This window comes from Streptomyces sp. NPDC016677, from assembly GCF_055562815.1.
The window spans coordinates 56,960-114,630 of the sequence record NZ_JBVHEO010000006.1 but is presented as its reverse complement, the minus strand read 5'-3'; the positions used below and the strand labels follow the sequence as shown (position 1 = coordinate 114,630).

Sequence of the window (57,671 nt, the reverse complement as noted above, 5' to 3'; positions counted from 1 at the left end):
AGCGCAGGTCGCCGTCGCCGTCGACGAACCAGAGGTTGCCGCCCCGGTCCGCGCTGATCTTGTTGCGGTTGGCGTCCAGGCGGTAGCTGCCGTAGGAGTCGCTGATCTTGCGGTGGTGGACGTCCCAGGTGCCGGTCGACCCGTCCCGGTGGCTGAAGTACAGGCCGTCCGACTTGATGCCGTAGAAGGTCGCTCCGTTGGCGGTCAGTACGCGCGGGTACTGGTTCCAGCCGGAGTCGATGGTGCCGGCCTCGGGGAGCGAGCCCGTCGCGCCGGCCGGGTCGGCGACGTTGCGCCGCAGCAGGCTTCCCTCGGTGGTGACCGAGTAGAGGGCGCCGGTCGACGTGCAGGTGATCTCGTCCGCGGCCTGGGCGGTGCCCGAGGTGGTGGTCATGGCTATGGGAAGCGCGGCGGCCGCGGTGGTGATCGCGATGACCCGACGGCTGAGCAGTCGACGGGACAGGGGTGACAGGGGTCTCATCGGCATCCTTCCGGACTTCATGTGATCTGGTCGCCCCGGGGCACGGGACGGCTGGAGGAGGGGGCGGCGCGTCTGCGGTGACGGCTCCCCCCCGAAGGGGACATTCGTGGGCCTGGCGCTGGCGCTACCCGTGCGCCGGCGCGGGGAGGCCGTGCTCCGTACGGGTCGGGGCGGGCTGGGCGGCGCCGTCGCCGGTGGTGGAGCGGGAGGCGGGGGAGGCGAGGACGGCGGGGGAGGCGAGGACGGCTGGGGAGGCGGTGGGGTCGGTCGCCGCCGCGTCGGAGGTCTGCTGCTCCCGGACGGGCCGGACGTCCGAACCCCGGGACCGTGCACCGGCGTAAGGGCGTCGTGTCGACATGTGAACGACGGGAGGGGCGGCGGCTGTCGCCGCGGTCGACGTGACCACGCGACGGCCGAACCGTCTGCCCGATGCGGATCTCATGGACGTCCTTCCAGCTCAGTGCGGTGATTCCGAGCAGGGAAGCAGCGGTTCGACATGATTGCGCACCCCCTGGCAGGGGGACGGTAAGCAGCTTTGGGTTAACGGTGCAGTGGCGCGGAGATGAACAGCTGACGCGTGTACATGACAAACAGATGGACAGTTGGTGATCGTCTGGACAGAATCTTCATACAACTCTCAGGATCCATAAGTCGATTCATGACCCACATGTGGTGCTGAGGGGGAGCTGTGCCTGACTACCGGAGAGTCGTCCGAAGACTGCTGTCCCGTCGCCTGCGTCGCAGCCGCTGGGGCATGGCCCTCGGCATCCTCCTGGCGTCGGTGATCACGGCCAGTTCCCTGGCGCTGTCCGGCACCGGCATCCCGCTCTTCCCCGAGGACCCCCGGGGCCGCTCGGCCCCCGACCAGCGGTGGGCGTCCGCCGACGGCAAGGACCACCTGGTCGGCGAGCGGGACGCCAACACCAAGGCGCCGCGGACCCTGCGGTCGAAGTACCCGACGACGGTGAAGAAGGGCAGTGTCGCCGCCGCCGAGAAGAAGGCCCGCAACAAGGCCGAGGCCGTCGCCCCGCCGGCCGCCGAGGTCACCGGCTTCGACGCCGAGCACAGCGAGGAACTGCCCGCCGAGCGCGACGGGTTCAGCCGTACCTACGCCAACGAGGACGGCACCCGGACCACCGAGATGTCGCCGACGCCGGTCAACTACCGCGACGAGAACGGCGACTGGCGGCCCATCGACACGGAGCTGCGGGCGGACGGCGACGGCTGGCGCAACACCGCCGACGCGGTCGGCGTACGCATCGACGAGCGGGCCGACTCCGCGCGCCTGGCCACCGTCGAACTCCCCGGAGGCGGCGGCCTGTCGTACGGCCTGAGCGGCGCGGCCGGCGTCGAGGGCAGCGCCGAGGGCAGCGCCGTCACCTACGAGGGCGTCCTCGCGGACACCGACCTGACGCTGGAGTCCCAGGCCGGCGGCGTCAAGGAGACCCTGGTCCTGCACTCGGCCGACGCCCCGACGACCTTCGACTTCCCCCTCGCCCTGGACGGGCTGACGGCGCGGATCGCGGACGGCGCCGTAGAGCTGACCGACGCCCGGGGCCGCGTCGCCGGCGTCATCCCCGCCGGGTTCATGGAGGACTCGGGGCACGGCGGCGAGCAGGGCGCCCCCGCCCGCTCCGAGGATGTCACCTACGACCTCGTAGAGCGGGCCGGCGGCGGCCAGACCCTGCGCATCACCGTCGACGCCGACTGGCTGCGGGCCCCGGAGCGGGTCTTCCCGGTCGAGGTCGACCCCTCCGTGGACACCTCGTCCGCCGAGACCAGCGTCTACGTCAAGAGCGGCGGCTCCGTCGTCGGCACCAGCGAACTCCAGGTCGGCAAGGGCGCCGACGGCGCGACCGCCACCTACCTCGGCTTCCCGTCGCTGGACGAGGAGCTCCAGCACCACAAGATCTTCGGCGCCCAGCTCCAGCTCACCAACTACGACTCCGCCTCCTGCAAGGCCCGCCCGGTGTCGGTCCACCCGGTCACCGAGAACTGGTCCGCCGGCACCGGCCTCAGCTACCCCGGCCCCTCGGTCGGCGGCAGCCTCGCCTCGAAGTCCTTCGCCTACGGCTACATCGCGACCGGCAAGTCCAAGTCCGCCTGCCCCGCCGCCTCCGAACTGTTCGACCTCGGCAAGTCCGGCCGCGACCTGGTCCAGCGCTGGGTCGACGGTGACCAGGCCAACTACGGCCTGTCGGTGCGGGCCTCGGCCACCGACTCCCTCGGCTGGAAGAAGTTCGCCGGGCACGGCACGGCCAACCCGCCCAAGCTGTACGTCACCCACTCGCCGTACAACGCGAGCTACTCCTTCACCCAGCCGGTCCCCGACCCGCCGGTCCTGCAGAACCAGGCCGGGCAGGTCAAGGTCGCCGTCACCAACAAGGGCGCGCAGACCTGGACGCCCGGCGCCTACTACCTGGCCTACCGGGCGTACGACAAGGACGGCAAGCTGGTCACCCAGCAGCGCGCCGCCAACCTGACCACCAATGTCGCCCACGGCGCCAGGACCACCTTCACCGCGACCATCAAGGCGCTGCCGCCGGGCGCCTACCTGCTGGACTTCAGCATGGTCAGGTCCGGCGGCCCGGTCTTCACCGACGAGCAGGTCGCCCCCGGCCGGCTCTCCCTCCAGGTCTTCGACATCGCGCCCGTGGTGCAGGAGCAGTACCCGCCCAACGGCTACCAGGCGCAGACGCTCAGCCCGCAGTTGTGGGCCAGCGCCGTGGACATCGACGCGCCCGCCGGGCAGACGCTCCAGTACAAGTTCGAGGTCTGCGAGCAGGGCGAGGACGACAAGCCCGTCGACTGCGTCACCTCGGCCTACCAGTCGAGCCCCGCCTACAGCGTCCCGGCCGGCCGGCTGTCCTGGAACAAGACCTACCTGTGGCGCGGCTTCGCCAAGGACGCGAGCAACGAGGTGCCCACGGCGCAGATCGCCCTGCTCACCTCGGTCCCGCAGCCGGAGATCACCTCCCGGCTGAGCGAGGGACAGGAGCTGGAGTTCGACCCCCAGGTCGGCAACTACGCGACCTCGGCGATCGACGCCTCCCTGGCCGGCGTCGGCCCGGACATGACGCTGGTGCGGACCTACAACAGCCTCGACCCGCGCCGCGACCTGGCCTTCGGCACCGGCTGGACCACCCGCTACGACATCCGGCTCACCCCCGACAACGACGGCACCGGCAACGTCGTCATCCGCTACCCGGACGGCCGCGACGTCCGCTTCGGCAAGAACCCCGACGGCTCCTACGCGCCGCCGCCCGGCCGGTTCGCCAAGCTGACCCAGGACGCCACCGCCGGCACCTGGACCCTCCAGGACAAGTCGGGCACGACGTACGCCTTCAGCAACACCGGCCTGCTCGTCAAGATCACCGACGCCACCTCCAACGTCGTCAACTACACCTACTCGGGCGGCAAGCTCGTCAAGGCCGAGAACCCGCGCAGCAAGCGCTCCCTGACCTTCACCTGGACCGGCTCCCACGTCACCCGGGTCGCCACCAACGCGGTCGACGGGGCCGCGCTGGCCTGGACGTACACCTACACCGGTGACGTCCTGGACCAGGTCTGCGACCCCACGGGCGGCTGCACCGCCTACACCTACACCGCCGGCAGCCACTACGCGGCGGGGGTGCGCGACTCGCGCCCCGAGTCCTACTGGCGGCTCGGCGAGGAGGAGGGCACCTCCGCCGAGAGCGCCATCGAGGTGAACCTCGGCAAGGACCGCGGCACGTACGGCGACGTCACCCTCGGCGGCGCCGGCGCGGTCACCGGCGACCCCTCCACCGCCGCCGGCTTCAACGGCACCACCTCCCGGGTCACCCTGCCCGGCGGCACCCTGAAGGCGAGCCGGGACGCGGCCGTCGAGGTGTGGTTCAAGACCATCGCCACCGGCGTCGGCGGCCCGCTGATCGGCTACCAGGACAAGGCGTGGGGCACCGCCCCCGGCACCGGCGTACCCACCCTGTACGTCGGCACCGACGGCAAGCTGCGCGGCCAGTTCTGGGACGGCACCGCCCATCCCATGACCGCCACCACCACCAACGTCAACGACGGCAAGTGGCACCACGCCGTGCTCTCCGTCTCCGGCGCCACCCAGACCCTCTACCTGGACGGCAAGCAGGCCGCCACCCTGGCCGGCGGCCAGATCCAGGCGCAGAACCTCACCCACAACCAGATCGGCGCGGCCCGGCCCAGCTCCCCGGCGAGCTGGCCCGGCTGGGGCGGTGCCCAGGCCCGCTCCTTCGCGGGCTCGATCGACGAGGTCGCCGTCTACCACCACCCGCTGGGCTCCCAGGCCGTCTCCACCCACTACGCCCTGGGCACCAAGGCCGCCGACCTGCTGACGAAGACGACGCTGCCCAGCGGCCGCACCGCCTCCGAGGTGTCCTACGACACCGCCCGCGACCGGGTCGGCGAGTACACCGACGCCAACGGCGGCACCTGGGCGGTGGGCGCCCCCGCCGTCTTCGGCGACGAGGACGACCTGCGCCGCACCGTCGAGGTGCACGACCCGGTCGGCCAGCCGTACTTCTACGAGTACGACGGCCTGACCTCGCAGCTGCTGCGCTACGGCGAACCGCTGGGCCTGGGCACGCGCGAGTACGACGGAACCCCCGAGCCGTCCCCGTCCACCTCCCCGCCGACCGAGGTCTGCTCGGAGCCCGACCCCGGCGACCCGATGTTCTGCACCACCCCGCCGGGCAACGGCGACGGCAGCCCCGACTTCATCCGGCACCCCGTCGACGGCGTCGCGATCCGCAGCTACACCTACGACGACCGCGGCTACCAGACCGTCACCACCAGCGAGACCGGCGACACCGTCACCCTCGGCTACGACGACCGGGGCAACGTCAGCAGCCAGACCACCTGCCGGGCCAAGGGCGACTGCCACACCTCGTACACCACCTACCCGGCGGGCCTGGACGAGCTGGACCTGCGGATCGACCTGCCCATTGAGACCCGCGACGCCCGCTCCAGCAGCGCCACCGACAACCGCTACCTGACGACGTACAAGTACGACAACAACGGCAATCTGCTCTCCCAGAAGAACCCCGACAGCGGCTCGGTCCTCAACAGCTACACCACGGGTGTGGAACCGGCCCGCGACGGCGGCAACACCCCCACCGGCCTGCTGAAGACCAGCACCGACCCGCGCGGCGCCGTCACCCGCTACGCCTACTTCTACAGCGGTGACATCGCCGAGGTCGTCGAACCGTCCGGCCTGATCACCCGCTACACCTACGACGCCCTCGGCCGCCGTACCAGCGAGACCGAGATATCCGACAGCCAGCCGAACGGCGTCACCACCACCTATACGTACGACAAGCTGTCCCGTCTGGTGTCCTCCCTGGACCCGCAGGTCGGCGACGCCGTCACCGGCGCCCAGCACCAGCAGCGCACCACCACCACGTACGACCCCGACGGCGTGGTGACGGCCACGGAGATCGACGACGTCGTCGGCGCCGACCTGCCGCGCTCGATGACGTACGAACTCGACGACCACGGCCGCCCGGTGCGCGTCACCGACGCCGAGGGCAACGAGACCTCCTACGGCTACGACCCGTTCGGCAACCAGACCTTCATGGTCGACGGCAACGGCAACCGCTTCGAGTACGCCTACACCGCGCGCAACATGATCGCCGAGGTGCGCCTGACCGACTGGGACGGCGACCCCGACGGCGCCGACGGGTCCGGCGAGGACCTGGTCATGCAGTCCTACGCCTACGACATGGCCGGCCGCCTCGCCCAGCACACCGACGCCATGGGCCGCACCCTGGAGTACCAGTACTACGGCGACGACCTGGTCAAGTCGATCACCCTCAAGGGCTTCCACAACGCCGACGGCACCACCCGCGACATCGTCGTGGAGGCCAACGAGTACGACGGCGCGGGCAACCTCGTCAAGGAGACGACCGACAACGGCCGGACCGTCACCGAGACCGGCTACGACGCCGTCGGCCGCGTCGCCTCCACCGTCACCGACCGCGGCGGCCTGTCCCGCGGCACCACCTACACCTACGACCAGGCCGGCAACGTCACCACGACCAAGAACAGCGGCAACCCGTCCAACGTGCCGTGGCCGGTGAGCGCCACCCCCGAGCAGGTCGACTACGTCTACGACCTCGCGGGCAACGCCACCAAGGAGATCACCCACAACGGCACCGAGACGCTGACCACGCAGTACGCCTACGACCAGCGCGGCCTGACCAAGACCGTGACCGACCCCGCCGGGAACGTCACCGACTACGGCTACGACACGCTGGGCCGCCAGATCTCCACGCTGGCGCCCGCCGTCGACACCGAGCAGGCCGGCGCCGCCGCGCAGAGCACCCGCCCGCTGACCATCGTCGGCCTGGACACCTACGGCGCCGCCACCTCCGTCCAGGACCCCCTGGGCAACGTCACCCGCACCGCGTACGACCGGCTGGGCCGGCAGATCAGCACCACGGGCGCCGCGTACACCGCGCCCGGCACGGACACGCCGGTCACCCCGACCGCCCAGTACCGCTACGACGCGCTGGGCAACGTGGTCGAGGCGACCGACCCCCTCGACCAGGTCACCCGCTACAGCTACGACCGGCTGAACCGGGTCACCGTCCGCGACGAACCCACCGGCACCGGCGACGACCGCGCCCAGTGGAAGTACACCTACACCCGCACCGGCGAGGTCCTCTCCGTCACCGGCCCGACCGGCGCCCGCGCCGAGACGACCTACGACGACCTGGACCGCCCGGTCACCCAGACGCAGATCGACCGCGAGCCGTACGAGGACGCGTTCACCACCCGCTACACCTACGACGACGCGGGCAACGTCACCGAGCAGACCGACCCCAGCGGCGCGAAGACGTCGTTCACCTACGACAGCCTCGGCCAGGTCGTCCGGCTGACCGAACCCAGCGGCACGGTCACCGAGTTCGGCTACGACCTGGCCGGCCGCGAGGTCCGCCGCTCCGACGGCCTGGGCCGCACCTCCTCCCTCCTCTACGACCAGGCCGGCCGCCTCGTCTCCGAGTCCGACCTGGCCCCGAACAGCAACTCGCTGCGCACCATCGGCTACGACTACGACGACGCGGGCAACCTGGTGGCGTCGACCGACCCGCTCGGCCACACCACCCGCTACGCCTACGACGCGCTGGGCCGCCTGACCAAGCAGACCGAGCCGGTGACCGACACCGAGTCGATCACCACGTCCTTCGGCTACGACGCGGCCGGCCACCGTACCCGCTACACCGACGGCCGCGGCAACTCCACGTACTACACGTTCAACACCCTCGGACTCGCCGAGTCGGTGATCGAACCGGCCACCGAGGCCGACCCGGCCGCCGCCGACCGCACCTGGACCACGGCCTACGACGCGGTGGGCCAGGCGGTCCGGGCGACCGCCCCCGGCGGCGTCACCCAGACCCGCGTCTACGACAACACCGGCCGGCTGGTCAAGGAGAGCGGCACCGGCGCCGAGACCGCCACCGCCGACCGCAGCTACGGCTACGACGCGGCGGGCCGCCTGACCTCCGCCGCCACCCCCGACGGCGACAACACCTACACGTACAACGACCGCGGCCTGCTGCTGTCGGCCGAGGGCCCGTCCGGTGAGGCGAGCTACGCCTACGACGACGACGGGCTGCTGACCAGCCGCACCGACGCCACCGGCACGTCGCTGTTCACCTACACCAAGCAGCAGCTGTCCACCGCCAAGGACGCCCTGACCGGCACCAGCCAGAGCTACGCCTACGACACCTCCGGCATGCTCCGCCAGGTCTCCTACGGCGCCGGACAGAGCCGCGCCTACGGCTACGACGACCTGGGCCGCATCGACACCGACACCCTGACCAACAGCACCGGCCAGGCCGTCACCTCCATCGACTACGGCTACGACGACAACGACCACCTGACCTCGAAGAAGGTCACCGGCAGCAACGCGGCCGACAACACCTACGGCTACGACCAGGCCGGCCGCCTCACCTCCTGGACCGCCGACGGCGCGACCACCGAGTACGACTGGGACGACTCCGGCAACCGCGTCCGGGAGGGCGACAAGACCGCCGTCTACGACGAACGCAACCGCGTCCAGTCCGACGGCGACTACACCTACACGTACAGCCCGCGCGGCACCCTGGCCTCCCGCACCAGCTCCGGCCTGACCGAGGACTTCGCCTTCGACGCCTTCGACCGCCTCCTCCAGGCCGGCGACGTCTCCTACGACTACGACTCCCTGGACCGCGTCGACTCCCGCAACGGCACCGACTTCACCTACGCGGGCCTCAGCCCCGACCCGGTCAGCGACGGCGCCTCCTCCTACGGCCGCGGCCCGATGGACGAGCTGATGTCGGTCTCCGAGAACGGCACCGCGCAACTGGTCGTGACCGACTCCCACGGCGACGTGGTCGGCGACTTCGACGCGACCGACGCGGACCTGACGGAGCTGGCGGACTCGACGACGTACAGCCCGTTCGGCGAGGAGGTCGAGGACTCCGGTACCGGCGAGGTGGCGGGCGAACTCGGCTACCAGGGCGACTACACCGACCCCGACACCGACCAGGTGAACATGGGGGCCCGCTGGTACAGCCCCGACACCGGCACCTTCGACTCCCGCGACTCGGTGAACTACGCGGGCGGCGCCTCCATCCTCGCCAACCGCTACACCTACGGCGCCGGCGCACCGCTGGACTACGTCGACCCCGACGGCCACTGGCCGAGCTGCGGCTGGTGCAAGAAGGTCGCCTCCGGGGTGAAGAAGGTCGGCAGCGCGATCAAGAGCGGTGTCAAGAAGGCCGCGAGGGCGGTCAAGAAGGTCGTCAAGAAGGCGTGGCGGGCCGCGGTCTCCGCGGTGAAGGCGGTCGGCCGGGCGATCAGCAACGCGGCCAAGTGGGTCTACAACAAGGCCAAGTCGGCCGTCAGCTGGGTGGCACAGAAGGTGTCCTCGGCGGTCAGCTGGGTGGCGAGCAAGGCGACGTCGGCGGCGAAATCGGCGGCGGCGTGGGCCCGCGAGAAAGCGGCGGCGGCGAAACGGGCCGCGGTGGCCCGCGCCAAGGCCATCACCAAGAAGGCCAAGGCAGCCGTCTCCTACGCGATCCAGCACAGCCCGCTACCGGAGATAGCGGCGGCGGTGAAGCCGCTGATATCGGTGACGAAGGACATCGTCTCCGCGGCGGCGAACCTGCCCGCTGCGGTGGTGGACACCGCCCGCAACGTCATCGCGGACGCGGCGCAGGCCGCGACCGACCTGCGGGACGCGGTGGTCGCGGCGGCCGGTGAGGTCGTGGAGACGGTCTCCACCGCGGTCCAGGCCGCGACGGAGTTCGCCCGCGCGGCGGCCCCCTACATCAGGGACGGCCTGAAGGCGGGCCTGGAGTTCGCGGCCGAGGCCTCCGGCTTCAACGACTTCAAGAACTGCCTTACCAAGGGCGACATGGAGGCCTGCGCCTGGGCCGCGGCCACGGTGGCCGGAGCCCTGGCGGGCGGCGCGGGAGCCGGCGTGGTCCGCGCGGCCAAGGCGGGCCGCATGGCGACCAAGGCGGCCAAGTACGGCGACGACATCGCGGAGGCCGCGGACAAGCTGGACACGGCGGTGGAGTACACGTCCTGCGCCGCGGACCTCGCCGGGGTCGCGGCCTCGGCCAACAGCTTCACCGAGGGCACTCTCGTCCTCATGGCCGACGGCAGCCGCAAACCCATCGAGGACGTGGACGTCGGCGACGAGGTCAAGGCCACCGACCCGACGACGGACGAGTCCCCGTCGTCGGAGAAGGTCACCGACACGATCACCGGCAAGGGCGAGAAGCACCTGGTCGACCTGACGATCGACACGGACGGCACCGCCGGCGACGCGACCGCGGTCATCACGGCCACCGAGGGCCACCCCTTCTGGGTCCCCGACCTGAAGCAATGGCTGGACGCCGGCGACCTGAAGCCGGGCCAGTGGCTGAGCACGGGCTCGGGCACGAAGGTCGAGCTGACGGCGGTACGGGCGTGGACCCAGAGCACGACGGTCCACAACCTGACGGTGGACCGGGCGCACACGTTCTTCGTCGCGGCGAGCGGAACTTCGGTCCTCGTTCACAACTGCCCCGCAGGTGGTGATGACGCCGCTGAAGAGATGATTCGGATGCGGCACTACACGAACGCCAAGGGCAAGGCGGGAATCAAGCAGAGCGGCGTCATCAGGGCTAGTGACCAGAACAAGGTCTTCCTCGTCCCGGCCAAGGGAAAGCCGATGAGTCCCCGTGACGCCGAGGCCAAGCTGGGAATCGGGCGTGGCAGGGGTAACCATGTGCTTGAATTCGATGTCCCGGCCGGTCGAGTGCAGTCGCGATACAATGCGACGATGGGTATCACCGAATGGGTCGCAGACGGTGATCTTCCGGTCAAGAACATTCAAGTAAAAAGGTGACTGGCGTGGCTCGAACCATCTCGGTGGAACTCGCAGGATTCACTGGTCTGTTCCGAGATCTGGAGGAGTATGTAGTGTCTCTGGATCGGGTATTGTCACGCATCGGGGCAGGAGAAGACCCGCGCATACTCCTCGAATACGTAGTGGAATACGGCCTCCCTTCGCGGCTTGCTCAAGCCCGGGAATTCGTGGGGGACTCTCTCGAACGTGTTATCGGGGCGGAGGCGCTGGAGGAGATCGCGGAACAGGTCGAGGCGTACAGGGGCAAGAAATAAGGCCATGACCTCAGGAGGCCCATCAGCCGCAAAGCTGGTGGGCCTCTGTCCGGAGGATCGACGCAGGACCGGAATGTCGCGGTTGGTATCAGCGGATCCACACAGTGAAACACAAGCTGATCCCCCGTACGACACCGCCTTGTTCACCAAGTGTTGCTTAGCGTCCCGTGATCAAGAGCATCGGCTCCGTGGGGAAGGACATCGATGAGAGAGACGACGCGAGGACGTGCCGGCCGCCGGCTGGCCGTATTCGTGACCGCCGCCGCCGCGCTGCCCGTCGTGGCGCTCGCCCCGAGCACGGCTCAGGCCGCACAGGCCGCCGCCGCGGTCACCTGCGCCGGCACGGGCCCGACGTACGCCGTCGACACGGCCGGGAACCTGCTGCGTCAGGCCATGCCCACCCCGCTCACCGGCGGCACGATGCCGTCGCCCAGCACGATCGACACCGGCTGGTCCGGCTACGGGCAGGTCATGGCCGGCCCGGACCAGGAGCTGTACGGGGTCAAGTCCGACGGCCTCTATCTGAGCCGACGTACCGGCTCCGGCACCTGGGACATCCACCACAAGAAGATCAGCAACAACTTCGGGCAGTACCAGCAGGCCGCGAACCGCGACAAGATCACCGTCGACCGCGCCGGCCACATCTGGCGGCTCGACGAGAACGGCGCCCTGCGCTGGCACAAGTACTACGCGGACACCAGCTCCTGGTACCCCGGCGGCGACAAGATCGTGGACGCGGACTGGAGCCGCTACGACGCCATCGTCGCCGGTGACGAAGGGGTGATCTACGGCCGGGAGGCCGCGACCGGGTCCCTGTACCGCTCCCGCTACGACTTCACCAGCCAGCGCTGGACCGAGCGTCACATACGGGTGTCCTACTCCGGCTGGAACACCGAAGGCGATCTCGCGTCCCTGGGCGGCGACACCCTGTTGCGCGTGATGCCGGACGGCAACCTCCGCTACTACCGCTACGACGAGGACACCGACGCCTGGGCCGTCGCCGCCAAGGTCATCGGCTCCGACCGCTGGGCCGGCTACCGCAACGTGACCGCCGCCCCCGACGCCTGCTCCATCACCGCCGACCACACCCCGCCGGCCCCGCAGATCACGGTGGAGGCCCACGGCACCACCAGCGTCCTCCAGGCCTCCGCCGGCACCGTGGAGTACGCCTACACGGACGGCATCGGCCGGCTCGTGCACGGACGCCAGTTGGACCCCTCCGACTTCAACAGCGTCCAGTGGACCGTCGTCGACGACCAGGAGGGGTTCACCGGCCGGCCCTCGCTCGCCGAGCACGCCGACGGCCGCGTGGTGCTGACCGCCCACAACCTGAACAGCGACATCTGGACGCGCGACCAGGCCGCCCCGGCCGGCGCCGACTGGTCGAACTGGGTCGACCTGGCCGGTCGGATGGCCCAGCACGCCACCACCGCGAAGCTGCCCGACGGACGGCTGGTCCAGTTCTCCGTCGACGCGGACGGCAGGCCCTGGTACCGCGCCGAGCAGGAGGCCGACGGCTACTTCCTGAGCTGGCTGCCGCTGAGCGGCGGCAGCCACACCCAGCCGCTGACCGCCGTCACCGTCCGCGACGGCATCCAGCTGTTCGGCGTCAACGCCTCCGGCACCCTGACCACCGCCCACTTCAGCGACGGCACCCTCTCGGCCTGGACCAACCTCGCCGGTACGGGCTTCACCGGCACGCCGGCGGTCGTGGTCTACCCGGGCTACCGGCTCGCCGTCTTCGCCCGCGACGCCGACGGGCACATCGTCACCACGGCCCAGTCGTCCGAGGGCGCCGCCTTCCCCGGCACCTGGTCCCAGGTCGGGGACAAGACCTTCGCCGGTTCCCCGTCCGTCGTCATCAGCCCGCTCACCGGCATCACCGAGATCATGGCCCGCGCCGACGACGGCTTCATGTACAACACCGGCGAACAGGCCCAGGGCTCCGGCACCTGGCGTGCCTGGAACCAGGAGACCTTCGAGGCGGCGGCCACCGACCCCACCGCCTTCACCTACACCAACACCTCCGGCCCCACCTGGGCCTTCTCCTACCGCACGAGCAGCAACCAGACCCGCGTCTACGCGGCCTCCAGCGCCACCGCCTTCGCCGCCGCCCGCACCACCACCGCGGCCACGGCCCCGCCGGCGCCCGTCTTCACCGCCCACGAACTCCCGGCGCCGACGGACGAGCAGTCCCGCTAGTCCAGCACCCGCCAACACCGGCCGGTGCGGTGCGGCGGTGCCCGACGTCCTGATGAATCGTTGGTCGAATGGGTTGGCCGGAGCCCGGCCACTGCCTACCATCGATCACCGCAAGACTTTGTGCACCGTCGCACAATCTCCAACGGGAGGTTCCCTTGCACCGCCGCCGTCGCACCGCGCTCGTCCTCACCGCCGCGATCGCCGCGGCGGCACCGCTCCTCACCGCCTGTGGAAACGACGCGCACCCCGGCGCGGCGGCCGTCGTCGACGGCCGGCGGATCACCGTCGCGCAACTGGAGGACCGGGTCAGCGAGGTACGCGCGGCCCAGCGCGCGGCCGTGCCCGACGAGGCGCAGTACGCGCAGGCCATCTCCAGGACCGGCAGCCTCACCCGCGACACCCTCCAGAGCATGGTCCTCGACCAGGTACTGCACCGCGCCGCCCAGGACGCGGGCGTCACCGTCACCCGCAAGGAGGTCCAGCGGATGCGCACCGGGCTGGAGCAGCAGGCCGGAGGGGCCAAGGCCCTGGAGACGGTCTGGCTCCAGCAGTACGGCATCGCCCCGGGGCGCGTCGACGACAACCTCCGCCTCCAGCTGGAGGCCCAGAAGCTCGCCCAGCACCTCGGCACCGACACCGGCCAGCCCGCCTTCTGGAAGGCCCTGTCGCAGACGTCGAAGAAGCTCGACATCGACCTCAACCCGCGCTACGGCACCTGGGACGTCGAGAAGAGCAGCCGCGCCGAGGCGAAGACGCCCTGGGTACGGGAGGTCGCGCCGGCGGGAGTGCCCCAGGCGACGTGACGGGAGAGCCGTGAAGCCCGCCCCCTGTGGATAACTTCCGGGGCGTCCGGCGCCGTGCGTTACGTTCGGGGTGTGAACGCCACGAGTCCCGAAGCCGTCGCCGGCCAGGCCCCCGACCCCGGCCGCGTCGTCCTGCTCACCACCAGCCACCGCGTCGCCCCCGGCCTGCTGTCCTGGCCGGCCTGGCAGGCGCTGCGCACCGCCGACCGCGTGCTGTGCGCGGACGGCGCGCATCCGCAGCTGCCGTATCTGCGGGAGGCGGGGATACGGGTCGACGAGTCGGCCCCCACCGCCGGGGAGCTGGTCGACGCCTGCGCGGGCGGACACACCGTGGTGGTCGTGGCGACCGGCGAGGGGGAGCCGGCCCTGACGGACGGCCTGGCCCGGCTGGCCGGCTCCGGCCGCGTCCACATGCCCGAGCTGGAGCTGCTGCCCGCCTCCTACGACCTGCCCGGCGCCCGCCTGCTCGACCTCGTCCAGGTCATGGACCGCATCCGCGCCGAGTGCCCCTGGTCGTCCCGGCGGACCCACGAGGGGCTGGCGAAGTACGCCATCGAGGAGGCGTACGAACTCGTCGAGGCCATCGAGGACGGCGACCGCGACGACCTGCGCGAGGAACTGGGCGACGTCCTGCTCCAGGTCGTCTTCCACGCCCGGATCGCCGAGGAGGACCCGGAGGCTCCCTTCTCCATCGACGACGTGGCCGCGACCATCGTCACCAAGCTGATCCACCGCCACCCGCACGTCTTCGGTGACGAGACCGCCACCACCCCCGAGGAGGTCAGGGAGCACTGGCTGCGCACCAAGGCGGTGGAGAAGCAGCGCACCTCCGTCACGGAGGGCGTCCCGCTCGGCCAGCCCGGCCTGGCCCTCGCCGCCAAGCTGGCCTCCCGGGTGCGCACGGCCGGCCTGGACGTCCCGCTGCCCCGCGCCGAGGGCCCCGGCTACGAGCTGCTGGCGCTGGCGGTGCGCGCCGAGGCGGAGGGCGTGGACCCGGAGGCGGCCCTGCGCGCGGCGGCACGGGCCTACCGGGACGCGATCCGGGAGACGGAGGCGCGGACGCGGTCGTGAAAGGACGCGGAGGCGGTCATGAAAGAGGGACGGATACGGTCGGGGGGTGACCGAGCAAGCCGAGCCCCGCCGCACCACCCCCACCCCCGCCCCCGCCACCCCCGCACCTGCCACCCCGGCCCCTGTCGCCCCCGCCCCCGCATCCGCCACCCCCGCCCCCGACGCCCCCGAGCTGTTCACCTGGGAGTTCGCGAGCGACCCGTACCCGGCGTACGCCTGGCTGCGCGAGCACGCCCCCGTGCACCGCACCCGGCTGCCCAGCGGGGTGGAGGCATGGCTGGTCACCCGGTACGCCGACGCCAGGCAGGCGCTCGCCGACCCCCGGCTGTCCAAGAACCCGGCGCATCACGCCGAACCCGCGCACGCCAAGGGCAAGACCGGCATCCCGGGGGAGCGCAAGGCGGAGCTGATGACGCACCTGCTCAACATCGACCCGCCGGACCACACCCGGCTGCGCCGGCTCGTCAGCAAGGCGTTCACCCCGCGCCGTGTCGCCGAGTTCGCGCCCCGCGTGCAGGAACTCGCCGACCAGCTCATCGACCGGTTCGCGCGCGCCGGCAGCGCCGACCTCATCCACGACTACGCCTTCCCGCTCCCCATCTACGCCATCTGCGACCTGCTCGGCGTCCCCCGCGAGGACCAGGACGACTTCCGGGACTGGGCGGGCATGATGATCCGGCACGGGGGAGGCCCCCGGGGCGGGGTCGCGCGGTCGGTGAAGAAGATGCGCGGCTATCTCGCCGACCTCATCCACCGCAAACGCCAGGCGCTGCCGCCCGAGCCCGCGCCCGGCGAGGACCTCATCTCCGGACTGATCCGCGCCTCCGACGAGGGCGAGCACCTCACCGAGAACGAGGCCGCCGCGATGGCGTTCATCCTCCTCTTCGCCGGTTTCGAGACCACCGTCAACCTCATCGGCAACGGCACGTACGCCCTGCTCACCCACCCCGGCCAGCGCACCCGCCTCCAGGAGTCGCTCGCGGCCGGCGAGCGCGGCCTGCTGGAGACCGGCGTGGAGGAACTCCTGCGCTACGACGGTCCGGTGGAGCTGGCCACCTGGCGGTTCGCCACCCGGCCGCTCACCCTCGGCGGACAGGACATCGCCGTCGGCGACCCCGTCCTCGTCGTCCTCGCCGCCGCCGACCGCGACCCGGCGCGCTTCACGGACCCGGACACCCTGGACCTTTCCCGCCGCGACAGCCAGCACCTCGGTTACGGCCACGGCATCCACTACTGCCTCGGCGCCCCGTTGGCCCGCCTGGAGGGCCAGACCGCGCTCGCCACACTCCTGACCCGCCTGCCCGACCTGCGCCTCGCCGTCGATCCGGCCGAACTGCGCTGGCGCGGCGGCCTCATCATGAGGGGTCTGCGCACCCTGCCGGTGTCGTTCACCGCGGCTGAGTGAACGATCCGTCGCATCAGCAAAGGTGACGCGCCGTCACCACTGTGATCTCCATGTGATCTACACGGCATGAACTTGTGATGAGTGATCGTATGCCTATACGTTCACGGATCAGCGCGGCACCGAGCACCAACCGCCGTGCGGGCCCTGCTGTCTCGTGAAAGGTCTCCGCATGCTCTCCGGGAACGGCCGACACCGTCGCCCCCGCCAGGCCCCGGCCCTGGTCGTCGCTGCCGGAGTCACCGGCTCCGCCATCGCGATCCCGCTCCTCGGAGCCACCGGTGCCCACGCGGCCGACGGCGCGGCCTGGGACCGTGTCGCCGAGTGCGAGACCGGTGGCGCGTGGAGCCAGAACAACGGCAACGGTTATTACGGCGGCCTGCAGTTGTCCCAGGAGGACTGGGAGGCGTTCGGCGGCCTTGAGTACGCCACCACCGCCGACCGGGCCAGCCGCTCCCAGCAGATCCGTGTGGCCGAGAAGGTCCTGGCGGCCCAGGGCATCGCCGCCTGGCCGACCTGCGGACTGCTCGCCGGACTGGGCGGCGGCGCGTCGGATGACGACTCGTCGGACGATTCGTCCGGGTCGGCATCATCGGATGCGGAGTCGGATGGTTCATCCGGTTCGACCGATTCATCCGGCTCCTCGGGATCTGCCGACTCGTCCGGCGCGGCCGACACCACCGACCCGGCCGACACGGACGACGCTTCGGACGGCTCCGGCTCCGGCTCCGGCTCCGGCTCCGGCTCCTCGGCCTCCCCCTCGGACACCCCGTCCACCGACACTTCGGACGCCGGTGCTGGGGACACCGACACTTCAGACACCGGCGACGAATCGGCCGACTCCGACACATCACCCGAATCCGCCTCCCCTGTCGAGGAGCCGAGCGACGCGGCCACCACCAAGCGCGACACCGCGGACGCCTCCGGCGCCACCGGCAGCGCCGGCAACCTCGAACCGACCCCCGCCATTTCGAGCCTCACCAAGACCGGCGAGGACGACACGGCCGGCGGAACCGGCACCGGCAAGCACCGCGGCGGCAGCGCCGACGAGGAGACGGCGAAGGGCCGTTCGGAGTCGTCCTCGGGGCGGCACGCCTCGCGCGACGACAAGACGGCGCGCGAGACGGGCGACAGGACGGGCGACAAGACGGGCGACGAGGCGGGCGACGGGACGTACACCGTCCGCGCCGGCGACAGTCTGTGGGCCATCGCCGACTCCCTTGAGCTCGCCGGGGGATGGTCCTCCCTCTACGCCGCGAACAAGGACGCCGTCGGCACCGACCCCGACCACATCCTGCCCGGTCAGAAGCTTGCCGTTGGGGTCGAACCGGTCGAAAAGTGACGGCAGTTCGCGTCACGGTTAAGGGTGAATGTCCGTATTAAACGCCGTGAGAGATAGGTCTCAGAAGCCCTGATCGTCTTTGTAAATCCACCGGGAGCCTGTCTACGGTCATGACCGCTCGCCATCGCGGGCCCCGGCCGCCGCAACGCCGAATCCTGCCAGCGGCAGTCCGGGAACAGTCGTCGCGCAAGCGCCGAAGGCAGGAGCGGGGGACCCAAGGTAGGTCGCCGCACCGGGCAGTTGAGCCGGAGCGGCTAGGGGTGGAGCCGAGTCCCGTGAGGGACCCGGCCGGGCAACTCAACCGGCCCGAACCCGACAGCTCACCTCGCAGGCGTCGGTGAGGGGATCTTCCATGCTGTTCTCCAGCAAGGGCAAGCACCGTCGTCCGTCCAAGGCCACTCGCGCCATCGCCATCGCCGGCGTGACCGGTGCCGCCGTCGCCGCCCCGCTGATGGCGGCCGGCAACGCCTCCGCCGCCACCGAGTCGGAGTGGGACACCGTCGCCCAGTGCGAGTCCGGCGGCAACTGGTCCATCAACACCGGCAACGGCTACTACGGCGGCCTGCAGTTCTCCGCCTCCACGTGGGCGGCGTACGGCGGCACGCAGTACGCCTCCACCGCCGACCAGGCCAGCAAGGACCAGCAGATCCAGGTCGCCGAGAAGGTCCTCGCGGGCCAGGGCAAGGGTGCCTGGCCGAACTGCGGCACGGGCCTGTCGGGTGCCGGCGGCTACACCGGCTCCTCCGACAGCGGCCAGAGCAGCGGTTCCAGCAGCTCCAGCGGCTCCAGTGGCTCCACCGAGTCCCGTGAGACGCAGGAGCAGCCCGCCTCCCGCTCCCAGGAGCGCCCGGCCGCCGAGACCGGCACCACCCAGCAGGCCGAGAAGACCGTCACCACCCCGACCGGCAAGAAGGTCGAGAAGGGCGACGGCGAGTACAAGGTCGTCAAGGGCGACACCCTCAGCTCCATCGCCGAGGCGCACGACGTCGACGGCGGCTGGGCGAAGCTGTTCGAGCTGAACGACGACATCGTCGACGACGCCGACCTCATCTACCCGGGCCAGCAGCTGCACCTCAGCTGACGGCTCACAGGCCCCCGCCCCGGCGCGTGTTCCCCCGTACACGCCGGGGCGGGGCCATGTCCGGATCGCGGCAGTCTTTTGTTCCGTTCGGAAACAATTTACTCTCGGTTTGCCCAACGGGTGGGTGACCGGCTGGCCGATCGCCCCGGGCCGGTTAGGCTCGTCCCGCGGAGCCGCGCGTAAGCGCGCACCCGCGTCACACAGAAGCGTCACATTGAAGAAGGAGATGCTCGTGCCGTCCATCGACGTCGTCGTAGCCCGGGAAATCCTGGACTCCCGAGGCAACCCCACGGTCGAGGTCGAGGTCGGCCTCGACGACGGCAGCACGGGTCGTGCCGCCGTTCCGTCCGGTGCCTCCACCGGTGCCTTCGAGGCCATCGAGCTGCGTGACGGTGACTCGAACCGCTACCTGGGCAAGGGCGTGGAGAAGGCCGTCCTCGCCGTCATCGAGCAGATCGGCCCGGAGCTGGTCGGCTACGACGCCACCGAGCAGCGCCTGATCGACCAGGCCATGTTCGACCTGGACGCCACCGACAACAAGGGCTCGCTCGGCGCCAACGCCATCCTCGGCGTCTCCCTGGCCGTCGCGCACGCCGCCTCCGAGGCGTCCGACCTCCCGCTCTTCCGCTACCTGGGCGGCCCGAACGCGCACCTGCTGCCCGTTCCGATGATGAACATCCTGAACGGCGGCTCGCACGCCGACTCCAACGTGGACATCCAGGAGTTCATGATCGCCCCGATCGGCGCGGAGTCCTTCTCCGAGGCCCTGCGCTGGGGCGCCGAGGTCTACCACACGCTGAAGAAGGTCCTGAAGAACAAGGGCCTGTCCACCGGCCTCGGCGACGAGGGCGGCTTCGCCCCGAACCTGGACTCCAACCGCGCCGCGCTCGACCTCATCCTCGAAGCGATCAAGGAAGCCGGCTACACCCCCGGCGAGCAGATCGCCCTCGCCCTGGACGTCGCCGCCTCCGAGTTCTACAAGGACGGCGTCTACTCCTTCGAGGGCAAGGAGCGCACCGCCGCCGAGATGACGGAGTACTACGCGGAGCTGGTCGACGCCTACCCGCTGGTCTCCATCGAGGACCCGCTGTTCGAGGACGACTGGGAGGGCTGGAAGACCATCACCGACAAGCTCGGTGACAAGGTCCAGCTCGTCGGCGACGACCTGTTCGTCACCAACCCGGAGCGCCTGGCCCGCGGCATCGAGGAGGGCGCCGCCAACGCGCTGCTCGTCAAGGTCAACCAGATCGGCTCGCTGACCGAGACCCTGGACGCCGTCGAGCTGGCCCAGCGCAACGGCTTCAAGTGCATGATGTCCCACCGCTCCGGCGAGACCGAGGACGTCACCATCGCCGACCTCGCCGTCGCCACCAACTGCGGCCAGATCAAGACCGGCGCCCCGGCCCGCTCCGAGCGCGTCGCCAAGTACAACCAGCTGCTGCGCATCGAGGAGATCCTCGACGACGCCGCGGTCTACGCCGGCCGCAGCGCCTTCCCGCGCTTCAAGGGCTGAGCGAGCCCTTAAGAGCAGCGTCGTACGTACGTCCCCGTACCCGGTCCCGTACCGTGTGCGGGGACGTACGCGTGTGCACGGGAGGCGGGAAACGAGATGGCCGTGAGGGACCGGGACCGTTTCTCCACCACGACCAGGATCAGGGCGCTCGGCGAGCAGACCGCCGCCCGGGTCTACCGCTCGCAGACCAAGCGCCAGGCCCGCCGCTCCCGGCTGACCGGCCGGGCGGCCCTGCTGGTGATGGTGGTCTGCTCCCTGGTCGTGGTGCTCGCCTACCCGATACGGCAGTACGTCGCCCAGCGCGCCGAGATCGCCGAGCTCCAGCGGGAGAAGGAGCAGGCGCGGCAGCGGGTCGAGGACCTGCGCGACCTCAAGGCACGCTGGCAGGACGACGCCTACGCCGAGCAGCAGATCCGGCAGCGGCTGCACTACGTGATGCCGGGGGAGACGGGCTACATCGTCGTCGACCCGGGCGCCGCCGAGCAGTCGCGGGCCGGTCTCGGGGCCGCAGGGCGGCCCTGGTACCGCACGCTCTGGGACGGCGTCGACAAGGCCGACGCGGCCGATGCCGCCGCCGGCCGCTCGTAGGACCCCCGCAGCCCCCTCGTAGCACGTCACTCGCACCACCCACAGGAAGACCGACAGAAGCCAGTCATGGACACGCCCCCGCCGCCCACCCCGCGCACCGAGCCCACCGACGCGGACGTCGACGCGTTCCGCCAGCAACTGGGCCGTCCGCCGCGCGGACTGCGCGCGATCGCGCACCGGTGCCCCTGCGGGCAGCCGGACGTCGTGGAGACCGCCCCCCGGCTGCCGGACGGCACGCCGTTCCCGACGCTGTACTACCTGACGTGCCCCAGGGCGGCTTCCGCGATCGGCACCCTGGAGGCCGACGGGGTGATGAAGGAGATGACCGAGCGGCTCGCCACCGACCCGGAGCTGGCCGCCGCGTACCGGGCCGCGCACGAGGACTACATCCGGCGCCGTGACGAGATCGAGGAGCTGACCGGCTTCCCGAGCGCGGGCGGCATGCCCGACCGGGTCAAGTGCCTGCACGTGCTGGTGGCCCACTCGCTGGCCGCCGGTCCCGGCGTGAACCCGCTGGGCGACGAGGCGATCGGGATGCTGCCCGAGTGGTGGCGCAAGGGCCCGTGCGTGACCACCGCCTGTGGGGAGGACGAGAAGTGACCCGTGTCGCCGCCGTCGACTGCGGTACCAACTCCATCCGGCTGCTGGTCGCCGACGCGGACCCGGCCACGGGCGAGCTGGCCGAACTGGACCGCCGTATGACGATCGTGCGCCTCGGCCAGGGCGTCGACCGCACCGGACGGCTCGCGCCGGATGCCCTGGAGCGGACCTTCGCCGCCTGCCGCGAGTACGCGGAGGTCATCGAGCGGCACGGCGCCGAGCGGGTCCGCTTCGTGGCGACCTCCGCCTCCCGCGACGCCGAGAACCGCGACGACTTCGTGCGCGGGGTGCTGGACATCCTCGGCGTCGAACCCGAGGTGATCACCGGCGACCAGGAGGCCGAGTTCTCCTTCACCGGCGCCACCAAGGAGCTGACCGGCCGCGCCGACCTGCGCCGCCCCTTCCTGGTCGTGGACATCGGCGGCGGCTCGACGGAGTTCGTCGTCGGCGACGACCACGTCCGCGCCGCCCGCTCCGTCGACGTCGGCTGCGTCCGGATGACCGAACGGCACCTGGTGCGCGACGGCGCGGTGACCGATCCGCCTACCGGGGAGCAGATCGCGGCGATGCGGGCCGACATCGAGGCGGCCCTGGACCTGGCGGAGCAGACGGTTCCGCTGGGCGAGGCGCGCACGCTGGTCGGTCTGGCCGGCTCGGTGACGACGATCTCCGCGATCGCGCAGAACCTCCCGGAGTACGACTCCACGGCCATCCACCACTCCCGCGTCACCCGCGCCCAGGTGGACGAGATCACCGCCCGCCTCCTCCACTCCACCCACGCCGAACGCGCCACGATCCCCTCCATGCACCCGGGCCGCGTCGACGTGATCGGCGCGGGGGCCCTCGTCCTGCGGACGATCATGGAACGGACGGGCGCGGAGGAGGTCGTGGTGAGCGAGCACGACATCCTGGACGGCATCGCTCATTACGCGGCGAGCGAGGCACGTTGAGGGGCGGTGCCCGGCGATATGGGTGCCGGGCGGGGCGTCACACGTTGCGGTAGACGTCCCGCCGGTCGCCCACCTTGACGACCAGGACGACGAGTTCGCCGTCGTTGATCTGATAAGCGATCCGGTAGCTTCCGACCCGCAGCCGGTAGAGCCCGGACGGGCCGGTGAGCTTCTTGACGTCGGCGTCCTGGCGGTACGGGTCGTCACCGAGTGCGGTCAGCGCGGTCAGGATGCGCATGGCGTCGGGTCGGCTGATGGCCCGGAGCTGCCGCTGCGCCGCCGTGGTGAACCGGAAGGCGTACTTCACGCCGCCTCGCCGTCCTGCTCGGTGAACAGGTCCGCCAGCAGTTCCGCCATGGTCACGGTGGTGCCGCCCTCGGCCAGCACCGCTTCGGCCTCGCGCGCCAGCATCACGTCGGCCGCTTCCTCCAACGCCTCGAAGTCCGAGATCGGAACCACGGCCGCCACCGGGGCGCCATTGCGAGTGATGACGGTCGGGACGCCTTCCTCGGCCCGGTTGATGTGGTCGGCGAGGTGGGCTCGGGCTTCCCGCACGGTCACGGTGTTCTCAGTCATGAGCCCAGTGTACGCGTGTTCGTGTACACGCGGAGATCTGTCGGGAGTCGCGTTCATGAGCGATCCCCGACGGGATCGCGTGGTCCATCGCCTGACCGCCTACACGTTGCGGCAGACGTCCCGCCGGTCGCCACCGAGGGCCGTCACCCCTGCTCCCGCGGCCCCGCTCCCGTAACCGTCACCGCGATCAGCGCCAGGTCGTCCGTCAGGACCCCGCCCGCGTGCCGGCGGGCCAGGCGGGTCAGGTGGTCCACCACGGTCGGGGGGCCCTCGTGCCAGCTCTCCCGCAGGCCCTGCTGCGGGGAGTAGAAGACGCCGTGCGCGTCGCGGGCCTCCAGGAGGCCGTCCGTGCACAGCAGGAGCAGGTCGCCGGGGGCGAAGGGGCGGCTGTCGTGGGCCCACGGTCCGGGGTCCAGGTCGCCGAGGCCGAGGGGGAGACCCGGGTCGGCCGGTTCCCAGCGCTCCACCCCCGCCCGCGTGGCGAGGAAGGCGGGGCAGTGGCCCCGGCTCAGCAGCCGCACCTCACCCTCGCCCGGGGGCAGTTCGGCGACGGCGGCGGTGATGAACTGCTCACCGGGCGCGTCACCCCGTACGTCGGCCGCCTCGCGGATGTGCCGGGTCACCGCCTCGTCGAGGTGGTGGGCGAGCAGCGGCAGCGTCGACGTGTGGTGCGCGGCCTCCCTGAAGCAGCCCACCAGGGCCGCCACGGCGGGGATCGCGTCGGGTCCCTTGCCGCGTACGTCGCCGATGAGCAGCCGCACCCCGTACGGCGTGCGCTCGACCACGTAGAGGTCGCCGCCCACGGCCGCCGCGTGCGAGGCGGCCTCGTACCGTACGGCGATCCAGGTGCGGCCGAACCATGCGCGCACCGGTGGCAGCACGGCCCGCTGGGCGTACTCGGCGGCCTGCCGGGTGGCCCGCAGCCGCCGGTCCAGACGGAGCCGCAGCAGGCACAGGGGGACGGTCGCCCAGAGCAGGACGAGCAGGGCGAAGAAGTCGACCACGGCGTGGCTGCCGTCGGACTCCAGATGGCGGAAGAGGAGGAAGAGCAGGCCGACGGCCGTGTTGAGGAGCGCGAGCAGGACCGCCCAGCGCAGCGAGTGCACGCAGGCGGCCGTCATCGAGCTGAGGACCAGCAGCGCGTCGCCGCTCACCCCGCCCGGGGTGGGCAGGTCCACGGCGCAGGCCAGCGCGGTCAGCGCCACCGGCGTCCACCACACCCACCGCGGCACGGCGAGGGACCGCGGACCGACGGTGTGGGACAGCAGCCCGGTGGCACGGCGGTGGGGGCTCATGGGACCAACGTAGGCCGTCCGGACCCGCTCCGCCCCTCGTCGTATGAGCAGGTCGGAGAACGTCTGAGCGGGTCCGGAGGGCTTCCGGGGCGGTCCGCGCGAGGGCCCGGCGGGAAAGTTCGTGAAGTTCTTCACAAGAGATTGGGCCTCGAAGAGCGACAAACGGCCGCGCGTTGACCCTTCCGGGGGCCCAACTGCCCTTTGAACATGTTCAGAAGCGTGGTATGGGAGGGGGCCGGACGATCGCGCGGAACGGGTCCGGGGGCGGGTCCGGAGGGTCGGAGCGGCAGCTCACGCGGCATTGACAACGGAGCGCACCGCACGGCGGTTCCCGTTTCGCGCCATGACCTCCGTCACGCGAGCGGAGGAGTGTAACACGACCCTTACCGGAGCTTGTGAAGGGGCGCACGAAGCACCCCCCCGGGGCAGGTGGATACTCGATGCCATGAGCACCACGGAGCGTCCCAGGATCCTCGTAGTAGGCGGTGGGTACGTAGGCCTGTACGCGGCTCGGCGCATCCTCAAGAAGATGCGCTACGGCGAGGCGACCGTCACGGTCGTCGACCCCCGGTCGTACATGACCTACCAGCCCTTCCTCCCCGAAACCGCCGCCGGCAACATCTCCCCGCGCCACGTCGTCGTACCCCTGCGACGCGTGCTGCCGAAGGCGGAGGTCCTCACCGGCCGGGTCACCACCATCGACCAGGACCGCAAGGTCGCCACGATCGCCCCGCTGACGGGCGAGGCGTACGAGCTGCCGTTCGACTACCTGGTCATCGCCATGGGCGCGGTCTCCCGCACCTTCCCGATCCCCGGCCTCGCCGAGCAGGGCATCGGCATGAAGGGCGTGGAGGAGGCCATCGGCCTGCGCAACCACGTCCTGGAGCAGCTGGACAAGGCCGACTCCACCACCGACGAGGAGATCCGCCGCAGGGCGCTCACCTTCGTCTTCATCGGCGGCGGCTTCGCGGGCGCGGAGACCATCGGCGAGGTCGAGGACATGGCCCGGGACGCGGCCAAGGAGTACAACAACGTGTCCCGCGAGGACATGCGGTTCATCCTGGTCGACGCCGCCGACAAGATCCTCCCCGAGGTCGGCCCCAAGCTCGGCCAGTACGGCAAGGAGCACCTGGAGAGCCGCGGGGTCGAGATCTACCTCTCCACCTCCATGGACTCCTGCGTCGACGGCCACGTGGTGCTCAAGAACGGCCTGGAGGTCGACGCCAACACGATCGTGTGGACGGCGGGCGTCAAGCCCAACCCGGTGCTGTCCCGCTTCGGTCTCCCGCTCGGCCCGCGCGGCCACGTCGACACCGCCGCCACCCTCCAGGTGCAGGGCACCGACTACATCTGGGCCGCCGGCGACAACGCCCAGGTCCCCGACCTGGTCGGCCGCAAGAACGGCAACCCGAACGCCTGGTGCCCGCCCAACGCCCAGCACGCGCTGCGCCAGGCCAAGGTCCTCGGCGACAACGTCGTCTCCGGCATGCGGGGCTTCCCGCAGAAGGAGTACAGCCACGCCAACAAGGGCGCGGTCGCGGGCCTCGGCCTGCACAAGGGCGTCGCGATGATCGTCATGGGCAAGATGAAGATCAAGCTCAAGGGCCGTCTCGCCTGGTACATGCACCGCGCCTACCACGGCATGGCGATGCCGACGTTCAACCGCAAGATCCGCGTCTTCGCGGACTGGACGCTCGGGATGTTCCTCAAGCGCGAGGTCGTCTCGCTCGGCGCCGTCGAGACGCCGCGCGAGGAGTTCTACGAGGCCGCCAAGCCGGCCCCGGTCGCCGCCGCCAAGACCGAGGAGAAGGCCAAGGCCTCCTGACCTCGGGTCACCTCGTCCAGCGGTTCCCGAAGGGGCCGTCCGCCATCCGTGGTGCGGACGGCCCCTTCGGCGTCCCCGCCCCCGTAACTGAGTGTGACCTACAAGTATTTTGCGGAGTGATGACTCCAATGCGGGACTGCGCATCGCCCCGTCCGGTGTTTACGTGGTGACCAAACATCCGGTCTTACGGAGGTGTGCGCCATGGCAGACGCCGCGTTGCGGCTGAAGAGCCTCGTCGAACAGGTGCTGGGAATCCCGCTCCCGGTCCGCGTCCGGGCGTGGGACGGCTCCGAGGCCGGCCCGCCCGGAGCACCCGCGCTCGTCGTCCGCAACCGCCGCGCCCTGCGCCGACTGCTGTTCAAACCCGGCGAACTGGGCCTGGCCCGCGCCTGGGTGGCCGGTGACCTCGACATCGACGGCGACCTCTACACCGCCCTCGACCTGCTCGCCGAGCTGATCTGGGAGCGCGGCGAGGACGCCCGTACGCTCGGCCAGGCGCTGCGCGACCCCGAGGTGCGCGCCGCCGTCCGCGGCCTGGTCAAGCTGGCCGGTCCCCCGCTGCCGCCCGCCCCGCCCGCCGAGGAGATCCGCCGGCGCCGCGGCCACCTGCACACCCGCCGCACCGACAAGCGCGCCATCAGCCACCACTACGACGTCGGCAACGACTTCTACGAACTCGTCCTCGGCCCCTCCATGGTCTACTCCTGCGCCTACTGGCCGGCCCCCGAGGACGAGGGCGCCACCCTGGAGACCGCCCAGCGCGACAAGCTCGAACTCGTCTCCCGCAAGCTCGGCCTGAAGCCCGGCATGCGGCTGCTCGACGTCGGCTGCGGCTGGGGCTCCATGGCGATCCACGCCGCCCGCGAGCACGGCGTGAGCGTCGTCGGCGTCACCCTGTCGCAGGAACAGGCCGCCTACGCCCGCAAGCGCATCGCCGAGGAGGGCCTCACCGACCGGATCGAGATCCGCGTCCAGGACTACCGGGACGTCACCGACGGCCCCTACGACGCGATCTCCTCCATCGGCATGGCCGAGCACGTCGGCGCCGAGAAGTACCTGGAGTACGCCCGCGACCTGTACGCCCTGCTCAAGCCCGGGGGCCGGCTGCTGAACCACCAGATCGCGCGGCGCCCGCAGCGCGACGAGTCGGCGTACTCCGTGGACGAGTTCATCGACTCCTACGTCTTCCCCGACGGCGAGCTGGCCCCGGTCGGCACCACCGTCGGGCAGCTGGAGCGCGCCGGGTTCGAGGTGCGCGACGTGGAGGCGATCCGCGAGCACTACGCGCACACCCTGCGCCGCTGGGTCGCCAACCTGGAGGCCGACTGGGCCCGCGCCGTCCAGCTCACCTCCCCCGGCCGGGCCCGGGTCTGGCGCCTGTACATGGCGGCCTCCGCGCTCTCCTTCGAGCGCAACCGCATCGGCGTCAACCAGGTCCTCGCCGTGAAGACCCCCGAGTCCGGCGCCTCGGGCCTGCCGCTGCGCACCCGTACCTGGAACTGACCCCCGGTACGGCGAAGGGCCCCTTCCCCGGGGGGAGGGGCCCTTCGCGGTGCGTACGGCTACTCCGTCTTGATCGCCGTCAGCAGGTTCAGACGGGCCGCGCGCCGGGCCGGCCACAGGGCGGCCAGGACGCCGACCAGCGCGGCCAGCAGCAGGAAGATCCCGATCCGGCCCCACGGCAGCACCAGCTCGTACGTCGCCATCTCGATGCCCACCAGCTCACCGGCGGCCCAGCCGAAGAACACGCCCAGGCCGATGCCCAGGACCGCGCCGAACAGGGAGATGACCAGCGACTCCAGCCGGACCATCCGCTTGATCCCCTTGCGGTCCAGGCCGACCGCGCGGAGCATGCCGATCTCCTGGGAACGCTCGAACACCGACATGGCCAGGGTGTTGACGACACCGAGGACCGCCACGATCACCGCCATGGCCAGCAGGCCGTACAGGACGTTCAGCATCATGGTGGTCATCTGGGCGATCTCATCGGAGATGTCCTGCTTGTCCTGGATGACGATGGCCGGACTGTCGCCGAGGGCCCCGGCCAGCGCGTCCTCGGCCGCCTCGGACGTCCCGCCGGCCATCTTCACCATGACGTTCCAGTCGCCCGGCTCGTCCTGGTGCGGGGTGAGCGTCGCCACGTCGAGCATGATGCCGCGGAACATCTCGTTGGGCTCGTAGATCCCGGCGACCGTCAGCTTCTGCTTCGCCTCGTCCTCCACGACGGCGGTGAACGTGGACCCGCTCTTCCAGTCGTGCTCCTCCGCGGTCTCCTCGTCGACGACCACCCGGGTGCCGCCGATCTCGAAGGCGCCGTCCGTCACCGGCAGGTCGGTCAGCTCCCCGAACGTGGAGCCGGTGACGCCCGTCAGGGAGACTTCCAGGTCGTCGACGGTCCCGTAGGAGCCGCGCAGCGGGCTGACGGTGGTGACGCCGTCGACCGTGGCCAGGTCCTTCTCGACGTAGGGGTGGAGGGAGTCGCCGTTCGCCATCGACACGATGTAGTCGGCCCTGATCGAGTCCGAGGCCATCTTGTCGATCGCGTTCTGCATGCCGGTCACCGCCACCGTCATGCCGGTGATGAGGGTGAGCCCGATCATCAGCGCGGAGGCCGTGGCCGCCGTACGGCGCGGATTGCGCACCGCGTTCTGGCGGGCCAGCTTGCCCGAGACACCGAAGATCCGCAGCACCGGTGCCGAGGCGGCGATCAGCGGGCGGGACAGCAGCGGGGTGAGGACGAAGACGCCGATGACGACCAGCCCCGCGCCGAGCGCCATGGGGCCCTGGGCGCCCGTGGCGTCGCCCGCCGTGGTCGTGGCCAGGACGACGGCGACGCCCGCCGCGGTGATCAGGGAGCCGAGCGTGTTGCGCAGGACCAGCGACCGGGTGGTCGGCTTGGCGTGCAGGCTGTTCATCGCGGCCACCGGCGGGATCTTCGCGGCCCGGCGGCCGGGCAGCCAGGCGGCCAGCACGGTGATGAGGATGCCGACGGCGAGCGCCGCGACGACCGTGCTCCCGCCGATGACGAGCGGGCCGTCCGGGAAGTTCGCGCCGAGCGAGTCCATCAGGGCGCGCAGCCCGGCGCCGATGCCGATGCCCGCGAGGAGACCGGCGACCGCGGCGACCGTGCCGACGACCAGCGCCTCGAACAGCACGGACCGCGTGACCTGGCGGCGCGAGGCGCCGACGGCGCGCAGCAGCGCCAGTTCCTTGGTGCGCTGGGCGACCAGCATGGTGAAGGTGTTGGCGATGAGGAAGGTGCCGACGAACAGCGAGAGGCCGGCGGCGATCAGCAGGGTCTGCTTCAGGCTGTCCACCGAGGAGGCGGTCATCTCGGCCTGTGCGGCGGCCAGCTCCGTACCGGTCGTCATCTCGACGGTGTCCTTCGGCAGGGCCTTGCCGAGCGCGGCCATGAGCGCGCTCTCGCCGACGCCCGGATCCGCCTTCACGATGATCTCGCCGTAGGTGCCCTGCTGGTCGAAGAGCTTCTGCGCGGTGGCCGTGTCGAACAGGGCGAGGGTGCCGCCCGCCGCGACGTTGCCGTCGTCGGTGCTGAAGATGCCGCTGACGGTGGGGGTGAGGACCGGGCCGTCGACGGACATGCGGACCTTGTCCCCGACCCGGTAGCCGGTGCGGTCGGCGGTCCGCGCGTCGAGGGCGACCTCGCCGGCGCCCTTCGGCGCGTGGCCCGCGGTGATCGGGTAGCGGGGGTCGTCGGTGCCCCAGTAGTTGCTCCCCTGCACCTCCCAGCCGTTGCCGACCGGGTCGCCGTTCTTGTCGGCGAGGGCGACGGTGGCGGTGACGCTGCCGATGGCCGAGGCCACTCCGTCGGTCCGGGTCACCTGGGCGAGGAGGGCCGGGGTCAGCTCGACGTCCTCGTCGGCCTCCTCGCTCCAGGACACGGTGAGGGAGACGTCGACGTGGTCGAAGCCCTTGGCGGAGGACTTCTCGTACGCCGCGGAGACGGTGTTGGTGAAGACCAGGGTGCCCGACACGAAGGCCACGCCGAGCAGCACGGCGAGCACGGTCATCAGCAGCCTGGCCTTGTGCGCGAGCACGTTGCGCAAGGCGGTACGGAGCATGGGGGTTTTCTCAGTCCAGACGTGAGGTGGCGGGGGTCTTTTCCGGCGGAGGGTCAGACGGTCAGACGGGCAGGCGGCCGGGCAGACGGTCCGACGGTTTGAAGGTCTGACGGGCAGACGGTGGGCCGGGCGGGCGGACGGTCAGCTCGTGCGGCCCTTGGCGTCGAACTGCTTCATCCGGTCCAGGACCTTGTCGGCGGTCGGCCCGTACACCTCGTCGACGATCTGCCCGTCCGCCAGGAAGATCACCCGGTCCGCGTAGGCCGCGGCGACCGGGTCGTGGGTCACCATCACCACCGTCTGCCCCAGCTCTCGCACCGAGTTGCGCAGGAAGCCCAGCACCTCGGCGCCCGAGCGGGAGTCGAGGTTGCCGGTCGGCTCGTCACCGAAGATGATCTCCGGCCGGGAGGCCAGCGCCCGGGCCACGGCGACGCGCTGCTGCTGGCCGCCGGAGAGCTGGGTGGGCCGGTGTCCCAGCCGGTCGGCCAGCCCGACCATCCCGATCACGGTCTCCAGCCACTGCTTGTCCGGCTTGCGGCCCGCGATGTCCATGGGGAGCGTGATGTTCTCCAGGGCGGTCAGGGTCGGCAGCAGGTTGAACGCCTGGAAGATGAACCCGATCTTGTCCCGCCGCAACCTGGTGAGCTGCCGGTCCTTCAGGGAGCCCAGTTCGGTCTCCCCGATGCGGACCGAGCCCGAGGAGAAGGTGTCCAGCCCCGCGACACAGTGCATCAGCGTGGACTTGCCCGAGCCGGACGGCCCCATGATCGCGGTGAACTCGGCCTGCCGGAAGTCGACGGAGACCCGGTCCAGGGCGACCACCTGGGTCTCGCCCTGGCCGTAGATCTTGGACAGTTCCACCGCGCGGGCGGCGACGGCGGTCGACCGGTCGATGGGGGTTGCGGTGGTCACGGAGGCGCTCCTGTGAGGACGACGACGGGGGAGGAATCCTGTGTGGTGGATCGTGAACCATCGTTCCGGTCGCCGGACGCCGTGTAGTCAGCCGCTGTTCCCGTTCCGGGGGTCGACTTCGGATGGACGCCGGGGGCTCGCGTCATACCTGCGAATGACCCCGCGCCCTGACGGCCCGTCGTCCCGGGGCCCGGGGCCCAGAGGCGGCCGTGGTCGAGAACCGGTGGAGCGCCCTCGTTCGGACGGTGAAATTCCGTCATTCCGCATGCGCGGCGCACTGTCGCACGCAAGGCTATTGGCAAGTGCGGATGGTCTGTTCGGGTGGCTGATGACCCCTCAGGCATCAATAAAATAAGACAACATCAGTCCACCCTTCCGCTGTCCGGGGGATGCGCCCCGATAGGCTCGATCCTCGACGCGGAGCCCATGGCCTGCCCGGATGGTGGAATGCAGACACGGCGAGCTTAAACCTCGCTGCCCCTTCGCGGGCGTGCCGGTTCGAGTCCGGCTCCGGGCACTCACCGCTACACGGCCCTTGACCAGGTAGAACGCTCGTCAGGGGTCGCTTGTCTGTCCGCTTTTGGGTGCACCGTGAGCGCACGGTGCCGTACTCTCCCGCCATGGCGTGCGCGGCGAAGCGTGAGAACGCCGACGGGAGATCACGAGTGACCCGCTGAAATGGCGGCTCGGCGAATACCTTCGAGGGCGGGTGCCGGCTGTCGTCAGGCTCAACTTCGCCCGGATCACGTCGAGCCCGCCGAGCGCGAGGCCGACGCCTCTCGTCTTCGGCAGGTCCGCCGGGCCCCTCGTCGACGCGGCTGTCCGTTCAGGGCAGGGCAGCACGCGCTGCCCCGTGGCCGGGGAGGAAGGGCATACCGCAACGCCAGGGTGCGCCTCTGGCAATCCCCGACGCTGAGGGCTATGACAGGGGCCGGACCATGCAGTCGTACAGCGGAGCGTCTTCCCACGGGTGTGACGTCCCGACCCGGCTGTAACCCCATGCAAGGTAGGCCGAGCGCGCGGCTTCAGCTTCAGGCTCGGGCCGTACTGTCAGAGTGACGCGCTCGGCGTCCACGCCGTCGAGCAGCCGGGCATGCAGAGCGGCGGCGATTCCCCGGCGGCGCCACGTCTTGCGGACCGCGAGCTCGATGATCACGAAGGTGCGCCGGCCGTCCTCGCGGGTGAAGTCTGCCGGGGGCTTCACGTCCTGAAGGTTCGCCCACCAATGGGTCTCAGGGGCGAGGTAGTAGCCGTATGCGAAGCCGACCACCTCGTCCCCTGTGCGGGCGAGGACGAGGCGCATCCCGGGCCTGCGAGCCTGTACGGCGTAGTGCTCGATGAACCCGGCGACGTCCTTCGGGCCCTCACGGTATGGAGGCTCGGCGTAGATTTCCTCGTACGCCGCCACGAACGCGTCCAGCTGAGGCGCCGCGTCCTGCCCGTCGTACCTGGCGTACGTCACCTGGGACGTCATGCGGCTTTCCTCTCCTGAACATACTCGGTCAGCTCTGCGGCGGCCTGCCGTGCGCTGACGGCATCGGCCTCGCCGAGAAGGCTGATGACCTCGGTCAGGCGACGCAGTACCCGGCCGGACTCCACCTCGTCGAGGTGCCCCAGGCTTTCGACGGCCTGTGCTGCTCCCTCGTCGACCTCACCCGCGTTGATCAGGCTGCGGGACAGAGTCAGCCGGTACAGAGCCCGGTTGCGGCCGTAGGTGCGGTCCTGGTGGTCGAGCGCGGCGCTGAGGAATGCGACCGCGCGCCCGTGGTGGCCGGACTCGGTGTAGAGCAGCCCTTGGGCGTAATCGAGCTCGGCGTGTCCGTGGAACGCTGCCCATTCAGGTGAGGGACGTCCGCGCTCCGACCGATCGACCAGACGCATTGACTCGGCGAGGCGCCGGCGCGCCCCGGCGTCGTCTCGCATGAGGGAGAGGGCGCGGGCCTCGCGGGAGGCGATGAGCGACTCCAGGACCGGTGAGCCGTACCGGGCTGCGCGCTCCTGGGCGGCCCGAGCGAGGTCGAGGCCGTCGCGAGGGCGGCCCTCGTAGCTGGCCTGCATGCTGAGCGAGGCGAGGACCAGGATTTCGAGGGCGGATTCCCGCAGCATCGTCGCGGTGGTCAGGGCCTCGCCCCAGTAGGCGCTGGCCTGCTCCTGGTCGTCGGCGTCGTAGTACAGCCAGGCGCAGTGCTCGGCTGTCTCGCCGGCGAGAAGCCTGAGCTGCCGCCCGATCGTGTCCGGGTACTGCCGGGTGTTGATGATCCGCCGGACTCGCCGCAGGTGCTTCACCGCGAGCGAGCGGACATCTCCGCCGCCGTATGCGTCATCGAGGTGGTAGAGCGACCGAAGTCCTTCCCGCAGTTCCAGCAGGTGGGCGGTACCGACGGCCCCGTTGGAGTTCGGCGGCGTACTGAGGGGAGTGGTCGAGGGCAGGCCGATCGCCGCGGTGGCGCCGATGGAATCTGCGAGAAAAGCCCGTCGGTGCACGTTGGTGCCTTCCTGTTCGAGAAGCGCTGTGCTTCTCACGGTGGCACCGGGCGGCGGATTGAGGAAACCAAGTTCGATCGGGTCGACGCCGAACATCGCGTGGATGACTCGCCATGGCCGGGCGCGCGGGCTCGGGGGAGGCGTCTCCCGCATCCAGCGCCGGACGTGACGGGCGGTCACGGTGACCGGCTCGCCCAGGAAAGCCGCGGTCTTCTCGAAATCCCTGACGAACTTGGCTGGTTGGTCCCAGCCCTCAGCGATGCAGGCTTGCTCGAACACGGTCAGCTCGTCGGCCACGTCGTAACTCCGCTCGTCCGCTCGTCTACCGAACGTAGCGGCTGCCGGGACATCGGATGTCCGCATCCTCAGGAAAAGTCCGCCCTGATGTCCGCCCGGACGTCCGCACGCGCTGGTCGAAGAACTGTTGGCTGACAGTGCGGGCGCTGTCACGGCCCGCCACGAACGAACGCAGGACAGCCGGTTGGGGGCGTCAAGCATGACGAGCACTACAGAGACCCGTGACCGGGGCGGTCTGGACATCCGCCTCTCAGCGTCTTGGCAGCCGGTCGCGCACGCGACGGGCTACCCGACGTTCACCGCGATCATGCAGCGCGATGAGCTCGCCGGCGTCGACGCGCGCCGGATGCTGTCGGTGATCCTCGCGGGCTGGGGACTGATGGAGTTGAAGGACGAGATGGACCTGGTGGCGACCGAGCTCGTCGCGAATGCCGCGAAGCACGCCCGAGGTGACGTTATCCGTGTCAACGTCCAGCGCACCGCTCACCGGCGGGTGCGGGTGGCCGTGATCGACAAGAGCCGCGAGCAGCCGAAGCTGCGGCAGGTCGACGACCTCGCGGAGAGCGGCCGGGGCCTGCTCCTGGTCCAGGCTGTGGCGAGCGCGGTCGGTGTCGTCCCGCTGCCCTGGGGCAAAAGCGTCTGGGCGGAGGTGACCGCGAAGTGAGCACGGCCCTCGCGGTGACCCCGGCCTGCCTGCCCGAGGGGCAGCCCCTCGCCTGGGTGCGAGTCGACGGCACATGGAACGCCGTCACGGTGCCGGCGGAGTGGGAGCGGCAGGTCCTCGACATCCTCGGTATCCACTGCGGGCCGGTGAGGGAAGACCAGCCGGACGCCCGCCTGATGGGGGTGGTCGAGGCGGGCGGCGCCGACAACTGGCCCGACGCGACGGTCGCGGGGACCGGGGTTCACCGTGCCGGCGTCGAGATGCTGGTGTGCGCGATCGACGGCTACCGGGCCGGGATGCGCCGGCTGAGGGTGCCGACCCGGCAGCGCTGGACGACCGACCCCGACACGTTGCGCCTCGCGGTCGAATCCGTGGTCGGTCCGCTCACCGAGGCGCAGCCGATATCGCTGTGCCTCTGGTGCGGTACGCCGACGAGACACGGCCGCCGCCTCGGCCGGTACCAGTCCGACGCCGGCACGGGCGGGGGGCTGCACGCCTGTGAGCCCTGCTGGCGGTCGGCCGTCCAGGGCGGGACCGGCCGGCACCTGCGCGTCGTGCGGCAGGGCCCGCTGTGATCCCGGCCCGTATCGAGATCGTCGCCGCCGTGGTGACGGGCGCCTCGCTGGTGAGCGTGCTCGTCGTCGCGGTGGTCCGCTGACCCCTCGCCCCGGCCGGTCGCCCGAGACCGGAGGAACAGGCCCGGTGTGCTCCCGTAGCACCCGGCGGCCGGGGCGAGGCCGCGGTTCCCGGCCGTCACCTCCTGACGGCCGACACGGGGCTCCGGGCGAATCGCTCGGTGACGCCCGGGGCACCAACCCCCTTCGCCGCCTCGGCCGTGCTGCTCGACCCAGCACGGCCGGGGCGGTAACCAGACCTCTTCCGAGGAGGCGTTCGTGACCGTCGACGTCGATGCTGTCTCAGCTCGCCCGGAGATCACCCGGCCGCACCTGGCCGAGGTGTTCGGGCATGCCTGCGCTGCGATCCACCGGGCCGCCGCCGGGTTATGGCCCGGCGAGCCCGTGACCCTGGAGCGCCACGTCCCGAGCGTCACGGGCTACGTGCACCAGACCCGCGTCGGCGGCCGGGTCCTGTACGCGAAGACCTCGATCCTGGGCGTCTCCCTCGTCTCCCTGCTCCGGGGCGCCTGCGGTCCCTGGCCCGCTGTCCGCCGAGCTCAGCAGGCGTACGCGACGCAGCTCGACGGCCTGATGACGCGCGAGGCCGCGCAGCTCCAGGTCCTCGTCCAGATGGACCGGCCCCAGGTGTGCACCGTCGCCGGCATGAGCGAGGGCGTCATCTTCACCGAGCCGGTCACCGGCCCGTCCCTGGGGGAAGTGCTGCTCGCGCGACCGGCCGACACCTGCGCCCTGCTCGTCCGTACCTTCGACGAGCTGCACCCGCTGCACCGGCCGGGCGCTGCCCGCCGCCTCGCGCCCGGTGGCGCGATCGGCGAGCGGTCCATCGCCGGTACGTTCCTGCGGAAATTCCACGGGCTGTCGGGCGAGACCTATCTCGACATGCTCGGGGCGGAGCGGTGCGAGCCGGGGCCGCGGGCCGAGGTCGTCGAGCTCGCGCGGCGCAGCGTCGTACGGCTGCGGCAGCTGCGGATGATGCTGCCCGGCTCGGTCGGGACGTCCCTCGCCTATGGGGACCTGAAGCCCGAGCACGTGATCTTCACGGACGGGCACGACGAGCGGCCGGTGCTGCTCGACCCTGGCATCCTCCGCGCGAGCCCGATGGTCGACACCGCCAAGATGATCAGCCGTACCGTCCTCCTGCTCGCCGCCCGCCGCCCCGGCCCCGAGACGGCGCGTCAGGTCGTCGGCGGCATCGCCGCGTTCACCGATCAGCAGGCCGGACAACTGTCCGGCCGGGAGCGCCGGGCCTGGGAGCGGGGCCTGATGACGCTCTGGATGATGGACACGGTCAACATCCTCGCCACTTACCTGTCCGCGCCGGCGGCCCTGCCTGTGCCCGCCCTCGCGCTCGCCCTTGTGAACCGCGCCGGCCCGGTCTGTCGGCTCGTCGACGAGGTGAGCGCCGACCTCGCCGAACGGCCGGCCGGCCCGGGTTCGTGGGAGCGTGCGCTCGGCCACGTCTGGGCGGTCGCCGCATGACGCCCGGGTCGGGGGCCGTCGGCCTCATCGGGAGCGGCGCTGTCGGGCAGGCCGTCGGCGGTGCGCTCGTAACCGCCGGCGTCGGCTGTCGGCTGCTCGTCGCCTCGCGCACCGGCGAGCAGGCGGGCGCCCTGGCCGACGACCTCGCCGACATGCAGGCGGCGGTCGGTTCGCCCGTGCGGCCGACCGCTGCGGCAACCTGCGACCTGCGGGACTGCGACGCCGTCGTCATCGCCGTCCGGGCGAGCTTCGTCACCGCCCGCGGCAGCGACGTCCGCATGGGCGGGGCGCAGGCCAACGCGCCCCTGATCAGTGCGCTCGCCGCCGAGCTGCACGAGTACGCCGGCACGGTGCTGATGGTGACCAACCCGGTCGACCTGATGACCCGCCGGTTCGCCGAGGCCTCCGCCTGTCGGCGGGTCTTCGGTATCGGCTCGGGCCTGGACACCGCCCGCTACCGGCTCACCCTCGCGCGGCTGCTCGGAGTCCCCGTCGCCGCGGTGAACGGGCATGTGATCGGCGAGCACGGCGAGGCGGCCGTGGTGTGCGCCTCGTCGACCACCGTCAACGGCGAGCCCGTTCCTGTCCCCCTTCGGGCGATCCGGGCGATCAGGGACGAGCTCATCCAGCGGCCCGGCCGGATCAACGCCGGCATCGGCCGCACCCGATCCGGCCCGGCCGGGGCCGTCGTCACCGCCCTGCGCCTGGCGCTCGCTGTCGAGGACGGGGTGACCGAGCTGTCGACCGCGTACGGGGACGACTTCCTCGGAATCCCGTTGCGGTTCACCCGCGGCGAGCCCGTACCGTCCATCCCTCCACTCGACCTGGTCGAGGCCGGCGAGCTGGAGGCCGCCCGCAGCAAACTCCGCGCCGCCTACCAGTTGGTGAGCGGCGTCCCGCTTCCACCGCTTCCGTCAGAGAGGAACCCATCGTGACCACTCACGCCGTACGCCTGGAGGCCGCCGGCGCCTCCGTGACCGTCCTGTCTGCTGAGCGCGCCGTCACGGACTGGGCGGCCCGCTACTTCGGTCAGTGGTGGAAGGCCGCCCAGGTGGCCCCGGACAGCGTCTGTGCGGGGCCTGTCGTCGTCGCCGAGGTGAGCCCCGGCGCGTACGCCGACGCCGCCCTGGAGGTCACGCGGGCGCCCCACACGAGCGCCGTCTACGCGAAGGCTCAGATGCTCCTCGCCCGCGACGAGGCCGCCGGCGTGATCCGTGGCGTCTCCCCCGAGGAGGCGCTGGCCTACCGGTCCGAGCCCGCGGCCGGGAGCCTGACGGTCATCGGCTGCGACACCGAGCCGGTCGCCACGGCGACCGCCCGCCTGGCCCGTGAGGTGATGCGGGGGACACTGCTGCGGTCTGGCTGGACGGTACTGCACGCGTCGGCCGTCGTGCACGAGGGGCGCGTCATCCTGACCTTCGGGCAGAAGGGTGCGGGCAAGACGACGACCGCTCTCGCCCTCGCGGCTCGGAAGGGGCTCGCGCTGCTGGCCAATGACCGGGTCTTCGTCCGCCCGAACGACAGTGGTGGCGTCGCCGTCCTGCCCTGGCCGTCGGCCGCCGCGCTCGGCCTCGGTCTGCTCGACGGCCTCGGCTGGTTCGAGGTGGTGCAGGAGCGGCTGGAGGCCGGTGAGTCGCTGCACCCGACACAGGACGGTCAGGTCACCGAGGCGCTGCGCGCCGGCCGCCGCGAGCCGCTGTGGGAGGGCGGGAAGGAGCTGAAGACGCAGGTCTTCCCCGATCAGTTCCCGAACTGGTTCGGCGTACCGCTCGCCACGGGCGGGGTCGCCGGCGCGCTTGTGTTCCCGAGGATCGAGCGGGACGCCACCCCGGCCGTCGAGAACGGCGACGGGCGGGGGCTGACCGACAGCGACTTCATGTCGGGCAAGACCGAGGACCGGTACCCCGACGTCTTCGAGCTCGCCCGGGTCGACGACGGCGGCGGCGTGGCCGAGGCCCGGCACGGGGTGCTCGGCCTCCTGGCGAGGCTCCCGCATCACGCGGTCGTCCTCGGTCACGACATCGACGGCAATGCCGATTTCCTGGCGAAGGTGACCGGCTGGGCCTGACCCTCGGAGAGGTGTACACCTCTCCCTTCTCGTGCTGCTCCGGCCGTGCCTCGCGGCCGGGGCCGCGTGCTTGCCGCCTGTCCGACACCGCATCACCGCGAGGGCTTCCGTGACCGGCCTCCCCCCGCCTCGACTTCCTCGACCTCCTCGCCCCCGGTCGCCTCCGTCCTCGCCGCCGAACAGGACCGGGTGTTCCTGAAGGGGGTGCCGCTCAGGGATTCTCGAGTGGCGGGGCAGCGGCGTGAGGCCGCGATCAGCCCGTGCACCCCGACCTCCTGCCCCCGGCTGCTGTGGACCGTTGAGGCCGCAGGCGGGCGGCTGCTTCGTCGGCATGAGTTCGGAGCCCGCGACAAGGGACAGCGGCGACGCCGAGGCACGGTCGGCTCTCGCGCGGCGCCCGGCCGTCCTCCACTGCCCCGGACGACCGGATGGCTCGGTCAGCGCTGCGCTTCACCGAGGGCGGCTCGGAGCCGGTCGAGCGAGCCGGTCTCCAGGACAGCGTCCGCGAGGGCCCGGCCGCTGCTGCTGTCGATCCACCGTCCGGCACGCGCCTTCTCTTGACAGCGGGCGGACCCGGCCGGAAACTCACGGCAGTCATAAGTGAAGAAAACTTCACTGTGCGAACAAGACGGCAATGACGCCAACCGGAAGGAACGACCGATGCGCACCACCGTCGGCATCATCGGAGCCGGCCCCGCGGGACTCCTGCTCGCCCGGCTGCTCCACAACGCCGGGATCGACTCGGTCGTCCTGGAGAGCCGCGACCGGGAGTACGTCGAGCGGCGGCAGCGGGCCGGAATCCTGGAGCAGGGGACGGTGGACGTACTGCGCGCGGCCGGCGCCGGCGAGCGCATGGACCGGGAGGGGCTGCGGCACGACGGCATCGAGCTGCGGTTCGGCAGGAAGCGGCACCGCGTCGACTTCCCGGCGCTGACCGGCGGACGGTCCGTGACGGTCTACGCCCAGACCGAGGTGTGCAAGGACCTCATCGCCCTCCAGCTCCAGGACGGCGGCCCGCTGCTGTTCGAGACGGAGGCACTGGCCGTGGAGGGGGCGGAGAGCGAGAGTCCGCGCGTGCGGTTCCGGCGGGACGGTGCCGAGGACGTGCTGGAGTGTGAGTACGTCGTCGGGTGCGACGGGTTCTGGGGCGTCGCCCGCAAGGCGATACCCGCGGCGATAGCGCAGACGTTCGAGCGTACGTACCCGTTCGGCTGGCTCGGCATCCTCGCCGACGTCGCCCCCTCGCACGACGAGCTGGTCTACGCCCGCCACGACCGCGGCTTCGCCCTGCTGTCCATGCGCTCCCCGTCCGTCTCCCGCCTCTACCTCCAGGTGCCCGAGGGCACGGACGCCGAGGCGTGGGGCGACGAGGAGATCTGGGACGAGCTGGAGCGGCGGTTCGAGACCGACGACGACTGGACGCTCCGCCGGGGCCCCGTCACCCAGAAGTCCGTCACGCCGATGCGGTCGTACGTCCACGAGCCCATGCGGCACGGGCGGCTCTTCCTGGCCGGCGACGCCGCCCACATCGTGCCGCCGACCGGCGCCAAGGGGCTGAACCTCGCCGTCGGTGACGTCGTCACCTTCGCGCGGGCCCTGGTCCACCGGCGCGAGACCGGCTCCGGCGAACTGCTCGACGCCTACTCCGCCACCTGCCTGCGCCGCGTCTGGCAGGCCGAGCGGTTCTCCTACGACATGACGACGCTGCTGCACCCCGACCCCGGCGCCACCGGCTTCGACGGCCGCCTCCAGCTGGCCCGGCTGGAGCGCGTCACCGCCTCCCGCGCCGCCGAGACCGACCTCGCGGAGGCGTACACCGGCTTTCCCTTCGCGTAAGGGGCCGGCGAAGGGGAAGCCGGGACCGGTGAGGGGAATCACCCGGACGGACAGCGTGTTCTCTCGCAGGACGAGGGAAAGATCCTCCCCAAGCACTAGGGTCATTCCTTTGCCGTTCTATTACTCTTGAGCCAAGGCCACGCACGGTGGCCATGGAGGAGTGAAATGAGGAGCAGAAACCCGGTCTTCTCGCGACGGGGGTTCAGCCGCGACAACGGCTACGCGGGCTTCAACACCGCGCCGCAGGCCGGGGGACCCGCCGTCGCCACGCAGGCCAACCCGTACGCCCAGCCGACCGGCAACCCGTACGCGCAGAACCCGTATGCCCAGACGGACCTCGGCGCTCCGCCGCAGGCGCCGGCCGCCACCGGCCGGATGACCATCGACGACGTCGTCCTGCGGACCGGCAGCACGCTCGGCGTGCTCATCGTCACCGCCGCGCTCTCCTGGGCCCTCCTGCCGGTCGACGACGCCAACATCGGCCGGTCCTACGGCATCGCCATCGGCGCCGCCCTGATCGGCATGGTCCTGGCGCTCGTCCAGTCCTTCAAGCGGACGCCCACCCCGGCGCTGATCCTCGCCTACGCGGCGTTCGAGGGCGTCTTCCTCGGCGTCGTCTCCAGCGTCGTCGACAACCGCATCGCCGACGGCGCCGCCATGCAGGCCGTGATCGGCACGATGGCGACCTTCGCCGCCGTGCTGGTGGCCTACAAGGCCGGCTGGATCCGCGTCAACCGCCGCTTCGTCGGCTTCGTGATGGCGGCCTCGCTCGGCTTCGTACTGCTGATGATGGTCAACCTGCTGTTCGCGGTCTTCGGCGGCGGTGACGGCCTCGGCTTCCGCAGCGGCGGCCTCGGCATCCTCTTCGGTGTCATCGGCGTCATCCTCGGCGCCTGCTTCCTCGCCCTGGACTTCAAGCAGGTCGAGGACGGCATCGCCTACGGCGCTCCGCGCAACGAGGCCTGGTTCGCGGCCTTCGGCCTCACCCTGACGCTGGTGTGGCTGTACCTGGAGTTCCTGCGGCTCATCGCGATCCTCAACAGCAGCGACTGACGCACCGTGTGAGACGCGTGAGGAAGGGCCCCGGGCGGCACGCCGCCCGGGGCCCTTCGCGTGTCCGGTCGCGCTCAGCGCAGCCTGCGCGCGGCCCTTCTCAGGTCGTACTCGTGGACGATGGCCTTGGCGTGGCCGTAGGCGAGGTCGTACTCGTGCCTCAGCCAGCTGACCTTCTCCTCGAAGCGGAAGAGAGCCGGGCCTTCTTCGACGGTGCGCAACCAGTCGGAGACCTCACGACCGGTGCAGTGGGGGATGCGGGCGAGCAGATTGCGATGGGTCTCCTCGGAGAGGACATGGGACATCGGCGCCTCCGGACGACAGGGGATGTGAGCCGGTCCTTCAGCTCACCGTGCCTGAGCGTTCGCCCGTTGGCAACAGTCCCGGAGGGCCGCGTACGCTCACGCCGTGGTTGATACGACGCCTCTGACCGGTGCGCTGGAGCACTTCGCCGACCGTCTGCGGGCCGCCCCGCAGAGCAGACTGCAACGGGGGGCTGCCGCCGAGGCGCTGGAACTGGCCAGGGAGCTGTCCCGGCGGGCCCAGCTCGCCGAGGACCCCGCCGCCGAGCCCCGGGTGATGCCCGACGCCGGCATGTTCGCCGCCGCCGACCAGATCACCGTCGCCGGGCACGACCTGGCGCTCGTACTGAAGAGCGAGGAGGAGGTGGAGGAGGCGGTACGGCTCGTCGCGGAGGCGCAGAAACGCGCCGGGGTGTGAGGGCCGGACATGGGTGACGGCCGGGGACCCCGCGGCGCCTAGAGGGACGCGATGACGCGGTCCGCCAGTACGTACACGCTCTCCTCGCCGCAGGCGAAGGTCAGCGCGTAGGCGCCGGAGACACCGGAGCCGCCGAGCAGGACCGGGGTGTCGCCCGCGCGCAGCGCGGCGGCCAGGCGGTCCGCGGTCTCGCGGTGGCCCGGGGTCATGCACAGGGTGGTGCCGTCGGCGAAGACGTAGACGTCGAGGGTGCCCAGCGGGCCCGGGCGGACGTCCGCCAGCTCGACGCGGCCGGCGGCCAGCTCCTCCAGGGCGGTGACGGTGCGCTCGTGGTCGTTCACCGGGGAGGGGTTCGGTACGAAGTCCGGGTGCGAGGGGTGGCGGCGGCGGGCCGCGGCCAGCTCGGCGGAGTCGGGGGACGGCTCGTCGGCGTCCGCGCCCGGCTCCGTCACCGGCTCAAGACCCGCCAGGTCGGCCGGGTGGGGCAGGAACGGCTCGCTGTCGGCGAAGCCCAGCAGCAGCGGGGCGTCGGAGGCGTCGCGGCTTTCCTGCGCGGCCCAGAACGCGCGGGCCTCGGCCAGCTCCCGCTCGCGTTCCTCGGCCAGCGCCGCGGCGACGGCGGCGCGTATCTCGTCCGTGTCGGCCGCGGTGCGGGCGGCGGGCACCCGGCCGCGCAGGGCCGCGGCGTTGCTCTCGGCCAGTTCGGTGTGCAGGGCCGCGACCTGGCGGCGCAGCACCAGCACGCTGCGCAGGACCGCGACGCCCACGGCGCCGGTGGCTGCCGTGGTGAGCAGCAGGGCGATCGATGTGGCGCTCACTGACGTACTCCCGGTTCAAAGTCGACCCCCGACTTCCTACATCAGCTTGATGGGCGGACCGAGCCACTGTCAGTGCGTAACGTCACGAAACGGACATGACTTTGGGTCCCGGCGGGGCCGGTGAGGCCGGTGGGTCCGGCCTGACCTGCGTAAATCACCGGGGCGAGCGAGATAGGTCACATCCTGGGGGAGTTTGGGTCACGGAACGGCCCGGGGGCCTGGGGTTTCCAGGGCTCCGGGCCGGGGGTCACGGGGGGTCCCTCAGGGGCTACCGAACGTCAGCTGAGGCGCTCGATGACCATGGCCATGCCCTGGCCGCCGCCGACGCACATCGTCTCCAGGCCGAACTGCTTGTCGTGCCACTGAAGGGAGTTGATGAGTGTGCCGGTGATGCGGGCGCCGGTCATGCCGAAGGGGTGGCCGACGGCGATGGCGCCGCCGTTGACGTTCAGCTTCTCCAGCGGGATGCCGAGGTCCCGGTAGGAGGGGATGACCTGCGCGGCGAACGCCTCGTTGATCTCGACCAGGTCGATGTCACCGATGGTGAGACCGGCGCGGGCGAGGGCCTGCCGCGACGCCTCGACCGGGCCGAGGCCCATGATCTCCGGGGAGAGGCCGGAGACGCCCGTGGAGACGATCCGGGCCAGCGGGGTCAGGCCCAGCTCGCGGGCCTTGGTGTCGCTCATGATCACGAGGGCGGCGGCGCCGTCGTTGAGCGGGCAGCAGTTGCCGGCGGTGACCATGCCGTCGGGGCGGAAGACGGGCTTGAGGCCCGCGACGCCCTCCATCGTGACGCCGGCGCGGGGGCCGTCGTCCTTGCTGACGACCGTGCCGTCGGGCAGCGTGACGGGGGTGATCTCGCGCTCCCAGAAGCCGTTCTTGACGGCCTCCTCGGCGAGGTTCTGCGAGCGGACGCCGAACTCGTCCATGTCCTGCCGGGTGACGCCCTTGGCGCGGGCCAGGTTCTCGGCGGTCTGGCCCATCGCGATGTACGGGTCGGGCAGCAGGCCGTCCTCGCGCGGGTCGTGCCAGGTGGACCCCTCGGCGGCGGCGACCGCGGCGGTGCGGGCCTCGGCCTCGGCGAACAGCGGGTTGTGCGTGTCGGGCAGTCCGTCGGAGTTGCCCTTGCCGAAGCGGGAGACCATCTCGACGCCGGCCGAGATGAAGACGTCTCCCTCGCCGGCCTTGATGGCGTGCAGCGCCATGCGGCTGGTCTGGAGGGAGGAGGAGCAGTACCGGGTGACGGTGCAGCCCGGCAGGTGGTCCATCCCCATCTGTACGGCGACGATCCGGCCCAGGTTGTGGCCCTGCTCGCCGCCGGGCAGGCCGCAGCCGAGCATCAGGTCGTCGATGTCCTTCGGGTCCAGCTCCGGGACCTTGGCGAGGGCGGCCCGCACGATCGTGGCGGTCAGGTCGTCGGGGCGCAGCTCCTTGAGGGAGCCCTTGCCGGCGCGGCCGATGGGGGAGCGGGCGGCGGAAACGATCACGGCTTCGGGCATCACGGCTCCATTGGCGTTCGCGTACGGGCGGCTGGACTGCATGACTGCCTGGGAAGTTACCCGTACGTAGAGGTCAGGTCACGGGGGCGGGGGTGTGACCCTGGCCGCAATGTACTAAGCGCTTGCTTTTTACGGTAGAGGTGGGCGGCACTGGGGCAGGGGTCGAGTGGGGCAGGGGCGGGGCAGGGGCGGGGACAGGAGCAGAGGCAGGAGCAGGGGCAGAGGTGAGGCCGGGCCCGGGCCAGGGCCGTGGGCTGGACTGGGGACGCGTCAGGACGGCTGTGCCGTGTGCTCCGGCTCCGTCTCCGGCACCCTGCGCCGCCTCCGCCGCTTGAGCAGCGCCCAAGGCCCTCGCGGCCCCGTCGGCATCGCCGCCGCGACCTCCGTGCCCGCCTCGTCGACGGCCTCCGCCGCCGCCCGCGCCACCGGCAGGAAGCCCTCGCGGCGGGAGACGTCGGGACGCTCCTCCTCGGCCGGCCACAGGCCGAGCGCCGCGCACACCGTCGGCAGCACCGCCATCGCGGCGGTGGCGTACCCGTCCGCGGAAGGGTGGTAGTTGTCGGGGCCGAACATCTCCCGCGGGTTGCGCGCGAACTCCGGGCCCAGCAGGTCGCCCAGCGACACCGTGCGCCCGCCCTGCTCCACCACGCCGATGGTCTGCGCCGCCGCGAGCTGCCGTGAGGCCCGCCGGGCCAGCCAGCGCAGCGGCTGCCGCACCGGTTCGATCGTGCCCAGGTCGGGACAGGTGCCCACGACCACCTCCGCGCCGGCCGTGCGCAGCCGCCGTACCGCCCCCGCCAGATGGCGTACCGAGCGGGTGGCCGGCATCCGGTGGGTCACGTCGTTGGCGCCCACCATGATCACGCAGACGTCCGGCAGCCGTACCGGGTCCGCCAGCACCAGCGCCACCTGCCGGCCCAGGTCGTCCGACCGGGCCCCCGGCGACGCGACCGACCGCAGCTCCACCGGCCGCTCGGCCACCGCCGCCAGCCCGGACGCCAGCAGCGCCCCCGGCGTCTGCCCGGCCCGGTGCACGCCCTGCCCGGCCGCCGTGGAGTCGCCCAGCATCACCAGCCGCAGGGGCGGCTCACCGGCCGTGGGGAACGCCCCGCCGTACAGTCCCTCCGCGTTCGGCACCCGGGTGGGCGTGCCGATGCCCACCCGCCGCCTGGCCAGCTGCACCTCCGCCAGCAGCAGGCCGACCGTCGCCGCGCCGGCCAGGCCGATGCCGCCGCCGCCGTATGCCGCGCCGGCCGCGATCCGCCGGGCCACCCTCGCCCTCGACATGCTCGTCATGCGTCGCCGCCACCTCCTCACGAGCCGTACATCCCCTACTTGCCCTGTACGGACCGTCGCCCAATCTCAACGAGGAGTGAACGACCGTCCCGGGGCCGCCCGGCGTCGGCAGGCCATAGGCTGGCCGGCGGAACCATCATCACCAGACATTTGCGGCATCCGGAGACAACGGTGCAATTTCACGACTCGATGATCAGCCTCGTCGGCAACACCCCGCTGGTGCGGCTCAACAGCGTGACCAAGGGCATCAGGGCCACCGTCCTGGCCAAGGTGGAGTACTTCAACCCGGGCGGCTCGGTGAAGGACCGCATCGCCCTGCGCATGATCGAGGCCGCCGAACAGAGCGGCGAACTGAAGCCGGGCGGCACGATCGTCGAGCCGACCAGCGGCAACACGGGCGTGGGCCTGGCCATCGTGGCCCAGCAGAAGGGCTACAAGTGCGTCTTCGTCTGCCCGGACAAGGTGTCGACGGACAAGATCAACGTCCTGCGCGCGTACGGCGCCGAGGTCGTCGTCTGCCCCACCGCCGTGGACCCGGAGCACCCGGACTCCTACTACAACGTCTCCGACCGGCTGGTCCGTGAGACGCCCGGAGCCTGGAAGCCGGACCAGTACTCCAACCCGCACAACCCGCTCTCCCACTACCACTCGACCGGTCCCGAGCTGTGGAAGCAGACCGAGGGCCGGATCACCCACTTCGTGACCGGCGTCGGCACCGGCGGCACCATCTCCGGCACCGGCCGCTACCTCAAGGACGCCAGCGACGGCCGGGTGAAGGTGATCGGCGCCGACCCCGAGGGCTCGGTCTACTCCGGCGGCTCGGGACGCCCGTACCTCGTCGAGGGCGTCGGCGAGGACTTCTGGCCGACCGCCTACGACCGCGAGGTCGCCGACGAGATCGTCGCCGTCTCCGACAAGGACTCCTTCCAGATGACCCGGCGCCTGGCCAAGGAGGAGGGCCTGCTGGTGGGCGGCTCCTGCGGCATGGCGGTGGTCGCCGCGCTGCGGGTCGCCGAGCGGCTGACCGAGGACGACGTGGTCGTCGTACTCCTCCCGGACAGCGGACGCGGGTACCTGTCGAAGATCTTCAACGACGAGTGGATGGCCGACTACGGCTTCCTGGACGACTCCGGGCCCAGCGCCCGCGTCGGTGACGTCCTCAACCACAAGGAGGGCGACGCCATCCCCTCCCTCGTCCACATGCACCCGGACGAGACGGTCGGTCAGGCCATCGAGGTGCTGCGCGAGTACGGCGTCTCCCAGATGCCGATCGTCAAGCCCGGCGCGGGACATCCGGACGTGATGGCCGCCGAGGTCGTCGGCTCGGTGGTGGAACGCGAACTGCTCGACGCCCTGTTCACCCGGCGGGCCTCGCTCCAGGACCCGCTGGAGCGGCACATGTCGCCGCCGCTGCCGCAGGTCGGCTCCGGCGAGCCGGTCGAGGACCTGATGAGCGTGCTCGGCACGGCCGACGCCGCGATCGTCCTGGTCGAGGGCAAGCCGACCGGGGTGGTGAGCCGTCAGGACCTGCTGTCCTTCCTGGCCGGTTCGGGGAAGTAACGGAAAATCACCGGTGAACGGCGGGTGACGGCGGCGAACTCGCGGTGGATGCCGGGTTGTCAGGTCTTCCCGAACTGGTACGCGGGCGTCACGTTCGCGCAGCACACGCTTAACACAGGTCAGGCACATTGGTGGATGTCGGCGGGAACGGGAGCGGCTCCCCGTCCCGGCCGGCACCGAACGGCGCCAAGGACCTCCGGAGCGGCTCCCGGACCTCCATGGACGCCAGGACGCGGGCGCCCGGGCCTGACCCGGCACCGTGTCCCTCGCGGGGACCGCCGTCGTCCCGCCCCCCGGCAACGGGGGTGCGGCGGTCCCCGCGCATGACTTTCCCCGCGCCCGCCGCCCGCCCGCTTCCCGCCTGGTCGGCCGACCGGCCGTCAGTCGGTCCCGCGGGGGCCGCGCCCGCGGAACAGTCCCGGGTTGGTCCGGGCGGCCTGCACGACGTTCACCCCGACGATGCCGGCCCAGGCGGCCAGCAGCCCCGGCAGGTCCGCGACGCCCCCGCCGATCGCGGACAGCGGGACCGCCAGCACCAGCGAGACGATGCCGAAGCCGAACCGCTCCCCGAAGGTGTCGGTGGCCCTGGGGCCCCGCGAGTCCCGGGCCGACACCATCTGCTGCTCGGCGAACTGCCGGCGCACCCGCCGCTCGACCGCGCCGTCGATCCGCTGGTCGACCTTCTCCAGGAACGACTCCACCAGCGCGGAGTCGTAGTCCTCCCCCAACTCCCTGCGCGCCCGCAGGGTCGCGTCGAGTTCCCTCTTCAGCTCGGCGTCGCGCGCGTCCATTCCCGTCATGCCGTCCACGCTACGGAGCGGGGGTGCCCGTCGCACTGGGGTTAGCCCCCGGGTTCGCGGCTGACTGCATGGGCGTATGCAGAGAGGGGGGATACTGAATAAGGTGGCTGGACCGGGGCGACGGGATCGGAGGGGGAGCGCGTCATGGGTACGACCGGCAGTCCGGCCGCGCGGCTGCAGGCGCTGTTCGAGGGGCACCGGCTGACGCCGACCCAGCGGCGCATCGCGCACAGCATGGTGCGGCGTGCCGCCGACGTGCCGTTCCTGTCCAGCGTGGAACTGGCCGAACTGGCCGGGGTCAGCCAGCCGTCCGTGACCCGCTTCGCCGTCGCCCTGGGCTTCGACGGCTACCCGGACCTGCGCCGGCACCTGCGCGAGGTCGCCCCCGCGGAGCCGGTGCCGGAGACCGGGGCCGGCAGCAACGAGTACCAGCAGGCCGTCGAGGCCGAGATCGAGAACCTGCGGCACCTCGCCGAGGCACTGGCCGATCCCCGCCCCGTGCGGCAGGCCGGGCGTCTCCTCGCGGCGAGCCGTCCCCTCCTCGTCCTCGGTCTGCGGGCCGCCGCCGCCCAGGCGCAGGGGTTCGCCTACTTCGCCGCCAAGGTCCACCCCGACGTCCGGCTGCTCGGCGAGGGCGGCTCGATGGTCCAGGACCGGATCGACGGCGCCGTACGGGCCGGGGCGAGCGCGCTGCTCTGCTTCGCGCTGCCGCGCCACCCCCGGGAGGTCGTCGACGCCCTGGCCCACGCCAAGGAGGCCGGGCTGACCGTCGTCACCGTCGCCGACTCCGCCTTCGCGCCCGTCGCCAAGGTCTCCGACCTGCTGCTGCCCGCCGCCGTCGGCACCGGGCTCGCCTTCGACACCGCCTGCGCGCCGATGCTGCTGGGCCGGGTGCTGCTGGAGGCCATGTGCGACGACCTGCCGGACGCCCAGGCGCGCCTGGAGGAGTTCGACGCCCACGCGGCGGCGCGGGGGCTGTTCGTGGACTGACGGGGCCCCGGCGCGGCGCCGCGCGCTCTCAGACTCGTCTCACCTTGCGCCGTTAATCTGCCGTCCTCGCACACCCCTCGGACGCTTGGCAGATGTGACGGGAGGCAGACGTGGCGCGCGGAGGACAGGGGCTGGCCCGGGTGGCCGTCGTCGTACGGGCGGGCGCGGCACCCATGTGGTGGCTCGGCGTGATGGCGGCGGGCATCGGCGTACTGGTGCCGGGACCGACGGGGCGCCGGATCGGTGTCCTGTCCGGAGCGGCGCTCTTCATCATCGCCGCCCTCGTGGTGGCGTACGTCCGCCGCAAGCGGTACACCCGGCTGGCCGGTGCGGCGGCCCGCGCCGGGAAGCACGACGTCCTCCAGGACCGGGCGGTGACCTCGCGCAACTGGCGCCGGGGGCATCGCTGGTGGCTGCTGCTCGCCTTCCTCGCGGCACTGGGCAGCGCGTTCGCCGTCCCGGCGGCCGGTGGGATGCTGCTGGCCGGCTGCGGGGTGGGCCTGTGGCTGAAGGCGGCGTGGCTCGGCCGCCGGGAGCGTGCCGGGGACGCGCTGCTGTGGGTGCGGGTCGACTGGCTCGACCGGAGGGCGGGCCGCCCCGCGGGCAAGGCGGTCAAGGCGTACCGGGGGACCGGGATCGCGGCGGGGGACGCCGCTCCGGGCGGGGCGCGGCGGAAGACGGCGGCGCTGGTGTGACGCCGGGGCGGTCGGAAGCGGTCGAGGGTGGTCGGGGGAGGCTGAGGGTGGTCGGGGGTGGTCGGGGGAGGCTGAGGGTGGTCGGGGGTGGTCGGGGGAGGCCGAGGGCGGTCGGGGGTGGCCGGGGCGTGCGGTGAGAGGGCCGGTGCGGGTGCGTCGTGGCCGGGCGCGCAGTTCCCCGCGCCCCTGAGGGCGTCACCTGGGCGGTGGTGGGGACGTCAAGGCGTCCACGTGTGCTCCGCCTGCCTCGGTCACGATCTCCTCCAGCGACTGGGGCTGCCGTACCACTGCGAAGCGCACGTCCCCGGCGCCGTCCGTGGCGAACCCGAACACCCCCGGCCGCGCCAGCGAGTTGTACGCGTAGTGATGCGCGAAGTAGTACGCCCCCGTGTCCAGCGCCGCCGCGTGGTCCCCCTGCTCCAGCCGCGGCAGCGCCCGCCCCGTCGCCAGCAGGTCCCCCGCGAAACAGGCGGGGCCCGCCACGTCCTGCACGACCGGTGGCCCTTCCTTGGGGCGGCCCGCCCCGTCGTACGCGGCGATCCGCAGCGGCCAGGCGTCCGGCGCGTACACCGTGCGCGTCGCCACCTGCACCCCGGCGTGCGTCACGGCGACCGGCCGGCCCCCGGCGCTCTTGGTGTACTCGACCCGCGCCACCACCGTGCCGTGCTTGGCCAGCAGTGACCGCCCGAACTCCGTCACCAGCCCGTACCGCCCGTCGAACAGCCCCGGCACCGCCTCCCGCAGCGCCCGCGCGTACTGTCCGTAGGTCGGCGTCGTCGCCTCCGAGGCGAAGTTCACCGGCAGTCCGCCGCCGATGTCGACGGTGTCGACCTGCCGCCGTCCGCACCGCTGGTTGATCTCCTCGGCCAGCGCATGCACGGCCGCCACCCCCTCGGCCATCCGGGCCGGTGCGATGCCCTGGGAGCCGGTGTGCACGTGCAGCCGGGTCAGCCAGGGCCGGTCCCGGTACGCCCGCACCACCCACTCCCGCGCCCCCTCGTCCCGCAGCGCCACCCCGAACTTCGAGGTCGCCGTCGCGGTGGCGAGCGCCTCGATGGAGCCGCCGCCGACCTGCGGGTTCACCCGGAGGCCGAGGGGCGAGGCGGTCGGGGCCGACCGCAGCAGGCCGTCGAGCCGGTCCAGCTCCTGAGGGTTGTCCGCGTTGACGGCGATCCCCAGCGCCAGCGCCTCGCGCAGCTCCTGAGGCGTCTTGGCCGGCGAGTCCAGCACCGTACGCTCCGCCGGCACCCCCGCCGCCCGCGCCAGCGCCAGCTCGCCGGGGCTCGCCACCTCCGCGCCGATGCCCTCGTCCCGCAGCAGCCGCACCACCGGCACCAGCGGCGCCGCCTTCACCGCGAAGGCGTGCAGCACGGGCGTACCGGGCGCGGTCACCGCCGTGAACGCCGCCCGCAGCGCCGCCGCCGACTCCCGGATGCCGGTGACGTCCAGCAGCGCCAGCACGGGTGTGCCGGGCCCGAGCAGCCCCTGCTCCACGGCCGCCCGGACCGCCCGGTCCCGCCGCGCCGCCCGCCGCTCACCGTTGCCGTCGTCATCACTCATGCGGCCCAGCCAAACACCCATGGGCCGCGGACGCGGGCCCCACGACGTATTGACTAGCTATATTCAGGAAGTGAGGATGTGAATAGAAGTAGAAGCGGAAGCAGAACGCAGAAGCAGCGACATCCGCGGAGAGCCCGCCTCAGGAGGCAGCCATGTCAGGACCCCGTCCCGTCCGTGCGCCGCGCGGCACACAGCCGAGCGCCCCGGGATGGCAGCAGGAGGCCGCCCTGCGGATGCTGCAGAACAACCTCGACCCGGAGGTCGCCGAGCACCCCGACCGGCTCGTCGTCTACGGCGGCACCGGCAAGGCCGCCCGCGACTGGCGGTCCTTCGACGCGATGGTGCGGACGCTGCGGACCCTCAAGCAGGACGAGACGATGCTGGTCCAGTCCGGCCGCCCGGTCGGCGTCATGCAGACCCACGAGTGGGCCCCGCGCGTCCTCATCGCCAACTCCAACCTCGTCGGCGACTGGGCCAACTGGGAGGAGTTCCGCCGCCTGGAGGCCCTCGGCCTGACCATGTACGGGCAGATGACGGCCGGCTCCTGGATCTACATCGGCACCCAGGGCATCCTCCAGGGCACCTACGAGACCTTCGCCGCCGTCGCGGCCAAGAAGTTCGGCGGCACCCTCGCCGGGACCATCACCCTCACCGCCGGACTCGGCGGCATGGGCGGTGCCCAGCCCCTCGCGGTCACCATGAACGACGGCGTCGCGATCTGCGTCGACTGCGACCCGCGCGCCATCGACCGCCGTATCGACCACCGCTACCTGGACGTCCGCGCCGACTCCCTCGACCACGCCCTCCAACTGGCCGTCGAGGCCCGGGACGCCCGCCGCCCGCTCTCCGTCGGCCTGCTCGGCAACGCCGCCGAGGTCGTGCCGCGGCTCCTCGCCATGAGCGCGCCGATCGACATCGTCACCGACCAGACCTCCGCCCACGACCCGTTGGCCTACCTGCCCACCGGAGTCGCCTTCGAGGAGATGGCGGACGCCGCCGCCAAGGACCCGGCGGGTTTCACCGCCCGCGCCCGCGCGTCCATGGCCCGGCACGTGGAGGCGATGGTCGGCTTCCAGGACGCCGGCGCCGAGGTGTTCGACTACGGCAACTCCATCCGCGGCGAGGCCCGGCTCGCCGGCTACGACCGGGCCTTCGCCTTCCCCGGCTTCGTCCCCGCCTACATCCGCCCCCTCTTCTGCGAGGGCAAGGGCCCCTTCCGCTGGGCCGCCCTCTCCGGCGACCCGGCCGACATCGCCCGGACGGACCGGGCGGTCCTCGACCTCTTCCCCGAGAACGAGTCGCTGGCCCGCTGGATCAGGATGGCCGGGGAGCGGGTCCACTTCCAGGGACTGCCCGCGCGCATCTGCTGGCTCGGCTACGGCGAGCGCGACAAGGCCGGTGAGCGGTTCAACGACATGGTCGCGAGCGGCGAGCTGGCCGCGCCCGTCGTCATCGGCCGCGACCACCTGGACTGCGGTTCCGTCGCCTCCCCGTACCGGGAGACCGAGGCGATGCGCGACGGCTCCGACGCGATCGCCGACTGGCCGCTGCTCAACGCCATGGTCAACGTCGCCTCCGGGGCCTCCTGGGTGTCGGTCCACCACGGCGGCGGCGTCGGCATGGGGCGTTCGATCCACGCCGGGCAGGTGACGGTCGCCGACGGCACGCCGCTCGCCGGGGAGAAGATCCGCCGCGTGCTCACCAACGATCCCGGCATGGGCGTCATCCGGCACGTGGACGCCGGGTACGACATCGCGGAGTCGGTCGCCGAGGAGCGCGGCGTCCGCGTCCCCATGCGCGAGGGCGGCGACACGCGCGAGGGCGGCGACACGCGCGAGGGCGGCGACGTGCGCGAGGGCGGCGACGCGTGAGCTTCCACCGCATGTGGGCCGAGCTGCTGCCGGTCGGCCGCGGCTCCGTCTCCGGCGGCTACCGGCGGTTCGCCTGGAGCGGCGCCGACGGCGACTGCCGGGCCTGGTTCCGGGACCAGGCCGAGACGCGCGGCCTGGCCTACGAGACCGACCGCAACGGCAACCAGTGGGCCTGGCTCGGTGACCCGGCCGCCGGGGACGCCGTCGTCACCGGCTCCCACCTGGACTCCGTACCCGACGGCGGCGCCTTCGACGGTCCCCTGGGCGTGGTCTCCGCCTTCGCCGCGCTGGACGAACTGCGCCACCGGGGAGCGCGGTTCGCCAAGCCGCTCGGCATCGTCAACTTCGGCGACGAGGAGGGCGCCCGCTTCGGCCTGGCCTGCGTCGGCTCCCGCCTCACCACCGGAGCGCTCACCGCGGCCGAGGCCCACCGCCTCACCGACGCCGACGGCATCACCCTCCCGCACGCCATGGAGGCCGCCGGCTACGACCCGGACGCCATCGGCCCGGACCCGGAGCGGCTCGCCCGCATCGGTGCCTTCGTCGAGCTCCACGTCGAACAGGGCCGCGCCCTGGACCTGTCCGGCGACCCGGTCGGCATCGCCTCCGCCATCTGGCCGCACGGACGCTGGCGGTTCGACTTCCGCGGCGAGGCCAACCACGCCGGCACCACCCGCCTCACCGACCGGCACGACCCGATGCTGCCGTACGCCGAGACCGTGCTCGCCGCCCGCCGGGAGGCCGCACTCGCCGGTGCCGTCGCCACCTTCGGCAAGGTCGCCGTGGAGCCGAACGGCGTCAACGCCGTGCCGTCCCTGGTGCGCGGCTGGCTGGACTCCCGGGCGGAGGGACAGGAGACCCTGGACGCCGTGGTCGGCTCCATCGAGCGGGCCGCCCGCGCCCACGCCGAGGCCCACGGCGTCGGCCTCACCGTCGCCCGGGAGTCCTTCACCCCGGTCGTCCGGTTCGACCACGCCCTGCGCGACGAACTCGCCCGCATCCTCGGCACCGAAGGCGCCGGCACGGACCTGAAGGTGCCCGTCCTCGGCACGGGCGCCGGACACGACGCCGGAATCCTCTCCGCACGCGTCCCGACCGCCATGCTGTTCGTGCGCAACCCCACCGGCGTCTCGCACTCCCCGGCCGAGGCCGCCACCGAGGACGACTGCGCGGCCGGGGTACTCGCCCTCGCCGACGTACTGGAAGGACTCGCGTGCCCGTGACCGGCCCCCAGCGCACGTACTGGCTCGAACACGCCTGGCTCGGCGCTCACGTCGAACCGGGCGTCGCCGTCGACGTGGCCGACGGACGCGTCCGTGCCGTCCGCACCGGGACCGGCACCCCGCCGCCCGGCGCCGAGATCCTGCGCGGACTGACCCTGCCGGGGCTGGCCAACGCCCACAGCCACGCCTTCCACCGCGCCCTGCGCGGCACCGTCCAGGTGGGCTCCGGCACTTTCTGGACCTGGCGCGAGGTGATGTACTCCGTCGCCGACCGCCTCACCCCGGACACCTACCACGCCCTCGCCCGGGCCGTGTACGCCGAGATGGCCCTGGCCGGCATCACCACCGTCGGCGAGTTCCACTACGTGCACCACGCCCCCGGCGGCACGCCCTACGCCGACCCCAACGCCATGGGCGAGGCGCTGATCGAGGCCGCCGCCGACGCCGGCGTCCGCATCACCCTCCTCGACACCTGCTACCTCTCCGCCGGTTTCGGGCAGCCGCCCACCGCGCACCAGCTCCGCTTCTCCGACGGGAGCGCGGAGGACTGGGCAGCACGCTGTTCAGTTCTCAAGGAACACGATCACGCGCGGATCGGGGCCGCCGTGCACTCGGTGCGGGCCGTGCCCGCCGACCAGTTGGCGACCGTGGCCGAATGGGCCGAGCGGCGGCGGGCCCCGCTCCACGTCCACCTGTCCGAGCAGACCGCCGAGAACGACGCCTGCCGGGCCGCCCACGGCCGCACCCCCGCCCGGCTGCTCGCCGACCACGGCGTGCTCGGGCCGCGCACCACCGGCGTCCACAACACGCACCTCACCGACGCCGACATCGCGCTGATCGGCTCCACCGGCACCGGTACCTGTATGTGCCCGACCACCGAACGGGACCTCGCGGACGGCATCGGACCCGCCACCGCCCTCCAGCGAGCGGGCTCACCCCTCTCCCTCGGCTCCGACAGCCACGCCGTCATCGACCTGCTCGAAGAGGCGCGCGCGATGGAGCTGAACGAACGGCTGCGCACCCGTACCCGGGGCCACTGGACGGTCACCGCACTGCTGCGCGCCGCCACCGCCGACGGTCACGCGGCGCTCGGCTGGGACGACGCCGGCGCCATCGAGACCGGCGCCCGCGCGGACCTGACGACCGTCGCCCTGGACTCGGTCAGAACAGCGGGACCGCCGCCCAGGCTCGGCGCCGAGGCGGCCGTATTCGCGGCGACCGCGGCGGACGTACGGCACACGGTCGTCGGCGGACGGCACGTCGTGCGCGACGGGGCGCACACCCTCGTACCGGACGTGCCGCGAGCACTGGCGCGGGCCGTGGCGGCCCTGCGCGCCTGACGACGCCGACCGCGAAGGACACCATGAGCACCAGCAGCACCAGTACCAGCAGCACCGGCAGCACCGTCATCACCAACATCGCCACGCTGGTCACCAACGACCCCTCCCTCGACGACGGAACCCCCCTGGGCCTGATCCGGGACGCGGCCGTCGTCATCGACGGCGACCGTGTCGCGTGGACCGGTGAATCCAGCAAAGCACCCGCCACTGACAATCGGGTCGACGCCGGCGGCCGGGCCGTTCTGCCGGGCTTCGTGGACTCCCACTCCCACCTGCTCTTCGCGGGCGACCGCACCGAGGAGTTCAACGCCCGCATGTCCGGCCGCCCCTACAGCGCGGGCGGCATCCGCACCACCGTCGCCGCCACCCGCGCCGCGACCGACGCGGAACTGGAAGCCGGCCTCACCCGTCACCTCGCCGAGGCCCTCCGCCAGGGCACCACGACCTTCGAGACCAAGTCCGGGTACGGTCTGACCACCGCCGACGAGTCCCGTGCCCTGCGCATCGCCGCCCGCCACACCGACGAGGTCACCTTCCTCGGCGCCCACATCGTCGCCCCCGAACACGCCGACGACCCCGCCGCCTACGTCGCCCTCGTCACCGGTGAGATGCTCGACGCCTGCGCCCCGTACGCCCGTTGGATCGACGTCTTCTGCGAGCGGGGCGCCTTCGACGGGGACCAGGCCCGCGCGGTCCTCACCGCGGGCAAGGCCAAGGGCCTGCACCCCCGTATCCACGCCAACCAGCTCTCCCACGGCCCCGGCGTGCGGCTCGCCGTCGAACTCGACGCGGCCAGCGCCGACCACTGCACCCACCTCACCGACGCCGACGTGGACGCCCTCGCCAACAGCCGTACGGTCGCCACGCTGCTGCCCGGCGCCGAGTTCTCCACTCGCGCCGCCTGGCCGGACGCCCGGCGCCTGCTCGACGCGGGCGTCACGGTCGCCCTCTCCACGGACTGCAACCCCGGCTCGTCCTTCACGTCCTCGGTGCCGTTCTGCGTCGCCCTCGCCGTACGGGACATGGGGATGACCCCGGACGAGGCGGTGTGGTCGGCCACGGCGGGCGGCGCGGCGGCCCTGCGCCGGGACGACATCGGCCGTCTCACGCCGGGGGCGTACGCCGACCTGATCCTGCTGGACGCCCCGAGCCACGTGCACTTGGCGTACCGGCCCGGCGTACCGCTGGTCGTGGGGGTGTGGCGGCGGGGCGTGCGCGCGGTGTGACGGCGGCGCGAGGGGCGTGCGCGACAGCACGAAGGGGCGGTCCGCGCGGACCGCCCCTCTCGTGACAGCACGGCCGTCACCCGGCCGTGGCCACGGCCGAGGTCACTCCTCGACCGTCAGCCCCTTGCGCAGTTTCACCAGCGTCCGCGACAGCAGGCGGGAG

45 protein-coding genes, 1 tRNA gene and 1 riboswitch (2 of these 47 running past the window's edge) are annotated in these 57,671 nt (G+C 71.9%); of the genes, 30 read left to right on the top strand and 16 right to left on the bottom strand.

What is annotated here, in order from left to right; translation table 11 throughout:
* Nucleotides 1–481, bottom strand: the beginning of a protein-coding gene (locus tag ACZ3IG_RS18850) for a tachylectin-related carbohydrate-binding protein (RefSeq protein WP_467433299.1). It extends 1,523 nt beyond the left edge of the window; only the first 481 of its 2,004 coding nucleotides appear in the window; its start codon is at nt 479–481; its stop codon lies beyond the left edge, outside the window.
* Between the two features lie 124 nt (nt 482–605).
* On the bottom strand, nt 606–839 hold the full coding sequence (locus ACZ3IG_RS18845; RefSeq protein ID WP_467433297.1) for a hypothetical protein: 234 nt from the start codon (nt 837–839) through the stop codon (nt 606–608).
* 330 nt (nt 840–1,169) lie between these two features.
* On the opposite strand from ACZ3IG_RS18845, the gene ACZ3IG_RS18840 reads away from it, so the two are divergent.
* The 12 genes from ACZ3IG_RS18840 (at nt 1,170) to ACZ3IG_RS18785 (ending at nt 22,701) form a co-directional block, all read left to right on the top strand.
* Entirely contained in the window at nt 1,170–10,874 is a 9,705-nt protein-coding gene (locus ACZ3IG_RS18840) for an HYD1 signature containing ADP-ribosyltransferase family protein (RefSeq protein ID WP_467433295.1), read from the top strand.
* Between the two features lie 5 nt (nt 10,875–10,879).
* On the top strand, nt 10,880–11,149 hold the full coding sequence (locus tag ACZ3IG_RS18835) for a hypothetical protein (protein ID WP_467433292.1): 270 nt from the start codon (nt 10,880–10,882) through the stop codon (nt 11,147–11,149).
* 204 nt (nt 11,150–11,353) lie between these two features.
* Complete coding sequence (locus ACZ3IG_RS18830) at nt 11,354–13,351, top strand: tachylectin-related carbohydrate-binding protein (protein WP_467433290.1); 1,998 nt, start codon at nt 11,354–11,356, stop codon at nt 13,349–13,351.
* 155 nt (nt 13,352–13,506) lie between these two features.
* A complete protein-coding gene (locus ACZ3IG_RS18825; RefSeq protein WP_467433289.1) occupies nt 13,507–14,154 on the top strand; it encodes a SurA N-terminal domain-containing protein in 648 nt (215 codons plus the stop codon).
* A 72-nt stretch (nt 14,155–14,226) separates the two neighbouring features.
* Nucleotides 14,227–15,225: a nucleoside triphosphate pyrophosphohydrolase gene (locus ACZ3IG_RS18820; RefSeq protein WP_467433287.1), complete on the top strand. Its 999-nt coding sequence runs from the start codon at nt 14,227–14,229 to the stop codon at nt 15,223–15,225.
* A 172-nt stretch (nt 15,226–15,397) separates the two neighbouring features.
* Nucleotides 15,398–16,630 (top strand): cytochrome P450 family protein, encoded by a 1,233-nt coding sequence (locus ACZ3IG_RS18815; protein WP_467433695.1) that lies wholly within the window; start codon nt 15,398–15,400, stop codon nt 16,628–16,630.
* 169 nt (nt 16,631–16,799) lie between these two features.
* Entirely contained in the window at nt 16,800–17,969 is a 1,170-nt protein-coding gene (locus ACZ3IG_RS18810; protein WP_467433286.1) for a transglycosylase family protein, read from the top strand.
* A gap of 181 nt (nt 17,970–18,150) precedes the next feature.
* A riboswitch (cyclic di-AMP (ydaO/yuaA leader) is annotated at nt 18,151–18,318 on the top strand.
* A gap of 3 nt (nt 18,319–18,321) precedes the next feature.
* Nucleotides 18,322–19,050, top strand: coding sequence for a transglycosylase family protein (locus tag ACZ3IG_RS18805; RefSeq protein ID WP_467433284.1), 729 nt, complete (start codon nt 18,322–18,324; stop codon nt 19,048–19,050).
* Nucleotides 19,051–19,282: 232 nt separating this feature from the next.
* Entirely contained in the window at nt 19,283–20,563 is a 1,281-nt protein-coding gene (eno, locus tag ACZ3IG_RS18800; RefSeq protein ID WP_215170478.1) for a phosphopyruvate hydratase, read from the top strand.
* Nucleotides 20,564–20,659: 96 nt separating this feature from the next.
* A complete protein-coding gene (locus ACZ3IG_RS18795; RefSeq protein ID WP_467433282.1) occupies nt 20,660–21,151 on the top strand; it encodes an FtsB family cell division protein in 492 nt (163 codons plus the stop codon).
* 66 nt (nt 21,152–21,217) lie between these two features.
* Nucleotides 21,218–21,751, top strand: a complete 534-nt coding sequence (locus ACZ3IG_RS18790) for a DUF501 domain-containing protein (protein WP_467433281.1) — start codon at nt 21,218–21,220, stop codon at nt 21,749–21,751.
* Complete coding sequence (locus ACZ3IG_RS18785) at nt 21,748–22,701, top strand: Ppx/GppA phosphatase family protein (protein ID WP_467433279.1); 954 nt, start codon at nt 21,748–21,750, stop codon at nt 22,699–22,701. The genes ACZ3IG_RS18790 and ACZ3IG_RS18785 overlap by 4 nt, the downstream gene beginning before the upstream one ends.
* A gap of 37 nt (nt 22,702–22,738) precedes the next feature.
* Here the strand turns inward: ACZ3IG_RS18785 and ACZ3IG_RS18780 are convergent, their stop codons facing one another.
* The 3 genes from ACZ3IG_RS18780 to ACZ3IG_RS18770 form a co-directional block, all read right to left on the bottom strand.
* Nucleotides 22,739–23,008, bottom strand: a complete 270-nt coding sequence (locus ACZ3IG_RS18780) for a type II toxin-antitoxin system RelE family toxin (RefSeq protein ID WP_467433278.1) — start codon at nt 23,006–23,008, stop codon at nt 22,739–22,741.
* Nucleotides 23,005–23,277: a type II toxin-antitoxin system Phd/YefM family antitoxin gene (locus ACZ3IG_RS18775; RefSeq protein ID WP_048457331.1), complete on the bottom strand. Its 273-nt coding sequence runs from the start codon at nt 23,275–23,277 to the stop codon at nt 23,005–23,007. The genes ACZ3IG_RS18780 and ACZ3IG_RS18775 overlap by 4 nt, the downstream gene beginning before the upstream one ends.
* A gap of 143 nt (nt 23,278–23,420) precedes the next feature.
* The gene (locus ACZ3IG_RS18770; protein WP_467433276.1) at nt 23,421–24,572 is read right to left on the bottom strand and encodes a PP2C family protein-serine/threonine phosphatase; all 1,152 of its coding nucleotides are present in this window, start codon (nt 24,570–24,572) and stop codon (nt 23,421–23,423) included.
* Between the two features lie 445 nt (nt 24,573–25,017).
* On the opposite strand from ACZ3IG_RS18770, the gene ACZ3IG_RS18765 reads away from it, so the two are divergent.
* Both ACZ3IG_RS18765 and ACZ3IG_RS18760 read left to right on the top strand, forming a co-directional pair.
* Complete coding sequence (locus ACZ3IG_RS18765; protein ID WP_403536969.1) at nt 25,018–26,397, top strand: NAD(P)/FAD-dependent oxidoreductase; 1,380 nt, start codon at nt 25,018–25,020, stop codon at nt 26,395–26,397.
* A 201-nt stretch (nt 26,398–26,598) separates the two neighbouring features.
* On the top strand, nt 26,599–27,900 hold the full coding sequence (locus ACZ3IG_RS18760; protein ID WP_467433274.1) for a class I SAM-dependent methyltransferase: 1,302 nt from the start codon (nt 26,599–26,601) through the stop codon (nt 27,898–27,900).
* Nucleotides 27,901–27,959: 59 nt separating this feature from the next.
* Here the strand turns inward: ACZ3IG_RS18760 and ACZ3IG_RS18755 are convergent, their stop codons facing one another.
* Complete coding sequence (locus ACZ3IG_RS18755) at nt 27,960–30,479, bottom strand: ABC transporter permease (protein ID WP_467433273.1); 2,520 nt, start codon at nt 30,477–30,479, stop codon at nt 27,960–27,962.
* Between the two features lie 141 nt (nt 30,480–30,620).
* Entirely contained in the window at nt 30,621–31,391 is a 771-nt protein-coding gene (locus ACZ3IG_RS18750; protein WP_467433271.1) for an ABC transporter ATP-binding protein, read from the bottom strand.
* A 433-nt stretch (nt 31,392–31,824) separates the two neighbouring features.
* Here ACZ3IG_RS18750 and ACZ3IG_RS18745 point away from each other — a divergent pair.
* Nucleotides 31,825–31,908 (top strand) — tRNA-Leu (locus ACZ3IG_RS18745).
* A gap of 402 nt (nt 31,909–32,310) precedes the next feature.
* Here ACZ3IG_RS18745 and ACZ3IG_RS18740 read toward each other — a convergent pair.
* Nucleotides 32,311–32,865 (bottom strand): GNAT family N-acetyltransferase, encoded by a 555-nt coding sequence (locus ACZ3IG_RS18740; protein WP_467433270.1) that lies wholly within the window; start codon nt 32,863–32,865, stop codon nt 32,311–32,313.
* Nucleotides 32,862–34,172, bottom strand: coding sequence for a hypothetical protein (locus tag ACZ3IG_RS18735; protein WP_467433268.1), 1,311 nt, complete (start codon nt 34,170–34,172; stop codon nt 32,862–32,864). The genes ACZ3IG_RS18740 and ACZ3IG_RS18735 overlap by 4 nt, the downstream gene beginning before the upstream one ends.
* A gap of 199 nt (nt 34,173–34,371) precedes the next feature.
* Between ACZ3IG_RS18735 and ACZ3IG_RS18730 the strand changes: the two genes are divergently transcribed.
* The 7 genes from ACZ3IG_RS18730 (at nt 34,372) to ACZ3IG_RS18700 (ending at nt 41,910) form a co-directional block, all read left to right on the top strand.
* Nucleotides 34,372–34,836 carry an ATP-binding protein gene (locus tag ACZ3IG_RS18730; protein WP_467433266.1) on the top strand — a complete coding sequence of 155 codons (465 nt, stop codon included), beginning with the start codon at nt 34,372–34,374 and terminating at the stop codon, nt 34,834–34,836.
* Nucleotides 34,833–35,411 carry a hypothetical protein gene (locus ACZ3IG_RS18725; RefSeq protein WP_467433265.1) on the top strand — a complete coding sequence of 193 codons (579 nt, stop codon included), beginning with the start codon at nt 34,833–34,835 and terminating at the stop codon, nt 35,409–35,411. The genes ACZ3IG_RS18730 and ACZ3IG_RS18725 overlap by 4 nt, the downstream gene beginning before the upstream one ends.
* Nucleotides 35,412–35,729: 318 nt before the next feature.
* A complete protein-coding gene (locus ACZ3IG_RS18720) occupies nt 35,730–36,953 on the top strand; it encodes a phosphotransferase (protein WP_467433263.1) in 1,224 nt (407 codons plus the stop codon).
* Nucleotides 36,950–37,888, top strand: coding sequence for a lactate/malate family dehydrogenase (locus ACZ3IG_RS18715; RefSeq protein ID WP_467433261.1), 939 nt, complete (start codon nt 36,950–36,952; stop codon nt 37,886–37,888). The genes ACZ3IG_RS18720 and ACZ3IG_RS18715 overlap by 4 nt, the downstream gene beginning before the upstream one ends.
* Nucleotides 37,885–39,021: a hypothetical protein gene (locus tag ACZ3IG_RS18710; RefSeq protein ID WP_467433260.1), complete on the top strand. Its 1,137-nt coding sequence runs from the start codon at nt 37,885–37,887 to the stop codon at nt 39,019–39,021. Before ACZ3IG_RS18715 ends, ACZ3IG_RS18710 begins: the two co-directional genes overlap by 4 nt.
* Nucleotides 39,022–39,681: 660 nt before the next feature.
* The gene (locus ACZ3IG_RS18705; protein ID WP_467433259.1) at nt 39,682–40,857 is read left to right on the top strand and encodes a 4-hydroxybenzoate 3-monooxygenase; all 1,176 of its coding nucleotides are present in this window, start codon (nt 39,682–39,684) and stop codon (nt 40,855–40,857) included.
* 165 nt (nt 40,858–41,022) lie between these two features.
* Nucleotides 41,023–41,910: a Bax inhibitor-1/YccA family protein gene (locus ACZ3IG_RS18700; RefSeq protein ID WP_215170506.1), complete on the top strand. Its 888-nt coding sequence runs from the start codon at nt 41,023–41,025 to the stop codon at nt 41,908–41,910.
* 74 nt (nt 41,911–41,984) lie between these two features.
* Here the strand turns inward: ACZ3IG_RS18700 and ACZ3IG_RS18695 are convergent, their stop codons facing one another.
* Entirely contained in the window at nt 41,985–42,215 is a 231-nt protein-coding gene (locus tag ACZ3IG_RS18695) for a DUF4287 domain-containing protein (RefSeq protein ID WP_215170508.1), read from the bottom strand.
* A 103-nt stretch (nt 42,216–42,318) separates the two neighbouring features.
* Between ACZ3IG_RS18695 and ACZ3IG_RS18690 the strand changes: the two genes are divergently transcribed.
* Nucleotides 42,319–42,630, top strand: a complete 312-nt coding sequence (locus ACZ3IG_RS18690) for a hypothetical protein (RefSeq protein WP_467433257.1) — start codon at nt 42,319–42,321, stop codon at nt 42,628–42,630.
* A gap of 38 nt (nt 42,631–42,668) precedes the next feature.
* Here ACZ3IG_RS18690 and ACZ3IG_RS18685 read toward each other — a convergent pair whose 3' ends face one another.
* The 3 genes from ACZ3IG_RS18685 to ACZ3IG_RS18675 all read right to left on the bottom strand — a co-directional run bounded on the left by ACZ3IG_RS18685 (nt 42,669) and on the right by ACZ3IG_RS18675 (nt 46,243).
* The gene (locus ACZ3IG_RS18685) at nt 42,669–43,448 is read right to left on the bottom strand and encodes a hypothetical protein (RefSeq protein WP_467433256.1); all 780 of its coding nucleotides are present in this window, start codon (nt 43,446–43,448) and stop codon (nt 42,669–42,671) included.
* Between the two features lie 278 nt (nt 43,449–43,726).
* Nucleotides 43,727–44,947: an acetyl-CoA C-acetyltransferase gene (locus tag ACZ3IG_RS18680; protein WP_467433255.1), complete on the bottom strand. Its 1,221-nt coding sequence runs from the start codon at nt 44,945–44,947 to the stop codon at nt 43,727–43,729.
* A gap of 270 nt (nt 44,948–45,217) precedes the next feature.
* Nucleotides 45,218–46,243, bottom strand: a complete 1,026-nt coding sequence (locus ACZ3IG_RS18675) for an SGNH/GDSL hydrolase family protein (RefSeq protein ID WP_467433254.1) — start codon at nt 46,241–46,243, stop codon at nt 45,218–45,220.
* A gap of 171 nt (nt 46,244–46,414) precedes the next feature.
* Between ACZ3IG_RS18675 and ACZ3IG_RS18670 the strand changes: the two genes are divergently transcribed.
* On the top strand, nt 46,415–47,803 hold the full coding sequence (locus ACZ3IG_RS18670; protein WP_467433253.1) for a cystathionine beta-synthase: 1,389 nt from the start codon (nt 46,415–46,417) through the stop codon (nt 47,801–47,803).
* Nucleotides 47,804–48,183: 380 nt separating this feature from the next.
* Here the strand turns inward: ACZ3IG_RS18670 and ACZ3IG_RS18665 are convergent, their stop codons facing one another.
* The gene (locus ACZ3IG_RS18665; protein WP_467433693.1) at nt 48,184–48,594 is read right to left on the bottom strand and encodes a hypothetical protein; all 411 of its coding nucleotides are present in this window, start codon (nt 48,592–48,594) and stop codon (nt 48,184–48,186) included.
* A gap of 153 nt (nt 48,595–48,747) precedes the next feature.
* On the opposite strand from ACZ3IG_RS18665, the gene ACZ3IG_RS18660 reads away from it, so the two are divergent.
* Both ACZ3IG_RS18660 and ACZ3IG_RS18655 read left to right on the top strand, forming a co-directional pair.
* Nucleotides 48,748–49,593, top strand: coding sequence for a MurR/RpiR family transcriptional regulator (locus tag ACZ3IG_RS18660; RefSeq protein WP_467433251.1), 846 nt, complete (start codon nt 48,748–48,750; stop codon nt 49,591–49,593).
* A 110-nt stretch (nt 49,594–49,703) separates the two neighbouring features.
* Nucleotides 49,704–50,288 (top strand): hypothetical protein, encoded by a 585-nt coding sequence (locus ACZ3IG_RS18655; RefSeq protein ID WP_467433250.1) that lies wholly within the window; start codon nt 49,704–49,706, stop codon nt 50,286–50,288.
* A 195-nt stretch (nt 50,289–50,483) separates the two neighbouring features.
* Here ACZ3IG_RS18655 and ACZ3IG_RS18650 read toward each other — a convergent pair whose 3' ends face one another.
* Nucleotides 50,484–51,848, bottom strand: a complete 1,365-nt coding sequence (locus tag ACZ3IG_RS18650; protein WP_467433249.1) for a type III PLP-dependent enzyme domain-containing protein — start codon at nt 51,846–51,848, stop codon at nt 50,484–50,486.
* Nucleotides 51,849–52,000: 152 nt separating this feature from the next.
* On the opposite strand from ACZ3IG_RS18650, the gene hutU reads away from it, so the two are divergent.
* The 4 genes from hutU to hutI are packed head-to-tail and all read left to right on the top strand — an operon-like array spanning nt 52,001 to nt 57,508.
* Nucleotides 52,001–53,719, top strand: coding sequence for a urocanate hydratase (hutU, locus tag ACZ3IG_RS18645; RefSeq protein WP_467433247.1), 1,719 nt, complete (start codon nt 52,001–52,003; stop codon nt 53,717–53,719).
* Entirely contained in the window at nt 53,716–54,942 is a 1,227-nt protein-coding gene (locus ACZ3IG_RS18640) for an allantoate amidohydrolase (RefSeq protein ID WP_467433246.1), read from the top strand. The genes hutU and ACZ3IG_RS18640 overlap by 4 nt, the downstream gene beginning before the upstream one ends.
* Nucleotides 54,939–56,282 (top strand): formimidoylglutamate deiminase, encoded by a 1,344-nt coding sequence (locus tag ACZ3IG_RS18635; RefSeq protein WP_467433245.1) that lies wholly within the window; start codon nt 54,939–54,941, stop codon nt 56,280–56,282. The genes ACZ3IG_RS18640 and ACZ3IG_RS18635 overlap by 4 nt, the downstream gene beginning before the upstream one ends.
* 23 nt (nt 56,283–56,305) lie before the next feature.
* Nucleotides 56,306–57,508 carry an imidazolonepropionase gene (gene hutI, locus ACZ3IG_RS18630; RefSeq protein WP_467433243.1) on the top strand — a complete coding sequence of 401 codons (1,203 nt, stop codon included), beginning with the start codon at nt 56,306–56,308 and terminating at the stop codon, nt 57,506–57,508.
* Nucleotides 57,509–57,610: 102 nt separating this feature from the next.
* Here the strand turns inward: hutI and ACZ3IG_RS18625 are convergent, their stop codons facing one another.
* Nucleotides 57,611–57,671: the final stretch of an RNA polymerase sigma factor SigF gene (locus ACZ3IG_RS18625; RefSeq protein ID WP_467433242.1), read on the bottom strand. Its footprint extends 854 nt past the window's final position; the window shows 61 of its 915 coding nt (coding positions 855–915); its start codon lies off the right edge, out of view; the stop codon is at nt 57,611–57,613.

What these genes read in the sequence shown, in the direction of transcription:
- ACZ3IG_RS18760 (WP_467433274.1), top strand. Translation starts at nt 26,599, where the DNA reads ATGGCAGACGCCGCGTTGCGGCTGAAGAGCCTCGTCGAACAGGTGCTG.
- ACZ3IG_RS18795 (WP_467433282.1), top strand. Translation starts at nt 20,660, where the DNA reads ATGGCCGTGAGGGACCGGGACCGTTTCTCCACCACGACCAGGATCAGG.
- ACZ3IG_RS18700 (WP_215170506.1), top strand. Translation starts at nt 41,023, where the DNA reads ATGAGGAGCAGAAACCCGGTCTTCTCGCGACGGGGGTTCAGCCGCGAC.
- ACZ3IG_RS18705 (WP_467433259.1), top strand. Translation starts at nt 39,682, where the DNA reads ATGCGCACCACCGTCGGCATCATCGGAGCCGGCCCCGCGGGACTCCTG.
- ACZ3IG_RS18730 (WP_467433266.1), top strand. Translation starts at nt 34,372, where the DNA reads ATGACGAGCACTACAGAGACCCGTGACCGGGGCGGTCTGGACATCCGC.
- ACZ3IG_RS18775 (WP_048457331.1), bottom strand. Translation starts at nt 23,277, where the DNA reads ATGACTGAGAACACCGTGACCGTGCGGGAAGCCCGAGCCCACCTCGCC.
- ACZ3IG_RS18845 (WP_467433297.1), bottom strand. Translation starts at nt 839, where the DNA reads ATGTCGACACGACGCCCTTACGCCGGTGCACGGTCCCGGGGTTCGGAC.
- ACZ3IG_RS18755 (WP_467433273.1), bottom strand. Translation starts at nt 30,479, where the DNA reads ATGCTCCGTACCGCCTTGCGCAACGTGCTCGCGCACAAGGCCAGGCTG.
- ACZ3IG_RS18805 (WP_467433284.1), top strand. Translation starts at nt 18,322, where the DNA reads ATGCTGTTCTCCAGCAAGGGCAAGCACCGTCGTCCGTCCAAGGCCACT.
- ACZ3IG_RS18715 (WP_467433261.1), top strand. Translation starts at nt 36,950, where the DNA reads ATGACGCCCGGGTCGGGGGCCGTCGGCCTCATCGGGAGCGGCGCTGTC.
- ACZ3IG_RS18675 (WP_467433254.1), bottom strand. Translation starts at nt 46,243, where the DNA reads ATGACGAGCATGTCGAGGGCGAGGGTGGCCCGGCGGATCGCGGCCGGC.
- ACZ3IG_RS18740 (WP_467433270.1), bottom strand. Translation starts at nt 32,865, where the DNA reads ATGACGTCCCAGGTGACGTACGCCAGGTACGACGGGCAGGACGCGGCG.
- ACZ3IG_RS18665 (WP_467433693.1), bottom strand. Translation starts at nt 48,594, where the DNA reads ATGGACGCGCGCGACGCCGAGCTGAAGAGGGAACTCGACGCGACCCTG.
- ACZ3IG_RS18790 (WP_467433281.1), top strand. Translation starts at nt 21,218, where the DNA reads ATGGACACGCCCCCGCCGCCCACCCCGCGCACCGAGCCCACCGACGCG.
- ACZ3IG_RS18770 (WP_467433276.1), bottom strand. Translation starts at nt 24,572, where the DNA reads ATGAGCCCCCACCGCCGTGCCACCGGGCTGCTGTCCCACACCGTCGGT.
- hutI (WP_467433243.1), top strand. Translation starts at nt 56,306, where the DNA reads ATGAGCACCAGCAGCACCAGTACCAGCAGCACCGGCAGCACCGTCATC.
- ACZ3IG_RS18650 (WP_467433249.1), bottom strand. Translation starts at nt 51,848, where the DNA reads ATGAGTGATGACGACGGCAACGGTGAGCGGCGGGCGGCGCGGCGGGAC.
- ACZ3IG_RS18680 (WP_467433255.1), bottom strand. Translation starts at nt 44,947, where the DNA reads ATGCCCGAAGCCGTGATCGTTTCCGCCGCCCGCTCCCCCATCGGCCGC.
- ACZ3IG_RS18660 (WP_467433251.1), top strand. Translation starts at nt 48,748, where the DNA reads ATGGGTACGACCGGCAGTCCGGCCGCGCGGCTGCAGGCGCTGTTCGAG.
- ACZ3IG_RS18695 (WP_215170508.1), bottom strand. Translation starts at nt 42,215, where the DNA reads ATGTCCCATGTCCTCTCCGAGGAGACCCATCGCAATCTGCTCGCCCGC.
- ACZ3IG_RS18830 (WP_467433290.1), top strand. Translation starts at nt 11,354, where the DNA reads ATGAGAGAGACGACGCGAGGACGTGCCGGCCGCCGGCTGGCCGTATTC.
- ACZ3IG_RS18765 (WP_403536969.1), top strand. Translation starts at nt 25,018, where the DNA reads ATGAGCACCACGGAGCGTCCCAGGATCCTCGTAGTAGGCGGTGGGTAC.
- hutU (WP_467433247.1), top strand. Translation starts at nt 52,001, where the DNA reads ATGTCAGGACCCCGTCCCGTCCGTGCGCCGCGCGGCACACAGCCGAGC.
- ACZ3IG_RS18810 (WP_467433286.1), top strand. Translation starts at nt 16,800, where the DNA reads ATGCTCTCCGGGAACGGCCGACACCGTCGCCCCCGCCAGGCCCCGGCC.